At 61.4% G+C, this 53,462-nt stretch carries 54 protein-coding genes, 3 pseudogenes and 1 riboswitch (1 of these 58 cut by a window edge); of the genes and pseudogenes, 39 read left to right on the top strand and 18 right to left on the bottom strand.

The genetic code is table 11. The annotated features are described in order from the left end of the window. Positions 1–753: IS110 family transposase (locus RCCGE510_RS10385; protein WP_007629678.1), on the bottom strand; the 753-nt coding region annotated here is incomplete at its 3' end. Between the two features lie 189 nt (positions 754–942). Here RCCGE510_RS10385 and RCCGE510_RS10380 point away from each other — a divergent pair. From RCCGE510_RS10380 to RCCGE510_RS10370, 3 genes are all read left to right on the top strand, one after another. Next, positions 943–1,146 carry a hypothetical protein gene (locus RCCGE510_RS10380; RefSeq protein WP_007629677.1) on the top strand — a complete coding sequence of 68 codons (204 nt, stop codon included), beginning with the start codon at positions 943–945 and terminating at the stop codon, positions 1,144–1,146. A 145-nt stretch (positions 1,147–1,291) separates the two neighbouring features. Next, positions 1,292–2,122, top strand: coding sequence for a response regulator (locus RCCGE510_RS10375; protein ID WP_037078243.1), 831 nt, complete (start codon positions 1,292–1,294; stop codon positions 2,120–2,122). A gap of 183 nt (positions 2,123–2,305) precedes the next feature. After that, on the top strand, positions 2,306–3,637 hold the full coding sequence (locus tag RCCGE510_RS10370; RefSeq protein WP_007629675.1) for a diguanylate cyclase: 1,332 nt from the start codon (positions 2,306–2,308) through the stop codon (positions 3,635–3,637). A gap of 48 nt (positions 3,638–3,685) precedes the next feature. Here RCCGE510_RS10370 and RCCGE510_RS10365 read toward each other — a convergent pair whose 3' ends face one another. From RCCGE510_RS10365 to RCCGE510_RS10345, 5 genes are all read right to left on the bottom strand, one after another. After that, positions 3,686–4,708: a GlxA family transcriptional regulator gene (locus RCCGE510_RS10365; protein ID WP_003564299.1), complete on the bottom strand. Its 1,023-nt coding sequence runs from the start codon at positions 4,706–4,708 to the stop codon at positions 3,686–3,688. A gap of 295 nt (positions 4,709–5,003) precedes the next feature. Then, complete coding sequence (locus tag RCCGE510_RS10360) at positions 5,004–5,204, bottom strand: hypothetical protein (protein ID WP_007629672.1); 201 nt, start codon at positions 5,202–5,204, stop codon at positions 5,004–5,006. Between the two features lie 351 nt (positions 5,205–5,555). Next, positions 5,556–6,401: a polyphosphate kinase 2 gene (ppk2, locus tag RCCGE510_RS10355; protein ID WP_007629670.1), complete on the bottom strand. Its 846-nt coding sequence runs from the start codon at positions 6,399–6,401 to the stop codon at positions 5,556–5,558. A 180-nt stretch (positions 6,402–6,581) separates the two neighbouring features. Further along, complete coding sequence (locus RCCGE510_RS10350; RefSeq protein WP_007629668.1) at positions 6,582–8,264, bottom strand: SulP family inorganic anion transporter; 1,683 nt, start codon at positions 8,262–8,264, stop codon at positions 6,582–6,584. 133 nt (positions 8,265–8,397) lie between these two features. Further along, positions 8,398–8,868, bottom strand: coding sequence for a hypothetical protein (locus RCCGE510_RS10345; RefSeq protein ID WP_007629666.1), 471 nt, complete (start codon positions 8,866–8,868; stop codon positions 8,398–8,400). A gap of 522 nt (positions 8,869–9,390) precedes the next feature. On the opposite strand from RCCGE510_RS10345, the gene RCCGE510_RS10340 reads away from it, so the two are divergent. The 5 genes from RCCGE510_RS10340 to RCCGE510_RS10320 all read left to right on the top strand — a co-directional run bounded on the left by RCCGE510_RS10340 (position 9,391) and on the right by RCCGE510_RS10320 (position 12,532). Beyond that, positions 9,391–10,752, top strand: coding sequence for a DUF3300 domain-containing protein (locus RCCGE510_RS10340; protein ID WP_037078242.1), 1,362 nt, complete (start codon positions 9,391–9,393; stop codon positions 10,750–10,752). 20 nt (positions 10,753–10,772) lie between these two features. Next, entirely contained in the window at positions 10,773–11,729 is a 957-nt protein-coding gene (locus tag RCCGE510_RS10335) for a DUF2950 domain-containing protein (RefSeq protein WP_007629662.1), read from the top strand. A gap of 78 nt (positions 11,730–11,807) precedes the next feature. After that, on the top strand, positions 11,808–12,041 hold the full coding sequence (locus RCCGE510_RS10330) for a DUF2171 domain-containing protein (protein WP_007629660.1): 234 nt from the start codon (positions 11,808–11,810) through the stop codon (positions 12,039–12,041). 52 nt (positions 12,042–12,093) lie between these two features. Beyond that, entirely contained in the window at positions 12,094–12,303 is a 210-nt protein-coding gene (locus tag RCCGE510_RS10325; RefSeq protein WP_007629659.1) for a DUF2945 domain-containing protein, read from the top strand. 43 nt (positions 12,304–12,346) lie between these two features. Next, complete coding sequence (locus tag RCCGE510_RS10320) at positions 12,347–12,532, top strand: DUF3008 family protein (protein ID WP_004680605.1); 186 nt, start codon at positions 12,347–12,349, stop codon at positions 12,530–12,532. A 24-nt stretch (positions 12,533–12,556) separates the two neighbouring features. On the opposite strand, the gene RCCGE510_RS10315 is transcribed toward RCCGE510_RS10320, so the two are convergent. Then, positions 12,557–13,276, bottom strand: coding sequence for an MgtC/SapB family protein (locus RCCGE510_RS10315; RefSeq protein WP_007629658.1), 720 nt, complete (start codon positions 13,274–13,276; stop codon positions 12,557–12,559). Between the two features lie 204 nt (positions 13,277–13,480). On the opposite strand from RCCGE510_RS10315, the gene greA reads away from it, so the two are divergent. Both greA and RCCGE510_RS10305 read left to right on the top strand, forming a co-directional pair. Beyond that, positions 13,481–13,963: a transcription elongation factor GreA gene (greA, locus tag RCCGE510_RS10310; RefSeq protein ID WP_007629656.1), complete on the top strand. Its 483-nt coding sequence runs from the start codon at positions 13,481–13,483 to the stop codon at positions 13,961–13,963. Positions 13,964–14,092: 129 nt separating this feature from the next. Continuing rightward, on the top strand, positions 14,093–14,452 hold the full coding sequence (locus tag RCCGE510_RS10305; protein WP_052029476.1) for a hypothetical protein: 360 nt from the start codon (positions 14,093–14,095) through the stop codon (positions 14,450–14,452). 39 nt (positions 14,453–14,491) lie between these two features. Here RCCGE510_RS10305 and RCCGE510_RS10300 read toward each other — a convergent pair whose 3' ends face one another. After that, positions 14,492–15,385, bottom strand: coding sequence for a LysR family transcriptional regulator ArgP (locus RCCGE510_RS10300; RefSeq protein WP_007629651.1), 894 nt, complete (start codon positions 15,383–15,385; stop codon positions 14,492–14,494). Positions 15,386–15,485: 100 nt separating this feature from the next. Here RCCGE510_RS10300 and RCCGE510_RS10295 point away from each other — a divergent pair, with 100 nt between their 5' ends. Further along, positions 15,486–16,094: a LysE/ArgO family amino acid transporter gene (locus RCCGE510_RS10295; protein ID WP_007629649.1), complete on the top strand. Its 609-nt coding sequence runs from the start codon at positions 15,486–15,488 to the stop codon at positions 16,092–16,094. Between the two features lie 124 nt (positions 16,095–16,218). On the opposite strand, the pseudogene RCCGE510_RS35520 reads toward RCCGE510_RS10295, so the two are convergent. Continuing rightward, positions 16,219–16,398: pseudogene (locus RCCGE510_RS35520) on the bottom strand (hypothetical protein); the annotation flags it as partial. A 72-nt stretch (positions 16,399–16,470) separates the two neighbouring features. Between RCCGE510_RS35520 and RCCGE510_RS10285 the strand changes: the two are divergent. Together RCCGE510_RS10285 and RCCGE510_RS10280 are read left to right on the top strand one after the other, a co-directional pair. Next, positions 16,471–17,412, top strand: coding sequence for a LysR family transcriptional regulator (locus RCCGE510_RS10285; RefSeq protein WP_192815297.1), 942 nt, complete (start codon positions 16,471–16,473; stop codon positions 17,410–17,412). A gap of 100 nt (positions 17,413–17,512) precedes the next feature. After that, entirely contained in the window at positions 17,513–17,668 is a 156-nt protein-coding gene (locus RCCGE510_RS10280) for an entericidin A/B family lipoprotein (RefSeq protein WP_007629644.1), read from the top strand. Between the two features lie 72 nt (positions 17,669–17,740). Here the strand turns inward: RCCGE510_RS10280 and RCCGE510_RS10275 are convergent, their stop codons facing one another. Both RCCGE510_RS10275 and RCCGE510_RS10270 read right to left on the bottom strand, forming a co-directional pair. After that, complete coding sequence (locus tag RCCGE510_RS10275) at positions 17,741–18,103, bottom strand: hypothetical protein (protein ID WP_007629642.1); 363 nt, start codon at positions 18,101–18,103, stop codon at positions 17,741–17,743. 21 nt (positions 18,104–18,124) lie between these two features. Then, positions 18,125–19,126, bottom strand: a complete 1,002-nt coding sequence (locus RCCGE510_RS10270; protein ID WP_192815296.1) for a glycine betaine ABC transporter substrate-binding protein — start codon at positions 19,124–19,126, stop codon at positions 18,125–18,127. Positions 19,127–19,171: 45 nt separating this feature from the next. Here RCCGE510_RS10270 and RCCGE510_RS34710 point away from each other — a divergent pair, with 45 nt between their 5' ends. The 4 genes and pseudogenes from RCCGE510_RS34710 (at position 19,172) to RCCGE510_RS10255 (ending at position 23,768) form a co-directional block, all read left to right on the top strand. Next, the gene (locus RCCGE510_RS34710; protein ID WP_157179888.1) at positions 19,172–19,360 is read left to right on the top strand and encodes a hypothetical protein; all 189 of its coding nucleotides are present in this window, start codon (positions 19,172–19,174) and stop codon (positions 19,358–19,360) included. A gap of 480 nt (positions 19,361–19,840) precedes the next feature. Beyond that, entirely contained in the window at positions 19,841–21,295 is a 1,455-nt protein-coding gene (locus tag RCCGE510_RS10265; protein WP_007629638.1) for a cobyric acid synthase, read from the top strand. Between the two features lie 350 nt (positions 21,296–21,645). Further along, complete coding sequence (locus RCCGE510_RS10260) at positions 21,646–22,416, top strand: SDR family oxidoreductase (protein WP_007629636.1); 771 nt, start codon at positions 21,646–21,648, stop codon at positions 22,414–22,416. A gap of 123 nt (positions 22,417–22,539) precedes the next feature. Beyond that, positions 22,540–23,768 (top strand): annotated as a pseudogene (locus tag RCCGE510_RS10255) (adenylate/guanylate cyclase domain-containing protein). 4 nt (positions 23,769–23,772) lie between these two features. Here RCCGE510_RS10255 and RCCGE510_RS10250 read toward each other — a convergent pair. Beyond that, positions 23,773–25,563, bottom strand: a complete 1,791-nt coding sequence (locus tag RCCGE510_RS10250) for a chloride channel protein (protein ID WP_007629634.1) — start codon at positions 25,561–25,563, stop codon at positions 23,773–23,775. Between the two features lie 258 nt (positions 25,564–25,821). Continuing rightward, positions 25,822–26,218: riboswitch (cobalamin riboswitch) on the top strand. Between the two features lie 254 nt (positions 26,219–26,472). Between RCCGE510_RS10250 and cobU the strand changes: the two genes are divergently transcribed. The 4 genes and pseudogenes from cobU (at position 26,473) to cobO (ending at position 32,860) form a co-directional block, all read left to right on the top strand. Next, positions 26,473–26,982 (top strand): bifunctional adenosylcobinamide kinase/adenosylcobinamide-phosphate guanylyltransferase, encoded by a 510-nt coding sequence (gene cobU, locus RCCGE510_RS10245; RefSeq protein WP_007629632.1) that lies wholly within the window; start codon positions 26,473–26,475, stop codon positions 26,980–26,982. Between the two features lie 4 nt (positions 26,983–26,986). Further along, a complete protein-coding gene (gene cobW, locus RCCGE510_RS10240) occupies positions 26,987–28,036 on the top strand; it encodes a cobalamin biosynthesis protein CobW (protein WP_007629631.1) in 1,050 nt (349 codons plus the stop codon). A gap of 4 nt (positions 28,037–28,040) precedes the next feature. Further along, a pseudogene (gene cobN / locus RCCGE510_RS10235) lies at positions 28,041–32,205 on the top strand (cobaltochelatase subunit CobN). 4 nt (positions 32,206–32,209) lie between these two features. Next, on the top strand, positions 32,210–32,860 hold the full coding sequence (gene cobO, locus RCCGE510_RS10230) for a cob(I)yrinic acid a,c-diamide adenosyltransferase (protein ID WP_007629630.1): 651 nt from the start codon (positions 32,210–32,212) through the stop codon (positions 32,858–32,860). A gap of 37 nt (positions 32,861–32,897) precedes the next feature. Here cobO and RCCGE510_RS10225 read toward each other — a convergent pair whose 3' ends face one another. Continuing rightward, the gene (locus tag RCCGE510_RS10225; RefSeq protein WP_007629628.1) at positions 32,898–33,683 is read right to left on the bottom strand and encodes a TSUP family transporter; all 786 of its coding nucleotides are present in this window, start codon (positions 33,681–33,683) and stop codon (positions 32,898–32,900) included. Positions 33,684–33,781: 98 nt separating this feature from the next. Here RCCGE510_RS10225 and RCCGE510_RS10220 point away from each other — a divergent pair, with 98 nt between their 5' ends. The 8 genes from RCCGE510_RS10220 (at position 33,782) to RCCGE510_RS10185 (ending at position 40,667) form a co-directional block, all read left to right on the top strand. Further along, complete coding sequence (locus RCCGE510_RS10220) at positions 33,782–34,201, top strand: cobalamin biosynthesis protein (protein ID WP_007629627.1); 420 nt, start codon at positions 33,782–33,784, stop codon at positions 34,199–34,201. A 70-nt stretch (positions 34,202–34,271) separates the two neighbouring features. Beyond that, the gene (locus RCCGE510_RS10215; RefSeq protein WP_007629626.1) at positions 34,272–35,222 is read left to right on the top strand and encodes a nucleoside hydrolase; all 951 of its coding nucleotides are present in this window, start codon (positions 34,272–34,274) and stop codon (positions 35,220–35,222) included. A gap of 233 nt (positions 35,223–35,455) precedes the next feature. Beyond that, on the top strand, positions 35,456–36,295 hold the full coding sequence (cobA, locus tag RCCGE510_RS10210; protein WP_007629625.1) for a uroporphyrinogen-III C-methyltransferase: 840 nt from the start codon (positions 35,456–35,458) through the stop codon (positions 36,293–36,295). Beyond that, positions 36,292–37,599, top strand: a complete 1,308-nt coding sequence (locus tag RCCGE510_RS10205) for a cobyrinate a,c-diamide synthase (protein WP_007629624.1) — start codon at positions 36,292–36,294, stop codon at positions 37,597–37,599. Before cobA ends, RCCGE510_RS10205 begins: the two co-directional genes overlap by 4 nt. Then, positions 37,596–38,639, top strand: coding sequence for a threonine-phosphate decarboxylase CobD (gene cobD, locus RCCGE510_RS10200; RefSeq protein WP_007629619.1), 1,044 nt, complete (start codon positions 37,596–37,598; stop codon positions 38,637–38,639). The genes RCCGE510_RS10205 and cobD overlap by 4 nt, the downstream gene beginning before the upstream one ends. Next, positions 38,636–39,616, top strand: coding sequence for an adenosylcobinamide-phosphate synthase CbiB (cbiB, locus tag RCCGE510_RS10195; RefSeq protein WP_007629617.1), 981 nt, complete (start codon positions 38,636–38,638; stop codon positions 39,614–39,616). The genes cobD and cbiB overlap by 4 nt, the downstream gene beginning before the upstream one ends. 273 nt (positions 39,617–39,889) lie before the next feature. Further along, positions 39,890–40,090 carry a hypothetical protein gene (locus RCCGE510_RS10190; protein WP_037078238.1) on the top strand — a complete coding sequence of 67 codons (201 nt, stop codon included), beginning with the start codon at positions 39,890–39,892 and terminating at the stop codon, positions 40,088–40,090. Between the two features lie 148 nt (positions 40,091–40,238). Next, a complete protein-coding gene (locus RCCGE510_RS10185; protein WP_007629613.1) occupies positions 40,239–40,667 on the top strand; it encodes a L,D-transpeptidase in 429 nt (142 codons plus the stop codon). Here RCCGE510_RS10185 and RCCGE510_RS10180 read toward each other — a convergent pair. Further along, positions 40,657–41,379, bottom strand: a complete 723-nt coding sequence (locus RCCGE510_RS10180; RefSeq protein ID WP_007629611.1) for a Crp/Fnr family transcriptional regulator — start codon at positions 41,377–41,379, stop codon at positions 40,657–40,659. The genes RCCGE510_RS10185 and RCCGE510_RS10180 overlap by 11 nt on opposite strands. A 414-nt stretch (positions 41,380–41,793) precedes the next feature. Here RCCGE510_RS10180 and RCCGE510_RS10175 point away from each other — a divergent pair, with 414 nt between their 5' ends. From RCCGE510_RS10175 to RCCGE510_RS10145, 7 genes are all read left to right on the top strand, one after another. Further along, complete coding sequence (locus tag RCCGE510_RS10175) at positions 41,794–42,072, top strand: acyl carrier protein (RefSeq protein ID WP_003540486.1); 279 nt, start codon at positions 41,794–41,796, stop codon at positions 42,070–42,072. A gap of 198 nt (positions 42,073–42,270) precedes the next feature. After that, positions 42,271–42,753 (top strand): 3-hydroxyacyl-ACP dehydratase FabZ family protein, encoded by a 483-nt coding sequence (locus RCCGE510_RS10170; RefSeq protein ID WP_007629600.1) that lies wholly within the window; start codon positions 42,271–42,273, stop codon positions 42,751–42,753. Next, positions 42,750–43,955 (top strand): beta-ketoacyl-ACP synthase, encoded by a 1,206-nt coding sequence (locus RCCGE510_RS10165; protein WP_007629598.1) that lies wholly within the window; start codon positions 42,750–42,752, stop codon positions 43,953–43,955. Before RCCGE510_RS10170 ends, RCCGE510_RS10165 begins: the two co-directional genes overlap by 4 nt. A 12-nt stretch (positions 43,956–43,967) precedes the next feature. Beyond that, complete coding sequence (locus tag RCCGE510_RS10160; RefSeq protein WP_007629596.1) at positions 43,968–45,254, top strand: beta-ketoacyl-ACP synthase; 1,287 nt, start codon at positions 43,968–43,970, stop codon at positions 45,252–45,254. A 157-nt stretch (positions 45,255–45,411) separates the two neighbouring features. Beyond that, positions 45,412–46,440: a zinc-binding dehydrogenase gene (locus RCCGE510_RS10155; protein ID WP_007629594.1), complete on the top strand. Its 1,029-nt coding sequence runs from the start codon at positions 45,412–45,414 to the stop codon at positions 46,438–46,440. A gap of 4 nt (positions 46,441–46,444) precedes the next feature. Next, on the top strand, positions 46,445–47,380 hold the full coding sequence (locus RCCGE510_RS10150; protein WP_007629592.1) for a lipid A biosynthesis lauroyl acyltransferase: 936 nt from the start codon (positions 46,445–46,447) through the stop codon (positions 47,378–47,380). A gap of 347 nt (positions 47,381–47,727) precedes the next feature. Next, the gene (locus tag RCCGE510_RS10145; protein WP_037078258.1) at positions 47,728–48,450 is read left to right on the top strand and encodes a PAS domain-containing protein; all 723 of its coding nucleotides are present in this window, start codon (positions 47,728–47,730) and stop codon (positions 48,448–48,450) included. Positions 48,451–48,584: 134 nt separating this feature from the next. Here RCCGE510_RS10145 and RCCGE510_RS10140 read toward each other — a convergent pair whose 3' ends face one another. The 3 genes from RCCGE510_RS10140 to RCCGE510_RS10130 all read right to left on the bottom strand — a co-directional run bounded on the left by RCCGE510_RS10140 (position 48,585) and on the right by RCCGE510_RS10130 (position 50,202). Continuing rightward, positions 48,585–48,944, bottom strand: a complete 360-nt coding sequence (locus RCCGE510_RS10140) for a VOC family protein (RefSeq protein ID WP_007629590.1) — start codon at positions 48,942–48,944, stop codon at positions 48,585–48,587. Then, positions 48,945–49,343 carry a polyketide cyclase gene (locus tag RCCGE510_RS10135; protein WP_007629589.1) on the bottom strand — a complete coding sequence of 133 codons (399 nt, stop codon included), beginning with the start codon at positions 49,341–49,343 and terminating at the stop codon, positions 48,945–48,947. A gap of 67 nt (positions 49,344–49,410) precedes the next feature. Next, positions 49,411–50,202, bottom strand: a complete 792-nt coding sequence (locus tag RCCGE510_RS10130) for a helix-turn-helix domain-containing protein (RefSeq protein WP_037078257.1) — start codon at positions 50,200–50,202, stop codon at positions 49,411–49,413. A gap of 205 nt (positions 50,203–50,407) precedes the next feature. Between RCCGE510_RS10130 and gndA the strand changes: the two genes are divergently transcribed. From gndA to RCCGE510_RS10115, 3 genes are all read left to right on the top strand, one after another. Next, a complete protein-coding gene (gene gndA, locus RCCGE510_RS10125; RefSeq protein WP_192815295.1) occupies positions 50,408–51,859 on the top strand; it encodes an NADP-dependent phosphogluconate dehydrogenase in 1,452 nt (483 codons plus the stop codon). A 247-nt stretch (positions 51,860–52,106) separates the two neighbouring features. Further along, entirely contained in the window at positions 52,107–52,601 is a 495-nt protein-coding gene (locus tag RCCGE510_RS10120; protein ID WP_007629585.1) for an N-acetyltransferase, read from the top strand. Positions 52,602–52,789: 188 nt separating this feature from the next. After that, a complete protein-coding gene (locus RCCGE510_RS10115; RefSeq protein ID WP_007629584.1) occupies positions 52,790–53,299 on the top strand; it encodes a GNAT family N-acetyltransferase in 510 nt (169 codons plus the stop codon). On the opposite strand, the gene RCCGE510_RS10110 is transcribed toward RCCGE510_RS10115, so the two are convergent. Then, positions 53,284–53,462, bottom strand: partial view of an AAA family ATPase gene (locus tag RCCGE510_RS10110; protein ID WP_007629583.1) — the 3' end only. Its footprint extends 361 nt past the window's final position; only the last 179 of its 540 coding nucleotides appear in the window; the start codon falls outside the window, past its right edge; the stop codon is at positions 53,284–53,286. The two genes, RCCGE510_RS10115 and RCCGE510_RS10110, sit on opposite strands and share 16 nt — an antisense overlap.

Raw genomic sequence — 53,462 nt, 5'->3', positions numbered from 1 at the left:
TCTGACGGTGGCGCGACCGCCGGCAATGTGGCGTTGTCCGCGCCAAGTGCCGCTGTCGTGGGCCATCGGTGCGACACCGACGAGGGCGGCAAGCTTCTTGTCGTCGATGGCGCCGAGTTCGGGCAGTTCGGCGATGAGCACGGCGGCGCCGACCTCGCCGATGCCCGGGATGGTCAGCAGCAGGTCGCGGCGTGCGGTCATATCGGGCTCGGCGTCGATGGCGAGCGCGATGGCGGCATCGACGCGGGCGAGCTGGGCCTTGAGGGCGGCGAGGGTCTCGGCAATCAACACGGCGACGGCTTGAGGGGCATGTTCGAGGCGGTTCTTCTCGGCGACCGCCATATCGACGAGCTGGCGGCGGCGGGTGACGAGGGCAGCAAGCGCGATGCGGCCGTCGTCGATATGGGGGATCTGTGCCGGCCGCATCGCTCTGGCGAAGTGGCGAATGACGCGGGCATCGACCTGATCGGTCTTGGCCAGACGTCCGCTGGCCCTGGCGAAATCGCGGATCTGGCGGGGATTGACGACGGCAACGGCAATGCCGGCGGCCATCAGTGTCCTGACGATCGCCATCTCGTAACCGCCGGTGGCTTCGACGACGACAAGCTCTGCGCCGATCACCGCGGCTGCGAGTGCGGCACAGCCTGCCGCATCGTTGTCGAAGCGGACAACGGCGGCTTTACCCTCGATGGCCACATCGAGATGGGCCTTCGAGACATCGATACCGACCATGAAAGTTTTGGGGGCATGCATGGGGTGCTCCTCCTTGCAACGCGGGCTCAAAGCCCAACCAACCGTTCGAGCGAAGATATGGCGACGGAGATGCTTGCTGAGGTACGAGTTCAAAACCCAAGGATGACACGCATCCCCGTCGCACAGCCGCATTATACAGCAACGGCAACGTACAAGGATGAGGGCTGATCGGTGTGCCGTGTGGATGGAATGTTGGTCTGCGTTTCGCCCAGGCGGCGCCACCGACGGCACCTCGGCTTCCGTTTCAACCGCTCTTTGGCATTTGCCATCCTGCCGCCGGATTACGCCGCGGAAGGCACGAAGCTGAAGATCAAGATCCTCAGCGCGACCTATAATGCGACGGTCGTTGGCGGGAGCCCGTTCAATACCGAGAATGCGGCGCTTCGCGGCTGATTTCTTAATCATATCTGCAAGAAATCGTAGGCGGCCGCATCGGGCCGGTTCTTCGTTTCGTATCCAGCAGCGCCGATTAATAATTATTCAAATCAATTGATGTACCAATTTGATCCGGGGACAGAATTTACATCAAAGGTTTGCTATGGCGTTTCTAGGTATTTCGGGGATGCAATATTCCGGGGAAATGTTTGCCGGCGCGCGTATTATTGTCGCGGAAGATTCCAACGTATTCACGTCGATGATCAGCAAACGCCTCAAGGAGCTGTTCGACATTGACGTCGAGATCTGCCGCAGCTTCGAGGAGCTGCAGGTTTCCTATGACAAGTCTTCCGATCCGATCACGCTGGCAATCTCGAACATCAACCTGCCCGGAGCCGAAAACGGCGAAGCGCTCGAATATCTGGTCGATCTTTCCATTCCGACGATCGTCTTTACCGGCACCTTCCATGAGAGCATGCGCGACAAGCTGATGGCCAAGGATATTGTCGACTATATCCTCAAGGACAATATCTTCGCCGTCGACCTTCTGGCGGAATCGATCTGCCGGTTCCTGACCAATCATCGTCACCACGTGCTGATCGTCGACGATAGCGCGACGGCCCGCGCGCTGCTGTCGAGCCGGCTGAAGCGGTATAATTTCCGTGTCAGCGTCGCCGAGAACGGCGGCAAGGCGCTGGAGATCCTGAAAGCCAACCGCGATATCGGCCTGATGATTACCGACTACAACATGCCCGACATCGATGGCTTCGAGCTGACGCGGCGTATCCGCTCCAGTATCGGCTCGCACGAACTGCGCATCATCGGCGTCTCCTCCTCGTCGAACCGGCTGCTTTCGGCGCGTTTCCTGAAGGCCGGCGGCAATGATTTCATGCTGCGTCCCTTCATCGACGAGGAGTTCTACTGCCGCGTCAACCAGAACCTCGATACGCTGCTGCAAATCCAGTCGATGCGCAGGGAGCGGGCGGTTGCCTGAGGGCCCTTCCAGTATCATCGCCGGAGAGGCGGAGATGACGGTCGCAGGCCGTCATCGAATTTCTGCAATTACAAGTAACGCCGTCATTTGTCCCCTTCACGCGCGCAGGCCTCTCGGTTATCGTCCGCCGCGCCGGGGAGAGGGTCGAGTCGAGGCCACTGGGCGCATGGGGGAGTAGCGGCTGTGGCTTTTCAAGCGGATTTTCAGCGAGATGGCATCGGGCTGCGCTCCGGCGGGCTTAAAATACTTCTGGTTGAAGATTCCCGGATGTTTTCCGCCGTGCTTTGCCATCGGTTCCAGACCGAGCTTGGCCTTGCGGTCAAATCCTGCCCGTCGCTAAAGGCTCTTCGCAAAGAACTCGCCGAGGACGGTCACGGCTACACCATGGCCGTCGTCGATCTCAACCTGCCGGATTCGCCGTATGGCGAAGCGCTCGACTGCACGATCGAGCACGATATCCCGGCGATCGTCTTCACCGCGACATTCGATCTCAACACGCGCAACAGGATCATGGAGCGCAATGTCATCGATTACGTGCTGAAGGACAATGAATTCGCGCTCGACAACCTGGTCGCAACCGTCCGGCGGGCGATCTCCAACCGCAAGACGCGGGTGCTCGTCGTCGATGATGTCGTCTCGGTGCGCCAAGTGTTGGTCGACCTCCTGAAGGCGCAGCAATATCTCGTCGTCGAGGCAAATTCGGGGCTCGAGGCGCTGGCCGCACTCGAGGCCTACAGCGATATCGAACTCGTCGTCACCGACCACCACATGCCCGATATGAGCGGCTACGAGCTGACGCGGCGTATCCGCCATCGCTTCGGTTCCGACAGGCTGCGTGTCATCGGCGTTTCCTCCTCCAACGACCGCATGCTTTCAGCGAGTTTCCTCAAGGCCGGCGCCAGCGATTTCGTCTACCGGCCCTTCGTCGCCGAGGAACTGCAATGCCGCATCGCCAACAATGCCGAGACGCTGGCGCAGATGCGGCAGCTGAGGGCGGCGGCGGCCTGCGACTACCTGACCGGCCTCTACAACCGCCGCTATTTCTACGACAATGGCCCGAAGCTGGTGAACGAATGCCTGCGGCTGAAGGTGCCGAGTTCGGTGGCCATTCTCGATATCGACCATTTCAAACGGCTGAACGATACCTATGGCCATGAGATCGGCGACAAGGTGCTGAAGGCGGTTGCAAACAGGCTATTTACGATCTTCGAAGGCAGCGACAATCTTCTCTCGCGGCTCGGGGGCGAGGAATTCGCTATCCTCTTCCCGCAGATGGATTCCCTTGCGGCAACCAAGCTCTGCGACGAGATCCGCTCGGATATTTCCCGGTTGAAAGTCACGGCAGACGACGAGGAACTCGGCGTCACGATTTCGATCGGCATCGCCGAGATTGGCGGCTACGAGACCTTCGAAAATTACCTGAACGCCGCCGACCAGTTCCTCTACATGGCCAAACACCGGGGCCGCAACCAGGTCTATTCCGACGCCAGGATGACGGAAGAGGCGGCGCAGTAGAGCCACCGCCCTTTTCATTTCAGGCGGCGGTCTGTTGTTTTCAAACTCTCAGGCGGCAACCGCCTGCTGGCGGGCGGTCGCCATGGTCATCTTGCGCTCGGCACGCTCCTGTTGCGGTGAGCGATGGTAGAGTTCGCGATAACACTTGGAGAAATGCGAGGCCGAGACGAAACCACAGGCGACGGCGACCTCGACGACAGGCATCGAGGACTGCACCAGCAGGTGGCGGGCGCGGTCGAGGCGGATTTCCAGATAGTAGCGGGCCGGAGACCGGCCCATCTCCTGGCGGAACAGCCGCTCGATCTGGCGGCGTGAAAGGCCGGCGCCATCGGCGATCTCGATCAGCGACAGCGGCTCGGCAAGATTGCCTTCCATCAGCTCGATGATCGATAGCACCTTGGCGTTCTGCACGCCGAGGCGGGCGCGCAGCGGCAGGCGCTGGCGGTCGTGCGGATTGCGCACGCGATCGGTCAGGTGCTGCTCGCAGATACGATTGACGAGGCTCTCGCCGAAATCCTCGCCGACGAGGTTGAGCATCATGTCGAGTGAGGCGGTGCCGCCGGCGCAGGTGTAGAGATTGCCGTCGATCTCGTAGAGATCGGCATAGACCTCGGCCTGCGGGAAGGCTTCGGAAAAGCCCGGCAGATTTTCCCAGTGGATGGCGCAGCGCTTGCCGTTCAGCAGGCCAGCCTGGGCCAGCACATGCGCGCCCGTACAGAGGCTGCCGACGGCAACGCCGCGGTTGTAGCATTCGCGCAGCCAGGCATTGACCGACTTGTTGTTGAACTGCTCGACATCGATGCCGGAACAGACAAGCACCATGCCCGGCCGGTTTTCGCCGCCGAGATGGCGGCGCTCCTCAGCCAGCGAGGAATTCGCCTCGACGCCGATGCCGCAGGAGGAATAGACCTTCTCCCCGTCGAGGGAGGCGAGCCGCCAGGTATAGGCCTGATAGCCGAGCATGCGATTGGCGATGCGCAAGGTGTCCACGGCTGCCGAAAAGGGCAGCATGGTGAATTGCGGTACCATAAAGAAGACCAGCGAACGCTTCTTGATCTGCATCCTGTTCATAGCGAAATCCATGCTCGAGGGGCGATGACACATTCGTTGCGCGGATTGCGTCGCGCCGATGTCCTGAAAGCGACACTGGCATGGATAAATGCGGCCGGGAAGAGCAAATATGCGACATTGCCTGAGATCTGGCCGCTCAACCCGCCGGAGGCGCTGCAGGTAGGGCGAAGAGCAGGCTTATAGGCGACTGAAATTCAAGATTGAAAACGGCGTGGGAATGAACACTCGGCCCACGAAAAAGGCGGCGTTGCACTAGGCAGACGCCGCCCTGATCTTGGGAGAAATGTCGCATTCATTATACGGCCCGGTGTTTGTTGTCGTCCGTGCTCGGCCAACCGATGTCCTTGCGGATGTCGAAGGGCATGGCTTCGATTTCGCGAGCCGTCTGCCAGCGCGTCCAGGCGAGCACAAGCCTGCGGGCGTAATGCGCCAGATCGAAGCGGCCTTCGCCGGAGGTTAGGGTCTTGCCAGCACCCCGATAAGTGAGCGTGGTCATGTCCGAGTCCTTTCTTGAGTCAGCGGCATGGTCTCGATGGGAGGTTTCGTCCATGTCCGTGATCACAATATGGGCTCCCGGAACTCATCATTCAAACGAATAGAGTTTATGGATAACATCAGAGAAATTGAACGATCGTCGTGCGCCCGGCGGCCATCGTGATACATTTTGCAGGCTGTCCGCCGAGCTCAATCTCCGGGTTTCCACGCCCTGTCGATTGAACATTCAGGTCGGGCGCGCCGAAATACAAGCAGTTTGGCAGCGATTCCCTTCGCCATCGGGCAAACCGCAGCGTTGAAGAGCCGCCACAGTCCGGGCCGGGCAAACGGCGTCGTCGCAATTGCATCCCGATTACGGCATGGTCTCGGCGATGACGTTCGGCACCACGCGACGGATGCTTCTGTCTTCGACGTAATCGCTTGGTCGTTTCTGCCGTTTCCCGAGGTCCGGTTCGTCAAATTTGACCTTTTCATACGGGATCGACTTCAGAATGTGTGAGATACAGTTGATGCGTGCCCGCTTCTTATCGTCCGATGGAACGATCCACCACGGCGCGTGTCGGCTATCTGTCGCCCGGATCATTTCGTCGTAAGCACGCGAGTAGTCCCACCACCGCTGGTAGGATTCGATATCCATGGGGCTGAGCTTCCATTGCCGCAGCGGATCGTCGATCCGCCGTCTGAAGCGGCGATCCTGTTCATCCTCGCTGACGGTGAGGAAGTACTTCAGAAGGGTGATGCCGCTTTCGACGATCGAGGCTTCAAAAGCGGGAGCCAGCTCACGAAAGCGCCTGGCCTGTTTTTCCGTGCAGAATCCCATCACCCGGTCCACGCCGAGGCGATTGTACCAACTGCGATCGAATATGACGATTTCGCCCGCGGCCGGCAGGTGTGCAATGTAGCGCTGCATATACATTTGCGATTTTTCGCGATCGGTCGGGGCCGGCAACGCGATCACGCGAAAGACCCGTGGACTGACGCGCTCGGTAATTCGCTTGATCATCCCGCCTTTGCCGGCTGCATCCCGGCCCTCGAAGACGATCACGACGCGTGCGCCCGATTTCTTTACCCACGCCTGCAGATGAGAGAGTTCGACCTGAAGTTTCGCGATTTCTTTCTCGTAGTTCCACGACCTCTTGCGTTTCTTTTCGCCCACCTCGGCGTCGTCATCCTGCCGCTTGCTCATTGCTTTGCTCATCACTTCCTCCTCGGCTTGCTACGCATAATTCCTCAACCGGAATCGATTTAAGGATAAAATTATGCAATGATTCAAACTGTTGCAGCTTTATTTGTACGTCCGAAAATACGCACGGCGTTGTCAGGTTCCCTTCCGTTATGACCCCTCTCTTGTGCGCCCGGCCAAAGGTCGATCGCTCCCTTACTTGAGGCAAGCAGCACGAAGCGCGTCTTCCTTGTCGTCGAAGAATTTTCCTGCTCCAATGCCGTTGACGACGCCTGCGCGTTCCAGCAGCGCCATGGTCTCGGAGTTCAGGTGGGCCACGCCGAAGGTAATGCCACGGCCGGCGAGGTTCGCTTGCACGGCATCGAGCGCTGCGGCTCCGGTGCTGTCGATATGCGCAATTGCGCTGGCGTCCAGAATAAACCACCGCGTTTCGGCCGGTAGGCCGGCGGCGATCGCTCGAAGACGGGTGCGGACATAGTCGGCGTTATAAAACAGCAAATTGCCTTGGATGAGACATATGGCGATTTCCGGAACCCCCCGAGCGTCCGGAAAGCGCTGCATATCGTAGAATCCATCGCGTCCCGCAATGCGCCCCAGGAGTGCGTCTCGTGGGAACATCGTCTTGCGCAGGAGATAGACCAGGGTTGCGGCGATTGCGACGATGACGCCGTTTAGGACGCCGAAGCTGATGGCCCCGAACATGGCGATCAGGGCGAATGCGAACTCCATGCGGCTGATCTGCCATATCTTTCTCAGTTCGTGGAGGTCGATCAGGCTGATTGCCGCCGCCGCCAAGATTGCCGCCAGGGCCGGGATCGGGAGGATGCGTAGGGCGTCGTTTAAGAAAAGCAGTGCAACGATAAGGGTGGCGGCGGATACAAGACCGGCGGCCTGCGATCTGCCGCCGGCTGCAAGATTGATCGCGGTTCTCGAATCCGACACGCTAACGGGAAAAGAACTAAATAGACCGGGGGCGATGTTAGCCGCGCCCAGTCCGATCAGTTCGTGGTTGGCATCGACCTCCTCCCCGGTGCGCCCCCCGAAGCTCCTGGCGGCGACGATGCCCGCGCCGAAACTGACCAGAAAGACGGCGGCTGACCCAAGTAGGAGCCTGTCCATGGGTATTTGAGAGATTGCGTGGAGGGAAAATGACGGCAACCCGGTGGGCAGATTACCAACGACGCCGATGCCTGCGGCTTCGAAGTTGAAAATGGCAGAGAGGACGACGGAAACGACAACGACAACGACAGGTCCCGGTATAGGCAACCGTGTGGCTTTTACGACCCATAGTAAGGCAAACATGGCGAGGCCGAACAGTAACGATGGCCAATGGATGAGGGCACTTTTGCGAATAATCTCGGCAATCGGTGCCAGTAGACCGTCGGCGTCGATCCGCACTCCGGTAAATCGCCCGATCTGCCCGACAAGGATGGAGATCGACACGCCGGCAAAGAAGCCGACAAGGATAGGACGAGAGAGAAAGCTTGCGAGGACGCCCAGCCGCAACAGCCGTGCTGCGAAATAGAAGGCTCCGACGCCCAGCGCGAGAGCGGACGCGATGACAACAGGATCGACGGCAGTCCCGGCAGGCTGCGCGGCGATCACCGCTCCCATCGCCGCTGCAAGAACCGCCATGGTCGCAGCGTCCGGCCCGACCACCAATAGCCGCGACGGCCCGAACATAGCGTAGGCTATGGGCGCGACGATACTGGCATACAGCCCTGTTTCCGGGGGGAGGCCCGCGATGGCGGGATAAGCGATCGCACTCGGCAGACCGACAGCCGCAATGGACAATCCCGCGGGAATATCGCTCCGCAGCCAGCTAGCGCGAAATCCTTCCAGGCCCCTGAATATCGGCACATTAAGACTTCGAACCATGTCATTCCCCCGGTGGGATTCCAATTGCTCCAACTTGGCCTTTGACGAATTTGGTCTCGCAAACTGGGATCCGAGGAAAGGTTGGCCGCAGCGCTGACGCGCTGGCAGAAGATCGGCATAGTTGCGCAGCGGCCTAGCCGACCGGTGCCTCCCAATTCAGGAAAAAGCCGATGTCGCCCGGCATGCCTCCTGGAAAACTGATGACCATTGCTTTCAGTTTGTAGCCGTGGGGACGGGCGACCTCGACAAAAAGATCATACAATTCCTTGGCTTTTCCTTGAAGTGTTGCCGGCCAGTCTGGTCGGGCGCTGTTGATCGCGCGACCGCTATCGGTGCAGAAGCTCGAAGGAAAGCTGTAGACCATGGCCTCGGATTTGCCGTCCGCGGCTGCCTTCATGACGACGCGCCTGATAATGTCACGCTCCTTGTCGCCGACATGTTTGCGGAAGAAATCGTCGACGAACTCTGCGTGTTTTTTTGCTTCACGCTCTTTGACCTTGTCATCGCGCTGCATTTCCACCAGCTGCAGTTCCAGGGCTTTCTGTCTCAATTCTTCGGCGCCGAGCATTGTATGCTGGGGCTTTGACGTTTCGCTTTCAGCCATGACGTTCCCTCCCGGTGGTCGAAGGCCAAGACAAAAAACTACAGCATCGAAACGTCAAACTGGACAGTATGATACTGTAGGTTCTGGTAACCTACGCTGGGAGGTCTTGAGCCCGGAGGGCGCAGAATTTCAGCATTTTATGGCACCCTGGCGTTGGCCGCTGATTAATTTCGCCTGGCCGTCCGGGCCCCTTGTTCGCTTTCATAAGACTGATGGTCTTGACTGCGACTTCAGTGATCAGGCAACCGTGAACCGGAGGTGCTCACGAGGCCCGGCCAGAGGCACCGACCTCCACCGTGCACACGGTCAATCTTCTATGCGTTACCACGCTGTTGAAAGAGTGTTACTGTAACATACGTCCTAGATCAGTCCCGCGACTACGCCTGGAGCTGTCTTTGCTATAAATTTGTAGCGGCCGATGTTAGCGATCAATACTCCTCCACTTGAAGGAGTATGCGACACGAGCGAAGATAAAATAGTCGACAGCCTACACACGATGTCTGACCGCAAGGAGGATTTGAGATGGCTAGACCTCACGCATTGTTATTCGCCACGGGCTTGTTCCTGCCTTTTGCCGGGTTTCCGTTTTCACCACATCTGACTCTGACCGCCGCCGCGCAGGAGCCGGCCGCCTCCAGTCCCATCGCGGCGGAAGACGACGTGCCGGCGCCGCTGACCGAGGACGAACTCGAAATCCTAGTGGCGCGGATCGCGCTTTATCCGGACGAACTGGTCGCGCTCGTCACGTCGGCGTCTCTCTATCCGCTACAGGTCGTGGAAGCAGCCCGGTTCCTTGAAACCTTGAAGAAGCAGCCCGGGCTCAAGCCGAAGTCGACGTGGGACGGCAGCATCGTATCGTTGCTGAATTATCCTCAGATCGTCACGATGATGAGCGAGGATCTGGACTGGACGCAGTCTCTCGGAGAGGCTCTTTCCTACCAGCAAAAGGATGTTCTGATCGCCATACAGCAACTGCGCGACAAGGCGGTTGCCGACGGCATCATCAAGACCGACGACAAGATCAAGGTCAGCCAGGAGAACGACAACGTCGTGATCGTCTCCGCCAGTTCCGAGAAGATCTACGTTCCGCAATACGCGCCGGAGATGCTGTATGAACCGAACTATGTGGCCGAGCCTATCGGCTACTATTCCGAGCCATATCCGAACTACTACTATCCGACAGCCACCTTCTTTGCGGGCGTGGTGACGGGAGCGGTGTGGGCCGCCGCCGTCGACTGGAACCGCTGGGGCGTATGGGGCGGGCGCTGGAACGGCAATGTCGATATCGATTGCAACCACTGTTTGAACAATGTCAACGGCAAGGTGAATATCAACGATGTCGACTGGAAGAACGTCGACCGCAGCAAGATCGGGTTCGACAGCGCGCAATTCAACAAGATCGACCGCAGCTCCTTCCGGACCAGTATCGAGGCGAACGCCAGCAACAAGGTCGGAGCAAGAGGCAACGACCGTGCGAACACGATCCGCGACAAGTCAGGCAAAGTCAGTGTCAACGATGTCCGCAAGAGCAAGATCGATGCAGACAGGGTAAATGCCGCTCGCAACAAGGCAGGCAATCCAAGAGCGGCTTCCGGGGGCGGAAAGGTGGCGCAGGCAGCCCAGAACCGCAAGCCCGACGCAAGGACACCGAACAGGGCTGCCGAAAACGCAAGGCCCGGGGTCAACGCCAAACGCCCGGTCGCAAAGCCGAAGCCTGCGGCCCGGGTCGACAGCCGGCCCAGAAAGCCGTCGGCGCTGGGCCAGGTCGACAGTGGCAGGCGTACCCAGATGCAGTCCAGCCGCGGCAGACAGGCCATGGCCGGCGGCAATCGCGGCGATGGTGGAGAAATGCGCCGCGGTGGTGGCGGCGGCCGTCGCCGATGACCGGGAGAAGGAGGAAAGTCATGACAAAGTCAGTCAAAAACATGCTTCTGGATTCGGTATTTGCTCTTGCGGTGCTCGCTACCAATCCGGTTCCGACATCTGCAGCAGAGCCATCCGATGCGACCGTCATCTCGGACTTCGCCTCGCAGAGTGATCCGCCCGTATTCGAGACGCCGGAACGAGCTGTCGACGCCTTCAAAGCGGAACTGGCGGCTGGTGATTTCGACAAGTTCGCGGCGCTGCTCGGCATCGATGCAGCAAAAGCAAAGGCAGGCGAAGGGGTGATGGACACTTATGCGCAAATCCGGGAGGTCACGCAGAAGAAGGTCGTCGTGAAGGACGTCGATGGCCGCAAGATCATCGAGATCGGCGACAAACTATGGCCTTTGCCATTTCCGATCGTGAAAGGCGACGATGGCAAATGGGGTTTCGACACCTATGCCGGGTTCGAGGAGATCATCAATCGTCGCGTCGGCGAGAACGAATTGCAGACCATCGACACGATGCAGGCCTATGTCGACGCCCAAAAGGAATATTCTTCTGCTGACCACGACGACGACGGCGTTCTCGAATATGCCCAGAAACTGATCAGCAGCGACGGCAAAACCGATGGCCTCTATTGGTCGCCTGATCTGGGCGAGGGGGACAGCCCGGCGGGCAACGCCCTTGAGGACAATGCGGCGCTTGATAAGGCGAAAGCCGGTGAGGGCTACTACGGCTACCACTACAGGATCATCGACAGCCAAGGGCCGAACATCGCGGGCGGAGAGTTCAATTATGTAATCAACGGCAATATGATTGCAGGATTTGCCCTTATCGCCTGGCCGATCCGATACGGCGAAACCGGCGTGCAGACTTTTGCAGTGAACGCGAACGGTACGGTTTACCAGGCCAATCTCGGTCGAGAGACCGAGAAAATAGCTGCCGGTATCAGGACATTCAACCCGGACGACAACTGGGAAGTGACTGCCGATTAAACACGTTGAGCTGTTTGGAACCAACTCCACTCCACGCCGTTGCCGCTTCGTAGCTGACATGACGAAAAGGAGGAAACGATGATTTCCGCAGACCAGATCCGTGAACATATGGAAGTGCGGGCTGCCGATGGCACTCCTATGGGAACAGTCGATCATCTCGACGGACCCACGCGCATCAAGCTGACGAAGACCGACTCGGAGGACGGCAAGCACCACCTGATTCCGATCGACTGGGTCGATCACGTCGATGCGCATGTCCACCTGTCAAAGAACGCCAGAGATGTCCGCAGCCAGTGGGCCACCATTAATTGACGAGCGGTCGGCTGCGGCTTTTGCCGCAGCCTCCTCGCGCAAGGAGCCTCGCATGTCCAAGCAATTGAAGAAGGGCGACGACGTGAGCTGGGATACCAGCCAGGGGAAGACCGAGGGCAGGGTGGTCAAAAAGCAGACCAGCCAGACGAAGATCAAGGGCCACACGGTGAAGGCGTCGGCGGCGGAACCGCAGTATATCGTGGAAAGCGACAAATCGGGAAAGCGGGCCGCACACAAGCCCGAAGAACTCAGGAAGCTTTGAGGAGGCCAACTCGTCGCCTCATCACCAGTATAAGGAGATCGATATGCCAGCCAAGTCCAAGGCGCAGCAGAAGGCGGCAGGCGCCGCACTGTCGGCCAAGCGCGGCGAGACGCCCAAGAAGGAACTCAAAGGCGCCTCCAAGCAGATGGTCGAGTCCATGAGCGAAAAACAGCTCGAGGAATTCGCATCTACCAAAAGAAAGGGCAAACCCGAGCACGCCGCCAAATAGGCAGGGCGGCGATGGCGCCGCCGCTCAGGTCGTGGTGGAATGCATCGAGAAATTCGCGATCTCGTGCGCCTCGGAGATGGCGAGGAGGATTGTGCGTGCGGAAGCGTCGGGATCTTTCGCCAGCCAGCGCAATTCGAACGTCACCCCGTTGCGGCCATCTTCGGCCTGTCCCAACGAGACAAACGATGCGCTGCACTCAAGAGGTTCCAGCACATCCGAAAGATCAGGAATATCAGAACTTGAGCCATAGACGACGAGGGTTGCTTTGCGTTCGCAGCGCAGCCAGGTGTCCAGGCGTTTCAGCGGCGAGAGCACAATGAAGGCAATGACGGTCGCTACCGTCCCGGTGACGATCTGGCCGCCGCCGAAGCAGAGGCCGACCACGGTCATGAACCACAGGGTCGCCGCCGTGGTGACGCCGGTCATCATATCGCCACGCCTGAGGATCGCTCCGCCGCCGATGAAGCCGACGCCTGTCAAGACGCCGAGGGGAAAACGGAGCACGTCCATCTGGGTGAAAAAACTCAGCGTCTTCCCGTAGGTTAAGAGAAGCAGGTTCGCCTGGACCATCGCAATGCAGGCGGCAAGCGCCACCAGGATCGTCGTCCGGAAGCCCGCGGCATGGCCGCCACGCTCGCGATCGAGGCCGATGAGACCGCCGGCGATCACCGTCAGCGCAATGCGCGCGGCGATCTCCCACCAGCTCGGCGTCAGTGGCATGGCGTCGGTCAGGAACGAAGGCATGCTTCGCTCCGGACTATATCGCGGGCTTTGCGCTGTTCGCCGGGCATTGATCCTCCTCGGCCATGATGCGTCACGGGTCTAAACGCCGTGCCGCGCGGGACGTTCCGCGTTGCCGATGAGCCAAGATTGGCGGTTCGTCTGCGGCGGGTGTATGGATGTTTCGGATGGGAAGAACTCCCCGTCAGCTAAAAACGGAGTATAGAATTGGCCGTCGCATTCACCAAGGAAGAGAGTTTCGAAACCGCTTCGGAAACCCTGCTGCCCGATCGTCCGGTTTCGCCGCATCTGAACCTGGTCACGGAGGCAGGGTTGAAGGCTCTGGAACTACAGTTCCAGCAGGCTCGCGAGGCCTATGATGCGGCGAGTACCATTGAAGACGTCAACGAACGACGGCGGCAGGCCGCGGGACCGTTGCGCGACCTGCGCTATCTCGCGGCGAGGCTCCGCACCGCCCAGCTCATGCCGGAGCCCACGTCAACCGACACTGTCGCCTTCGGCAGCACGGTGACTTTCAACCGCGACGACGGGCGCGTGCAGACCTATCGGATCGTCGGCGAGGATCAAGCCGATCCCAAGGCCGGATCGATTTCCTATGTCTCGCCGGTGGCGCAGTTGCTCATGGGCAAGGCTGTCGGCGATGTGGTGGAGACAGGTGGCCAGGAGTTGGAGATCATCGCTATCGCGTAGGTGGATACCTAAAAACGGCGCCGAGTTGGCGATGCGCAATAATTGTCAAAAAACAGTACCGAATAGTACTTTATGTATCGGGCATTTACCGTTCGCGGCCTAAACAGATGACATTCAACATCGAAGGTCATCTGCATGGTCAGCGCAATTTCCAGTTCTGCATCCATCCTTTTGGGTTCAGCCGCTTCAACTTCGTCATCCAGTTCGTCGGACCAGCTTGCCTCTCTCGAGGCGCAGCTTGCCGGAAAGCAGGCAGCCCTGGCGCAAACGCAGGACGAGAAAGAGAAAGCCACAATCGAAAAATCCATCGAGACGCTGGAAGCCAAGATTGCCAAGCTCGAAGCCTCCGAGAGCAGCAAGACCGAGGCGTCGGCTGCATCGAAACCCGCTACCGCGGCTCCGCAGGAGCTCTCCGGCGAGAGCGATCGTATCGGCACGAAGAATTTCGACGAAACCAGCGACTTCGGCAGCCGCACTGCTTACGTGTGACAGCGCCTTTTTGAGCTGCGGCATGTTCTGAGCGAAGCATCAGAGATTGCGCTTAGCCACCGCGATGACCTCGCGCGTCAGTTCCGTCAGGCGATCGGCGGCAAGGCGGCTTATCTGCCAGAATAGTGGGACATCGAGCGGTGTGTCGGGAACCAGTTCGACGAGTCTTCCCGATGCGAGAGATTCGCGGGTGAGCTGGATCGGGTTCATGCCCCATCCCATGCCGGAAAGGCTCGCCTCGACGAAACTTTGCGTCGACGGCAGCCAGTGGGTGGGATAATCGAGATCGCGTTGGAATGTCTGCCTTACCCAGCTGCTTTGCAGCCTGTCCTTCTGGTTGAAGGTCAGCGCCGGGGCATTGCGGATTGCCTCGGCGGTTACGCCGCCCGGAAAGTGGCGTGCCACGAAGTCGGGGGTTGCCGTCGCGTGGTAGCGCAGCACGCCGAGGGCAAAGCGCCGGCATCCCCGGACCGGCTTTTCCAGGCTGGTGACGGCTGCGATCACCCGTCCGCGCTGCAGCCATTCGGCGGTGTGATCCTGGTCGTCAACGGCGATGTTCAAGAGATAGGAGGAGTTCCTCGTAAAATTGGACACGGCTTCCACGAACCACGTTCCAAGACTGTCGGCATTGGTCGCGATTTGAAGCGTCACCCTTTGGCGGGGTTCTTCGGGAACGACGAGAGCCGGCAGTTGCCCGAAGAGTTCGGCTTCGAGCATGCCGACATTCTCCATATGGCGGCAGAGCCATTCTCCCTTTTCCGTCGCCGTGCACGGCGTGCCTCTGACGATGAGGACGGTACCGAGACGCTCCTCGATCTGCTTGATGCGCTGCGAAACTGCCGAGGGGGTGACGTTCAGCACGGTCGCAGCCCTTTCGAAGCTGCCCGTCTGTACAACAGTTGCAACGGCGCGCAGGGCTGGGTAATCGAGCATGATTAGTTTCACTTAATTGAGGTAAGTCAGATTAACTAGCCTAATTCTATCGCTGGCGATACGACACCACTTACCAAAGTCAGGGGCGCTCGCCGAAACGATGGATATTTCAATCTATGTCACCGGCCTGATGATGGGCCTCAGCCTGATCGTCGCGATCGGCGCGCAGAACGCTTTCATCCTTCGCCAAGGCCTGCGCAATGAACACGTCTTCGCCGTCTGCCTCGCATGCGCGCTCTCCGATGCCGCGCTGATCGTGCTTGGCGCGACCAGCCTGCAGCAAATCGCCAGGGTCATGCCCTGGCTCGATCCGGTCATGCGCTATGGAGGAGCCGCGTTTCTGGCCTTTTACGGAGCGAAAAGCCTCTATTGCGCCTTTCGCTCGTCCGCCGCTCTCACGGAAGCAGAAGCGCGACCATCGAGCTTTCGGCAGACGCTCATGACGTGCCTCGCGCTCACGTGGCTCAACCCGCATGTCTATCTCGACACGGTCGTGTTGCTCGGCACGATATCGACACGCTACCCAGGACAGCAGGCTTCGTTTGCCGCTGGGGCGGTGACGGGTTCTTTCCTGTTTTTCTTTTCGCTCGGATACGGCGCAAAACGGCTACGGCCGATCTTCTCCAAACCCTCATCTTGGCGAATGCTGGAAACGCTCGTCGCGTTCACGATGTGGATCATCGCCTTCAAACTGCTGGGCGGGATGTGATCAGGTCGGCGACCTTCTTGCGGATCCGCGGGTCGGCCGAGCCTTTCTGGGTGGGCACATCGACGAGGTTGCGAGTTGATACCAATCTGGGCGGATTCAAAGGGATGAAGCGGTCGCTACCACGCCCATCGCACGCGCGGCGCTCCGGGGCGGTCAATTCTATTTTGGGCTGACAATCGGCCAGGAGATGCGACGGGAAGCGCCTTAGCTGCCCAAGTGCTTGTTCATGGTTCGCATCCCTGCGTCTCTGCGATTTGAACGCGGAGAGGGCCTGTACGATATTCCAAATGCTGGTTTGTGACATGTCGGGCCTCCTTTGCTAGTTTAGTTCCGACCCGTCCAGATATGCGGCTCGATTGACATTCAATCAAACAAAATGATATGGGGTTATAAATCAGAAAAATTGAAAGATGCGACGATGAGCATTCCCTTTCGCCGTCCCATTCCTTTGCTTGACAATGATGTGCTGCGTACCTTCGTCGCCATAGCCGAGACAGGCAATTTTTCCACAGCCGCCGAGGCGGTCTTCCGCACGCCGTCGGCGGTCTCGATGCAGATCAAAAAGCTTGAGGAACAGCTTGGCGCGACGCTGTTTTTACGCGATGCCCGCTCGGTCTCGCTGACGCGCCACGGCGAGATGCTCTTGTCCTACGCCCGCAACATCCTGGCGCTGTCCAACGAAGCGGTGTCGCGCTTCATCATGCCGGAGCTCAGCGGCGTCGTCAGGCTCGGCGCGCCGGAGGATATCGGCGAGCGGCTGCTGCCGAGCATTCTCAAAAGCTTCGCCGAGAGCTATCCCGGCATCATGGTCGACGTGACGATCGACATGAGCATGGGGCTGAAGAAGCGCATGGAGGAGCAGCGGCTCGACCTGGCCTTGATCAACTGTGCGACGCGGCCGTTCCCGACCGGCGGCGAGGTGGTGTTCCGTGAGCGGTTGGTTTGGGCCGGCGCCAGGTGCGGTTCGGCGCATCGCCGCGATCCCCTGCCGATCTCGATCTGGGAGGATGGCTGCATCTGGCGCCAGGAGGCTCTCTCCCAGCTCGAACGCAACAAGCGGCATTATCGCGTCGCTTATCTCAGCGGCCACACCATGGCGCAGCGCGCCGCCGTGCTCTCCGATCTTGCCATTGCGCCACTGCCTCTGTCCTATGTCAATGAGGACATGGCGATCCTCGGCCCGCAGGAAGGTCTGCCGGAACTCGGCGCTTTCGATATCCGCCTGCTGACCGCCTCGCAGGTGTCGGGACCGATCGAGACGGTGGCCGACAGCATTCGCGGCGCCTTTGCCGAGAGAGCGAAGGCGGTCGCCGCCTGAGGATCTCTTTCAGCCGTTGAACCTTTTGTTTCCTTGTGCGTTATCGGCGCGAACGGCATCAGTCCCGTTCGGGGTCAATTTCAAAACAAGGATATTCGAAATGACGACAACGGCCAAAATCGCCGCAGCATTGATGGTTCTTCTTGCCCTTTCCTCCTGCGGCAACACGATCCGCGGCATGGGAAAAGATACGGCAAACACCGTAAACGCCACGCAGGATGCCGGCCGCTCGGTTGACCGCGCTGCAAAGAAGTAAAGACCGTTCAGATTCTTGCGGGGATGCCGGATCAAGCGTTCCTGGGCCGGATCATGTATTGACCGGGCCGGATCAAGTGTTGACCGGGGGGTAAGCCTTTTCCAGCCCGCCGGATCGGTCTAGACCGGTCCGGAAGGCTTGGTACGCAGGATGCTGGCTGGAGCGGGCCGTTTCCATCAGCCTGATCTGAAGCCGATCCGGCGCATGTGCTCCGAGCCATATTCCGAGGTTTTCCAGTTTCAGCGAGTTCAGGAAACGCGATCCGGCTGCGAGATCGAGATGGCGGCGCAGGCCGTCAAGCAGGTTGTCGTCCTGAGCGACATTTTCCAGAAGCAGCGTCAGATACGATTTGTCCGTCTCCGACAGCGCGGCGAGCTTTTCCGCAACGGTATCGCGGTCGGGAAAGGGAACGTTGCCTGTCATCGAATCGTCCATACGTGATCGTGTTTTTTGCCGTTATAAACTCGCCTTGACCTTCTCGGCTACATCGGCGGGCACCCATTTCATCCAGAGGCCCTCGTAGTTGCGAAGGAAATGGATCGCGGCATCCTCGTTGCTTTCGTGGTTTTCGTCTTGCCAGGCAAGCACCTGGTTGATCGTCTGATTGTCCCATTTGCGGGTTTTGAGATAGGTAGTGACGGGTCCGGCGCGGCTGGCAAAAGACCTGGTCATCAACGTGAAGGCGCGCGAGACCGGATAGGAATTGAGCTGGGGCCTGAGGCAGCCGGCAACCGCCGTACAGCGGTCCCATTCGGTCTTGTCATGACCGACGCCGAAGCTCAGGCGCGTCATCTCGTATTTGCCGAGGATTGCGGTCGGCGCCCAATAATAGCCGAGCCAGCCGATCTTATTGTCGAAGGCGCGGGCAATGGTGGCGTCGAGCCGTTCGGGGCTCCCTGTTTCGACGAGTTCGAAGCCCTTTTTGTCGGCGGCAAGCGCCTTGAACAGGTTGGTGGTTGATATCTGACAACTCCAGTCGGCCGGGCAATTGTAAACAGCGCCCTTCGTGGCATCGTCTTCGGCGGGGAAGAGTTCGGGATGTCTCAGCGCATCTTCGACCGAACGGATGTCGGGATTGGCGTCGGCGATGAATTTCGGGATCCACCAGCCCTCGACGGCTCCGTCGGCCAGGATCTCGGCTCCCTGCACCAGCCGGCCGGAGTTGACGGCCTGATCGAGCAACGCCCTGACGGAATTGATCCAGTACTCGGAGGCGATGTCGGGAGTGCCTTTCTCGTTCATCGAGGCGAAGGTCGGCAGGGTGTCGCCGTCGACGATGGTGACGACGCAGCCGTAGCCCTTTTCCAGGATGATCTTGTCGAAGCTCGCCGCAATACCGGCCGAGGCCCATTTCATCTCAGCAATCGAAACATTGCCGCATTCGGCGGCTTCGGCCGGCGCGACGATAGAAAGAGCCGCGGCAAAGACGGCCGGAATCAGAAACGTCTTCATCGTCATTTCCCCGAATTCTTCTTTACAGCGCCGGTCTTTTCAGACGCGCTGATGACGCTGGAATACCTTCAATCTACGGACGCGCAGCCAGGGTCGGAAATCAGCGACAAATCCTTCTGGCGCCCAAAGGAAATGATTGACGGGCGATGCCGCGACATACATTTCCGGTTCATGGGTGCCTTCCGTCCTTGCGGCTCCGGCAGCTCATTGCAGGTCATGCTCGAAAATGGCGGTTTTTGAGAAGCCTACGCGTTCGCTCGCAGAAATCAACCTTCTTCTGCTGATGGTTGCGGGACTAAATTATTGAATTCGAAGAATTTATCTCAACATCCCGAAAATGGCGCCTTTGAGCGAACTGCACGCTCTTGGCGATCACCGTCGGGTCTTCTGCAGAAATTTCGGCCAGAATGTCAAAAAAGATCAAAATTAACATTTGCGTAAGGCTTCAATAACTCTCCGGTAAGAATGTGCCGTTATCAGTTGGGTCGTGGCGGGAATGACCGCCGCTTCTCCGGTTCAGGTAGTGCGTACCGGAGAAAGCGAGCTTCGCCGTGTAGGGGTGATGACGCCTGAGTTTTCGGCAAACCGCGCAGAGCCAAGGCCATGCGCGGTTTTCGCGTTTCCGCGGGAAGCTTGCCCAAGCCAAGTCTTACCCTGTGCCAAGTCTTGACCCGGTATCGTCGGCCATTGTAGGCCTCGCCTCAGCGAAAGGCGGCCACTATGGCAAGAGCGATCATGCTGCAGGGAACCGGCTCGGATGTCGGAAAGACGGTACTGGTCGCGGGCCTCTGCCGGCTGGCGGCCAATCGCGGGCTTACTGTGCGGCCGTTCAAGCCGCAAAACATGTCTAACAATGCAGCGGTCGCCGATGACGGCGGCGAGATCGGCCGGGCGCAGTGGCTTCAGGCCCTGGCTGCACGCACGCCGTCCTCGGTGCACATGAACCCGGTGCTGCTCAAGCCGCAATCGGAAAACGGCAGCCAGATCATCGTACAGGGCAGGGTGTTCGGGCAGGCGAAGGCGCGCGACTATCAGCGGCTGAAGCCGCAGTTGCTCGGCGCCGTGCTCGAGAGTTTCGAAAAAGTGGCAGCAGATGCCGACCTCGTTATCGTCGAGGGTGCCGGATCGCCGGCCGAGATCAATCTCAGGGCCGCCGATATCGCCAATATGGGTTTTGCGACGCGGGCCGGCGTGCCTGTCGTGCTTGTCGGTGATATCGACCGTGGCGGCGTCATCGCCTCGCTCGTCGGCACACACGCTATCCTTGATGATGGCGACCGAGCAATGGTTGCGGGTTATATCATCAACAAATTCCGCGGCGACGTTTCGCTGTTTGACGACGGCATCTGCGCCATCGAAGGCTTTACCGGCTGGCCGTGTTTCGGTGTCGTGCCGTGGCTGCCGGGTGCGGCCCGGCTGCCGGCCGAAGATTCGGTCGTGCTCGAACGGCTGGCGAAGGGCGGAACGGGCGCGCTGAAGATCGCCGTGCCGGTGCTGCCGCGCATTGCCAATTTCGACGATCTCGATCCGCTGAGGAGCGAGCCGGATGTCGAACTGGTCTTCGTACGATCAGGCGCGCGGCTGCCAGCGGATGCAAGCCTCGTCATCCTTCCCGGCTCGAAATCGACGATATCGGATCTCGCCGACTTGAGGGCTGAGGGCTGGGACCGCGATCTCCAGGCGCATGTCAGGCACGGCGGCCGGGTGATCGGCATTTGCGGCGGCTACCAGATGCTCGGCCGCACGGTGCGCGATCCGCTCGGCATCGAGGGCAAACCGCTCGAGACGCCGGGGCTTGCGCTTCTCGATGTCGAGACCGAGATGGCGCCCGAAAAAACTGTGCGCAACAGCCATGCCCGCTCGACCGAGTATGACGCATCGCTTGCCGGCTACCAGATCCACCTTGGCATCACGCGCGGCCCGGATTGCATTCGGCCTTCGGCGATCGTCGACGGGGCGCCCGACGGGGCGCTTTCGGCTGACGGCCGGATTATGGGCACCTACCTGCATGGGCTCTTCGGCAGCGACGCCTACCGCGCCCTGCTGCTACAAAGCTTCGGGTTATCAGGCGAGCGAAGGAATTACCGCGAGAGCGTCGAACAAGCGCTCGACGAGATTGCGAGCGAGCTGGAGAAGCATCTCGATGCGCGCTGGCTTGCGGGGTTGCTGGGGTAGGGATGTGTGTTGGGCGGGGATTGCCGCGCTGCCTTGCTCCCGCTGGAAGGACGTCCCCTACGGTATGTGCGGTTGATCAGAGATGCTTAACCTCTCCTCCGTCATTCCTGTGCTCGTCACAGGAATCCAGCGTGCCCAGGTCCCTGGGCGCGAGAGACTCCCTGCCTGGGAAAGAGTCATTCACGGCGCAGACGCGCCGTGACTGGATTCCTGTGACAAGTGGGGCGCTATCGAAAGAAGAGATGCTGGGAGCAGCGATTTGCGTCCAACGTCTGCCTTTCTGCTCTTGCCAAATTAGTTGACTGAGTCCATTAACCGTCCCGGAGGAGCTAATCGGGAACGGTAAGACCATGAGCGTGTTGGATAGATTTTCACTGGCAGGTCAGGTGGCGCTGGTGACCGGCGGCGGTCGTGGTCTGGGCTTCGAGATGGCACGCGCCCTTGCAGAGGCCGGCGCCCATGTCATCGTTACCGGACGCACGGCGGCGACGTTGGAAGACGCCGTAAGAATCATCCGTGCCGCCGGCGGCACAGCGGAGGCTGCCGCCTTCGACGTCGCCGACCGCGAGGCACAGCGTGCTGCGATGGCCGATATCGAAAGGCTTCACGGCCGTCTCGACATTCTGGTCAATAATGTCGGCGCCCGTGACCGGCGGCCGCTGGCCGAATTCGATGATGATGCGATCATGGAACTGCTGCGCACCGATCTGGCCGCTGCAGTGACGCTTTCACGGGACGCCGCTGTGCTGATGAAGCGGCGCAATTACGGCCGCTTGATCGCGGTGACCTCGATCAGTGGCCATGTCGTCATGCCCGGTGACTGCGTCTATCCGGCAGCCAAGCAGGGCCTGACCGGCCTGATGCGCGGCATGGCGGTCGAATTCGGTCCGCACGGCATCACCAGCAACGCGATTGCGCCGGGCTGGTTTGCAACCGAGACCAATGCGGCCATGGCCGTGAACGAGGAATTGATGCCCTTCGTGCGCCAGCGCATTCCGGTCCAGCGCTGGGGGCGCCCCGACGAGATCGCCGGTGCGGCGCTGTTTCTTGCAAGCGGCGCCGCCTCCTTCGTCAACGGCCACGTGCTGACCGTCGACGGCGGCATGACGGTCAGAATGTGAGCGACGATGTCTGTCGTCCAACCGTTTTCATATGAAAAGACTTCCCGTCCTTGATGGCTGGAAATATCGGCTTGGCGCGACTATCAATTGATATGGCGGCAGCCCGGTTCGGCATCGCCGCCCATTTGCCCGATTTGCCGTCATAAGATTGCCTCGGCTCATGTGGAGATTCAAAAATTAGCGATCATATTCAATGGATTATAGAACAGGGAATCACCAGCGAGCATATCGGTGACCTCATTGGGGGGCTGTGTGATCGGCTGATCGCCGATGGCTTTCCGATATGGCGGGGCAGCATCGCGATGCCGTCCATTCATCCGATGTATGGCGGCGTCTCGGCCAATTTCGTGCGCGGCGGTGTCACCACCATCGAGAACGCCGAATATGGAACTGCGGCAGTGCTGAACTTTGAGAAGACGCCGATCTATTATCTGCTCGGCCGTAACGAGACGTCAGGGCGCTGGAACATCGCCAAGGGTGAGGGTGTCGACGACTATCCGCGGCTTGCGGAATTCGCGCTTGACGGCGGCACGGATCACCTTGTCAGCCTGTTGGAGTTCCCGAAGGAGGCTGCGCTGCGCGGTGTCAGTCTGTCGCTTACAAGCGACAAACCGGGTGGATTCTCCGATGATCAATTGGCGATCATTGCCAGGTTTTTCCCGGCACTGGGGCTTGCTTGCTACCGCATCGCGGCTTCGAAAACCGCCGCGGATATCCTTGCTGTCTACACCGGCGCCAAGACAAGTGCACGCATCCTTGCGGGCGATATTCAGAGAGGCACGGGAGGCTCCATCAATGCTGCGATCCTGCTTGCCGACCTCAGAAACTTCACTGCGCTGACCGAGGTCTACCGGCCTGGAGAGATCGCCGGATTTCTGAACGAACATTTCGACCTGATCGGCCGGCACGTCGAGGACAATTCCGGCGAGATCCTCAAATTCATGGGCGACAGCGTGCTGGCGATCTTTCCGACCGACGCCGAGGACCCGCAAAAGTCATGCATGGCCGCCTTGATCTCCGCACGGAATATTTTGGAAGCGAACAAGGCGTTGAATCATCAGCGGACGGATAATGGAGGCCCCGATATCGGGGTCGATGTCGTGCTGCATCTCGGCGAGGTGTTCTATGGAAATATCGGCGCGCGTGGCAGGCTTGACTTTACGGTGATCGGCAGCGCCGTCAACGAGGCCTCGCGGCTCGAGAAGCTCTGCGGCACGCTCGGGCACCATCTCCTGATGTCGGAGAGTTTCGCCGTCACCTGCGCGGTTGCGAGCCAATGTCTGGGATCCTTCGAGTTGCGCGGTGTTTCGAAGGCGGTCAACGTTTTCAAGCCCGCCGACGTTTGTTCCTAGCGGTTCAGATCTCGCCTGAGACCTCACGACGGCGACGGTCGAGTTCTTCGCTGTAGCGGCGGAGCGTATAGCTTTCGCTGAGCTGGCCGATCACCTTGCGTTCGATCAGGTTGTTGACGACGGCGAGGGCTTCGCTTTCGCTCTTGTCGAAGATCGCTGCCGCCTGCCTGGCATTCATCTGCGGCTGCAGGAAATCGTTGCGGTAGTGGATGAAATCGGCAAGCGTCTTGCCCTCGTCCTGCGCGTCGGTCGGGTTGGCGTAGATCTCCGGCACCAGTACGAGGCCTGCATATTTGTCGCTCTCCTCGACGAGGATGACACGCTGGGTCGAGCCGATCGGGAAAGCCTGTTTGAATTCCTCCAGGGAGATGCTTGCCTTTGCCGTCTTGATGTCGGCGCGCATCAGCTTGTCCACCGTCAAGTTACGGATCCAGCCGACGTCATGGGCGCTGCGGATGCTTTCGCCGCGCAGATGGAAGCGCCAGGTGGCGAAGGAATAGCCGAAGGTCGAGCGGACGACGAGCGAGGAGGTGATGACGGCGGCGAGCACGAGCGCCGTGATCGGAAAATCGCCGGTAATTTCGAGCGCCAGGAACGTCATCGTCAGCGGCCCGCCGATGACGGCGACGGCGAGCGAGCTCATGCCGACGACGGCATAGATGACGGGCGTCAGCGTCGCATCGGCGAAATAAGGGCCGCAATAGGCAAAGAGCTTGCCGAGCAGCGCGCCCATGAACAGCGAGGCGAAGAACAGGCCACCCCTGAAGCCGGAGCCGATCGAGATCGCCGAGGCCAGAGATTTCAACAGGAAGAGGCCGATCAGCGCCGGGATCGCCACCTCGCGGGAGAGATTGAGATGCAGCGCACCGTGGCCGGCCGAGAGCACCTGTGGCGAAATCATCGCCAGAAGTCCGACGACAATGCCGCCGAGCGCCGGGCGGAAGGGAGGTGCGATCGAGCTCTTGCGCGCCAGCTCCTCGACGAAGGAGACGCCCTGCATGATCAGGATGCCGACGCCGGCGCAGAAGATGCCGAGCAGCATGGCTGGGACATAATCGGCCGGCACGACCGAGCCGAAGCTGCCGATATCGATGGTGAAATCGCCATGGGTGAGCAGCCTTGCGATCAGGGTGGAAACCAGTGCCGAGACGACCACAGGGGTCAACGACACGATCGTATAGGTGCCGATAATCAGCTCGAAGGCATAGAAGGCGCCGGTCAGCGGCGCGTTGAAGGCGGCGGCGATGGCGCCCGCCGCACCGCAGCCGACAAGGACGCGCAGGTCTGAGCGGCGAAGCTGCAGCTTCAATCCGAATTTCGAGGCGAGGCCGGCGGCAAGCTGGGTATAGCCGGCCTCCAGGCCGACGGAGGCGCCGAACCCGTTGGAGATCAGGTTCTGCACGGCAACGATGATGCTGTCGGTTAAGGACAGGCGGCCGCCATGCAGGGCATTGGCCTCGATCGGGTCGACCATCGGTTTCTTGCGTCGCTTCGCCAGTACGAACAACAACAAGCCGAGCAGGGCGCCACCGATGACCGGGGCGGCAAGAAGCAGCAGCTTGTCGTCGATCACCGACGAGCTCAGCCGCTCGCTGTCGGCGATGCCGAAGACCAGCTGATGCAATTGATTGGAGACATAGCTCATGCCGGTGACGGCAAGGCCGGAGGCGATGCCGACGACGGCACCTGCCAGCGACAGGCCGACCTCACTACGACGCGTCAGCGCCCGCAGCCGCCCCGGATCGAAGAAAACACGCAGCGCTCGGAACCGGCGCCGATCCAATTTCATCAGCATGGCAAAACAACTAGGCAGGAAGAGGCCCGGTCAAGGGCACAGGGGGCGGCGCAGTCCGCTTGCGACGCAATTGCGGCGAAAAGCCGGCGCCCGGGATAAATAATTGTGACGTAAGTACCTGATAAATGACGATGTTTTAGGTAGGGTAAGTCGTGTTGCCGGCGCTGCTTCGGCTGGCCGGCCATTCCCGACCGTCGAGACCGGTTGACTTCACCCCTGAGCTTGCCTAACCATCCCTCAACGGATGGTCACCTGACCATCCTTGATATAACGGATGGTTCCGGATCGGTGTTACGCCTTCCGGATGAAAAGGGAATGTGACGAGGCGGACCCAAGCCGGGCGTCTTCATCACAGCCGACCCCGCGACTGTAGAGCGGTCAGGGTCTTCCATCCGGCATCGAGCCCTTCCGGCCAGTTGCCTGCAATGGTGCAGGCGGGCGGGATGGGTCCCAATGCCGGAAAAGCCACTGGACATGCATGATGATCAACCGGGGTCGGACGCCTCTCAATCTACGAATCGTCCACCTTTTCATCGATGCAGCCGGGAAGGCGAGGCAGATCCGCTGGCACGATCAGGGCGACCGGTTTCCGGTCTGCCCCGATCGCGGCCGATAACCGCGAGCCAGGAGACCTGCCATCCCGTGCCGGGCGAGAAGCCCAACCCTGGGCAAGAGGCCCGCTGCCAGCACGGAGGTTGTTTTGGCTGAACGATTGAATTCGGCGCGGCTTGGCGCGGCGCGCGCGACGCCTCCACGCAGCGCTGCAAGAGGAGTGCTTTCGGCCGCTTATGTCGAATGTGCGGGACCCCCCTCTGCCCTGCCGGGCATCTCCCCCACAAGGGGGGAGATCGGCAAGCAGCACGGCGGTCGTCCTCAAGGCTACGCACTCTCCCTGAGGGGCGTTTGAGTATGACCGCCACCTTCATCCTCGGCGGTGCACGCTCTGGCAAATCCCACTTCGCCGAGTCCCTTGTTGTTTCGACCGGCCTCGATCGCCACTATCTCGCGACCGGTCGCGCCTGGGACGAAGAGATGCAGGCACGCATTGCCCAGCACAGAGCCGATCGCGGCCCGTCATGGACGACGCATGAGGAGCCGCTCGATCTTGTCGGCACGCTCGCTGCCATCGACGGCGAGGGCCGCGTCGTGCTCATCGATTGCCTGACACTCTGGGTCACCAATCTGATGATGGACGAGCGCGATATGGCGGCGGAATTTTCCGCGCTCACCAATTTCCTATCGCAGGCGAAGGCGCAGCTCGTCTTCGTTTCCAACGAGGTCGGCCTCGGCATCGTGCCGGATAATCGCATGGCGCGGGAATTCCGCGATCATGCCGGTCGGCTGCACCAATCGATTGCGGCCAAGGCCGCCGAAGTCTATTTCATCGCGGCAGGCCTGCCGTTGAAAATGAAGGGTTAAGTTCATGAACCAGCAGAAAATTCCCGCAACCGTCATCACCGGCTTTCTCGGTGCAGGCAAGACAACGATGATCCGCAACCTGCTCACCAATGCCGGCGGCAAAAAGATCGCGCTCATCATCAACGAGTTCGGCGATCTCGGCGTCGACGGCGACGTGCTGAAGGGCTGCGGTGCTGACAATTGCAGCGAGGACGACATCATCGAGCTGACCAATGGCTGCATCTGCTGCACCGTCGCCGACGATTTCATTCCGACGATGACGAAGCTGTTGGAACGCGAGCAGCGCCCCGACCACATTGTCATCGAAACCTCAGGCCTCGCCTTGCCGCAGCCGCTGGTCGCCGCTTTCAACTGGCCCGACATTCGCACCCAGGTGACGGTCGATGGCGTCATCACGGTGGTCGACAGCGCGGCTGTTGCGGCCGGCCGTTTCGCCGACGACCATGATGCCGTCGATGCGGCGCGCGCCGAGGATGAATCGCTCGATCACGAGAGCCCGATCGAGGAACTGTTCGAGGACCAGCTCACCTGCGCCGACTTGATCGTGCTCAACAAGACCGACCTGATCGACGCGGCCGGCCTTATCAGGGTGCGCGACGAGGTCGCCTGCCGCACGGTGCGCAAGCCGGTGATGATCGAGGCGAAGAACGGTGAGGTGTCAGCTGGCATCCTGCTCGGCCTCGGCATCGGCACCGAGGATGATGTCGCCAATCGCAAGTCGCATCACGAGCTGGAGCATGAGGACGGCACGCCGCACGACCATGACGAATTCGACAGCTTCGTCGTCGATCTCGGATCCATTGCCGATCCCGCCGGCTTCGTCGAGGCACTGAAGGGCATCATATCAGCCCATGACGTGCTGCGCCTCAAGGGGTTCGTCGATGTGTCAGGCAAGCCGATGCGCTTGCAGTTGCAGGCCGTCGGCAACCGCATCGACCATTATTTCGACCGCGCCTGGGCGCCGGGGGAAAAGCGCGGCACCCGCCTCGTCGTCATCGGTCTGCACGAGATGGACCAGGACGCCGTGAGGGCGGCGATCGAGGCGCTGGCGTAATTCGATGCATCTGCTTCTGGCCCAACAGGGAACGATCAGCGACGGCGAAGAGGCAATCGACCTCGGACAGACGCCGGGCGATATCTTGTTCCTGTCGGCCGCCGACAGTGAGCTTGCCGCGATCGCAGCCGCCCATCGTGAACACGGGGCGGCGAATTCGCTGAGGCTTGCCAGTCTGATGAGCCTCAAGCACCCGATGTCGGTCGATACCTATGTCGAGCGCACCGCACGGCATGCCAGGCTGATCATCGTGCGCGCGCTCGGCGGCGCCAGCTATTTCCACTATGCGCTGGAGGCGCTGCATGCAGCAGCGTCCCGCGTCGGTGCGCTGATTGCGGTCTTGCCGGGCGATGCCAGGCCGGATGCGGGGCTCGTTGCTTTTTCCAATGTTTCCCTCGACGATTTGAACGCGCTCTGGGCCTATCTGATCGAGGGTGGCGATGCCAATGCGCGGGCCTTTCTCGATTATGCCGGGGCGATGCTGTCGGGGACGGAAAAACCGGCGCCGGCTGTGCCTTTGATGAAGGCGGGGATCTGGTGGCCCGGGCGGGGGCTGATCGGGGTGGAGGAGTGGCGGCGGGTTGTTTCCGACATGTCTTCTTCGTTCGTGGAGGTTGTGACACCCCCCTCTGTCCTGCCGGACATCTCCCCCACCAAGGGGGGAGATCGGCAAGTCGCTAGGGCTTCCCAAAGAAGAACCGCTTGCGGATGCTGCAGCCTCGGCTGAAGAGATCGAACGCGACCTATCATCCCTGATCTCCCCCCGTGTGGGGAAGATGTCCGGCAGGACAGAGGGGGGTATTCCCAACTCGGTGGCAGACGCAGGATCGCAACCCATCGTCGCCATCAGCTTCTACCGCGCCCTCGTCCAGAGCGGCGAGACCGCCCCGATCGAGGCGTTGGTCGAAGCGCTGACGGCGCTCGGCCTCCAGCCATTGCCGGTTTTTGCCTATAGCCTCAAGGATCCCGTCTCGACCGGCATTCTCCAAAGCGTGTTTGCGGCACTGAGACCCGATGTCGTGATCAACACGACCGGCTTTGCCGTCTCGGCGCCGGGTGCGAACCGGCAGCCGACGGTGTTGGAGGCGAATGGGGCGGTGGTGCTGCAGGCGATCCTGTCTGCCTCATCGCGGGAGGCTTGGGCCGCTTCCGCGCAAGGCTTGTCGGCACGCGATCTCGGCATGAACGTCGCGCTTCCTGAAGTCGACGGGCGGGTGCTGGCGCGGGCGATCTCTTTCAAGACGGCAGCGCGCTACGACGCGGCTGTCGAGACCAACATCGTCTCCAGCGAACCCGATACCGGCCGAGTGCGCTATACGGCGGAGCTTGCCGCCAACTGGGCGCGGCTGCGGAAGACATCGGCCGGCGACCGCCGCATCGCCCTTGTCATGGCGAACTATCCGAACCGCGACGGTCGGCTCGGCAACGGCGTCGGCCTCGATACGCCTGCAGGTACCATCGCGGTGCTTCGCGCCATGGAAGCAGCCGGATATCCAGTCGCCGACATTCCTGCCGACGGAGATGCCCTGATCCGGCATCTGATGGAAGGCCCTACCAATTCCGGCCGCGACGGCAGGGTCATCCGCGAGACGCTTTCCCTGAGTCAGTACAACAGCTTCCTGCAATCTCTTCCCAATAAGATTCAGGATGAGGTGAGGGCTCGCTGGGGCAATCCTAAGGACGATCCGTACTTTTTGATGGACGCCTTTGCTCTGCCTTTTGCACGCTTCGGCGGCATGCTCGTCGGCATCCAGCCGGCGCGCGGCTACAATATCGATCCGAAGGAGAGCTATCATTCGCCGGATCTCGTGCCGCCGCACGGCTATCTCGCCTTCTATGCCCTCCTGCGCCAGGAATTCGGCGCACATGCCGTCATCCACATGGGTAAACACGGCAATCTCGAATGGCTGCCGGGCAAGGCGCTGGCGCTGTCGGAAAGCTGCTATCCCGAGGCGATCCTCGGGCCGCTGCCGCATCTCTATCCCTTCATCGTCAACGATCCGGGCGAGGGCACGCAGGCCAAGCGCCGGACCGCCGCCGTCATCATCGATCACCTGACGCCGCCTTTGACGCGGGCGGAGAGCTATGGGCCGCTCAAGGATCTGGAAGCGCTGGTCGACGAATATTACGAGGCCTCCGGCGGCGATCCTCGCCGCATCCGCCTGCTCAGCCGGCAGATCCTCGATCTGGTCACCGATATCGGCCTCGACCGGGATGCCGGCATAGTCAGCGGTGAAAGTGAAGGCGAGGCGCTGAAGAAGCTCGATGCCTATCTCTGCGACCTCAAGGAAATGCAGATCCGCGACGGGCTGCATATCTTCGGCGTTTCGCCAGAGGGTCGGCTGCTGACGGATCTGACGGTGGCGCTGGCGCGGGTGCCGCGCGGGCTGGGTGAAGGCGGGGATGCGAGTCTGCAGCGGGCGATTGCGGCGGATGCGAGGTTGAACGCCGTGCCTGTGGCACCCCCCTCTGTCCTGCGGGACATCTCCCCCACAAGGGGGGAGATCGGCAAGCGGCTTGGGCTTCCCATAAAAGAGACGTTTGAAGATGCCGCACCTTCGACCGCGGATATAGATCGGGACCTCTCATCCCCGATCTCCCCCCTTGTGGGGGAGATGTCCGGCAGGACAGAGGGGGGTAACTCCACGTTCGATCCTCTCGACTGCGACATGGCCGCCCCTTGGACAGCTCTACGTCCTGCTATCCTCGCAGACCTCCTCGACGCCCCCTGGCGCACCAACGGCGACACCGTCGAGCGCATCGAGCTGCTGGCGGCGAAGTTCGTTTCCGGCCAGATCGCCTGCCCTGAGGGCTGGCTGGCGACACGGGCGGTGCTTTCCGAAATCGAGACCCGGCTCAAGCCCTCGATCCTCGCCTGCGGGCCAGCCGAAATCGCAGGCCTGCTCAACGGCCTCGACGGCCGCTTCGTGGCGCCCGGCCCCTCCGGCGCACCGACGCGCGGGCGGCCCGATGTGCTGCCGACGGGCCGCAATTTCTATTCGGTCGACAGCCGTGCGGTGCCGACGCCGGCCGCCTACGAGCTCGGCAAGAAGTCGGCGGAGCTGCTGGTTCGCCGCTACGCCCAGGATCACGGCGAATGGCCGGTCTCCATGGGGCTGACAGCCTGGGGCACCTCGAACATGCGCACCGGCGGTGACGATATCGCCCAGGCGCTGGCGCTGATCGGCGTCAAGCCGCTCTGGGACATGAGTTCGCGTCGCGTCACCGGCTATGAGATCATCGCGCCGGCGATGCTCGGGCGGCCGCGTGTCGACGTGACGCTCAGAATCTCCGGTTTCTTCCGCGACGCTTTTCCCGAGCAGATCGCGCTGTTCGACAAGGCGGTCCGCGCCGTCGGCGCACTTGAGGAAGACGAGGCCGACAATCCGATCGCGGCCCGTATGCGCGGCGAGGCGGCAAGGCTTGCCGCTGCCGGCCTCGACGAGGTCTCTGCCAGAAGGCGAGCGGGCTACCGGGTGTTCGGCTCGAAGCCCGGCGCCTATGGAGCGGGGCTGCAGGCGCTAATCGACGAAAAAGGCTGGGAGCGGCGCGCCGATCTCGCCGAGGCCTATCTCGTCTGGGGCAGCTATGCCTATGGCGCCGGCGAGGAGGGCAAGGCCGAGCGCGGCCTGTTCGAGGAGCGGCTGCGCTCGGTGCAGGCTGTCGTTCAGAACCAGGACAATCGCGAGCACGACCTGCTCGACAGCGACGATTACTACCAATTCGAGGGCGGCATGGCGGCGGCGGCCGAACAGCTCGCCGGCGCCCGTCCGTCGATCTATCACAACGATCATTCCCGGCCGGAACGGCCAGTAATCCGCTCGCTGGAGGAAGAGATCGGCCGCGTCGTGCGCGGGCGCGTCGTCAATCCGAAATGGATATCGGGCGTCATGCGCCACGGCTACAAGGGTGCGGCCGAGATTGCCGCCACCGTCGACTATCTCTTCGCCTTTTCGGCGACGACGGGCGCGGTCGGCGCCCATCATTTCGAGGCAGTCTATCAGGCCTTCGTCGCCGATCCCACTGTGCGCGATTTCATGGTGGAGAAGAACCCTGCGGCATTCGACGAGATGACGGAGCGGCTGCGCGAAGCGATCGACCGCTGCCTCTGGACGCCACGCAGCAATTCGGCCCGGTTCGACCTGGCCGCCAACAATAGAACAAGGTGAACCGATGAGCGACGAGACCCCGGATAGCGCGATCCCAGAAGGCGAAGCTGGCAAGGACGATGTGCGCCATGCCGAAAAGATGGCGAAGAAGAAGGCCGCGCGCGACAAGATCATGGCGACCAAGACGGATGGCAAGGGGCTGATCATCGTTCATACCGGCAAGGGCAAGGGCAAGTCCTCGTCTGCTTTTGGGATGATCTTCCGCCATATCGCCCACGGCAAGCCGTCAGCCGTCGTGCAGTTCATCAAGGGTGCGATGTGGACCGGCGAGCGCGACCTGATCGAGAAACATTTCTCCGATCTCTGCCAGTTCCACACCATGGGCGAGGGCTTCACCTGGGAAACGCAGGACCGCGCCCGTGACGTCGCAGCCGCCTCGGCCGCCTGGGAAAAGGCCAAGGAACTGATCCGCGACGAGCGTAATTCCATGGTGCTGCTCGACGAGATCAACATCGCGCTGCGCTACGATTATCTCGACATCAACGAGGTCGTTGACTTCCTGAAGAACGAGAAGCCGGCCATGACGCATGTCGTGCTGACGGGGCGCAACGCTAAGGAAGAACTGATCGAGATCGCCGATCTGGTGACAGAGATGGAGCTCGTCAAACACCCCTTCCGCTCGGGTATCAAGGGCCAGCCGGGCGTTGAGTTCTGAGGCGTTCGATGACGATGGACGAGATTAGGTTCGGCGGCTAAACGCCGAGCCAGACGCGTAGCGGATTTGCCGGATCGGCGAGCAGCTTGACTGCGAGGGCGACGCAGACGATCACGAGAAGCGGCTTGATAAGCTTTGCGCCGATGCGCATCGCAAGGCGCGAACCGAGTTGCGCGCCGAGGAACTGGCACACACCCATCAACAGGCCGATCTTCCAGAGGATCGCGCCGAAACTTGCGAAGACGATCAGCGCGCCGAAATTCGAGCCGAGATTGAGAAGCTTGGTGTGGGCGGTTGCCTTCAGCACGCCGAAGCCGGCGAGCGTGACGAAGGCGAGCATGAAGAAGGAACCGGTGCCGGGGCCGAAGACCCCGTCATAGAAGCCGATAGCCGGCACCATCGTCAGACCGAAGGCGAAGGGCGTGATGCGGCGATGGGTGTCGACGTCGTTGAGGTTCGGCTTGACGGCAAAGAAGATCGCGATCGACAGCAGCAGCACCGGCATGATCGCCTGCAGCACCTGTCCGGGCACGATCGTGGCAAGGGCAGCGCCGAGCGCTCCGCCCATGACCGCCATCAGCGCCATCGGCAGCTGTTCGTCAAGCTGCACATGGCCCTTGCGGGCATAGGCGAGCGTTGCCGAGGTGGCGCCGAAGATTGATTGCACCTTGTTGGTGCCGAGTGTCTGCAGCGGCGGAATGCCGGCGATCAGCATGGCAGGAACGGTGATGAGGCCGCCGCCGCCGGCAATCGAATCGACGAAACCGGCAAAGAAGGCCGCCGCGCAGAGCAGCAGAAGCAGATGAAGAGCGATGTCAGGCAAGATGATATTCCGGAAGAGCTTTCGGGTGGCTTTGTTGCATTTCCCATCCCAAGCTGCAATGGCTGCAAGAACACAGCAGGGTACGTTCAGCAGCTTCGATGAGTGACATTCCCTTCGATACGGTCAGGCGCCACGTGCTCGGGCTCGGCTGCGAGCGCGGGACGGCGCCGGCCGAAGTGCTGGCACTGGCCATCGCCGCGCTTGAGGCGGCCGGTATCGGCAAGGCGGATCTCGCGGCTATCGCTTCCATCGACAGCCGCAGTCAGGAGCCGGCGATCCTTACCGTCGCCAGGCATTTTGCCGTGCCGGCCGTCTTCTTCGATGCGCTGCGGCTGGAAGAGGAAACGCCGCGGCTCAAAAATCCCTCTGCCGTCGTCTTTGCTCGCGTCGGCTGCCATGGCGTGGCGGAATCCGCGGCGCTTGCGGCCGTTGGCCCGGATGCGGAACTGCTGCTCGGCAAGATCAAATCCGCCCATGCGACAGCGGCGATTGCCGGCATCGGGTTGCAGAAAGCCTGACGGGCGTTATGGTGGGCCACACGTCGCGACGCCGTCCGGCAGCTCCGCGATCCACATCTAGAGGATATCAATGCACAAGGTCATTTATGACACGGATCCGGGCGTCGATGACGCCATGGCGCTTCTTTTCCTGCACCGCCATCCCGAAATCGATCTGATCGGCATCACCACGGTTTTTGGCAACGCCTCGGTCGAGACGACGACACGCAATGCGCTCTTCCTCAAGCGCGATTGGAATATTCCCGCACCCGTTGCCAAGGGCGCCAGCGTCACCATCGACCCCTCGCGCGCCGAGCGGCCGTGGCCGGCCATGGTGCATGGCGACAATGGCCTCGGCGATATCGACGTGCCGGAGACGATCGACCTGCCGCTCGATCCGCGCCCGGCGCATCGCTTCATCATCGACACCGTGCGCGCCCATCCGGGCGAGGTGCGCCTCGTCGCCGTCGGGCGGATGACCAACCTGGCCCTGGCGCTGAAGGAAGACCCCGAGATCGCAACGCTGGTCAAGGATGTCGTCATCATGGGCGGCAATTTCTATGTACCGGGCAATGTCTCGCCGGTCGCCGAGGCCAATATCCATGGTGATCCCGAAGCTGCTGATATCGTCATGACCGCGCCCTGGAAGGTGGCAGTCATCGGCCTTGACGTCACCGCGGTCACCACGATGAGCCGCAGCTATCTCGGCGAGATGGCGGCCAAGGGCGACAAGGCGGTCAAACAGCTCAATGAACTCTCGCAGTCCTACATCGATTTCTACAAGCATGCGGTCGAGGACGGCATGATGGTGCATGACAGCTGCGCCTCAGTCTATGTCGTGGCGCCCGAACTGTTCTCGTCGATATCGGGTGCGGTGCGTGTCGTCTGTGGCGGCATTGCCGACGGCCAGACCATCGTCAAGTCGGACGGTCGCCGTTTCCCGCCGGGCGACTGGGATGGCCTGCCGAGCCAGATCGTCTGCACCGGCATCGAATCGAAAAAGGTTATCGATCTCATCCGCGATACGCTGCTCACGGCCTGACCGATTGGACGGCTGGCCGCTTCGCGGCCGGCCTTTGCGACTATATGATAACGTATTCATATTGTTATTCAGTTTTTCCGAGAGTTTGATTCAGCTTCCTCACAAAGTGAGTCATGGTCATCTCGGCAACTTCAGGTGAGGCGGGGCGCCCGGCGGATCTAAATCAAACAGGTGAGCATAATGTCGTCCGAAAACCGCTTACACTTTTCGGCATCATGCTCTAGATCAGCAAGATGATCGATGCCGCATTCTCCCATCTTCCGGCGCTGGAGCCGGGCAGCGTCTGGCTGGTCGGCGCCGGTCCCGGCGATCCCGGGCTGTTGACGCTGCTTGCCGCAAAAGGGCTTTCCGAGGCCGACGTCATCGTGCACGACGCGCTGGTCAACCAAGAATGTCTGGCGTTGGCACGGCCGGATGCGGTGGTGGAATATGCCGGGAAACGCGGCGGCAAGCCTTCGGCCAAACAGCGCGACATCTCGCTGCGGCTGGTGGAACTGGCGCGCGCCGGCAAGCGGGTGCTGCGGCTGAAGGGCGGCGATCCCTTCGTCTTCGGCCGTGGCGGCGAAGAGGCGCTGACGCTGGTCGAGCACAACATCCCCTTTCGCATCGTGCCCGGCATCACCGCCGGCATCGGCGGGCTTGCCTATGCCGGCATCCCGGTGACGCATCGCGACATCAACCACGCCGTGACCTTCCTCACCGGCCATGATTCCTCCGGCATCGTGCCCGACAGGATCAACTGGGAGGCGATCGGCCGGGGCTCTCCCGTGATCGTCATGTATATGGCGATGAAACACATCGCCGAGATCAGCGCCCGATTGATCGCCGCCGGCCGGAAGCCTACCGAACCTGTCGCCTTCGTCTGCAACGCCACCACCGGCCAGCAGCAGGTGTTGGAAACCACGCTGGCCGATGCGCCCGCGGCCATCGCCACTGCCAAGCTCGAACCGCCGGCGGTGGTCGTCGTCGGCGAGGTGGTGCGGCTCAGGGCCTCGCTCGACTGGCTCGGCGCGCTCGCCGGACGGCGGCTGCAACCCGATCCGTTCCGCCGGTCCGGCGAGGTGTTCATATGAGCGGCCTCCTGATCGCAGCGCCGTCCTCCGGCGCCGGCAAGACGACGGTGACGCTCGGATTGCTCAGGGCGCTGCGCCGGCGCGGCATCGCAGTGGCGCCCGGCAAGGCCGGCCCTGATTACATCGATCCCGCCTTCCATGCCGCCGCAAGTGGCACGCCCTGCCTGAATTTCGATCCCTGGGCGATGCGCCCGGAGCTGATCTCGGCCAATTCAGCCCTTCACCGCTCCGGCGACCGCATCCTCGTCGTCGAGGCGATGATGGGGCTTTTCGACGGGGCTGCCGACGGAAGGGGAACGGCGGCCGATCTTGCCGCCCAGCTCGGCCTTTCCGTGGTGCTGGTTGTCGACGCCTCGCGCATGTCGCAATCGGTGGCGCCGCTGGTATCAGGCTTTGCTGGCTTCCGCGCCGATGTCCGCGTTGCCGGCGTCATCCTCAACAAGGTCGGCAGCGAGCGGCATGAGGCGATGCTGCGCCAGGCGCTCGAAGCGATCCGCATGCCTGTTATCGCCGTGATTGGCAGCGACAAGGCGCTTGCCTTACCGGAGCGCCATCTCGGTCTCGTCCAGGCCGGCGAACACGCAAGGCTCGACAATTTCATCGACCAAGCGGCGGATGCCGTGTCCGAGGAATGCAATTTCGAATTCCTGCTGCGCATTGCAAAGCAGGGGCTCAACCGGCCGTCTGCCGCCAATATCGATCGGCTGATGCCGATCGGCGCCCGTATCGCCGTGGCGCGCGACGTCGCCTTTGCCTTTTCCTACGAGCATATGCTGCTCGGCTGGCGCCGCCGCGGGGCTGATATTTCGTTCTTCTCGCCGCTCGCCGACGAGGCGCCGGCCGGTGACGCCGATGCAATTTATTTGCCCGGAGGCTATCCCGAGCTGCATGCCGGGCGGCTTTCGGAGGCGCAGAATTTTCGCGCCGGCATGCTCGATGCAGCGGCGCGCGGCATCAGGATCTATGGCGAGTGCGGCGGCTACATGGTGCTCGGCGATGGGTTGATCGATGCGGGCGGAAAGCGCCACGAAATGCTTGGCCTGCTGCCCGTTGTCACCAGCTATGCCGAACGCCGGCGCCATCTCGGCTATCGCCGTGTAACGCCGCTCGACGGCGCTTTCTTCGCGCGGACGATGACGGCGCATGAATTCCACTATTCCACCGTTGTTTCCGAGGGCGAGGGAAAGCGGCTGTTTGCAGCGCAGGATGCGCTGGGAGCCGATCTCGGTGCTGTCGGACTGAGACGCGGCCAGGTGGCGGGATCCTACATGCACCTGATCGATCTCGGGAGAGCGGCCGCATGAGCGCGCCGATTGCCCATGGCGGCGGCATCACCGCCGCTGCCGCCGCCTTCGGCGGCAGGCCGGAAGATTGGCTCGACCTTTCCACCGGCATCAATCCATGCCCCGTCGCCCTGCCTGACATTCCGCCAAGGGCATGGCACCGACTGCCGGACAGGCATCTCGTCGACGAGGCGAGGTTCGCAGCCCGCGCTCATTACGGCAGTGGAGAGATACTGCCGCTGCCCGTGCCCGGAACGCAATCGGTGATTCAGCTTCTGCCGCGCCTGCTTTGGCAGGAAAGGCAGATCGCCCCGACGGACAACAGGGTTGCCGTGACGGACAACAGGGTTGCCGTGGTGTCGCCGACCTATGGCGAATATGCGCGTGCTTTTACATCGGCCGGTTTTGCCGTCGACGCGGTCGGCGATGTCGCCGCAATCGGGGCGGAGCATCGGCTGGCGGTTGTCGTCAATCCGAACAATCCGGACGGCAGGGTCTGGCCGGTGGAAATGCTGGTTACCCTGCATGACAGAATGATGGCGGCAGGCGGACTTCTCGTCGTCGACGAGGCTTTCGGGGATACCGACCCGGCGCTGAGCCTCGCTACCCGCGCGCAAGAGCTTCCCAATCTGATCATCTTCCGTTCCTTCGGCAAGTTCTTCGGGCTTGCCGGCCTGCGGCTCGGTTTTGCGATTGCGCGCCCTGATATTCTCGAGCGTTTCGAGAACTGGCTCGGCCCCTGGGCAGTCTCAGGCCCGGCGCTGTCGATTGCCGCCTCGCTGCTGCGCTCCGACCTCTCCGCGATCCGCCACTGTCTCGATGAACGCAGTGCCGCCCTGCAGGCGACGTTGGCCTCGGCCGGGTTGCGGATCAGGGGAGGAACGCAGTTGTTCACCCTTGTCGCCGATACCAGGGCGAGCGACATTTACACGTATCTTTGCCGGCATCATATTCTCGTCCGCAAGTTCGATTATGCGCCGGATTGGCTGCGTTTCGGCCTGACGCCGGATCCGGCGGCGGACAGGCGGCTTGGCGAAGCCCTTCAGGGATTTGAGCGATGACGATCGACGAAAACCTCCTCGTGCTGCTTCTGGCGCTGCTGCTCGACCGGATCGCCGGCGATCCGCAATGGCTGTGGTCGCGGGTGCCGCATCCCGTCGTCATCTTCGGCGCGGCGATCTCTTACGCCGACCGGCAGCTCAATCCCTCAAGCCTGACGGGCTCCCAGCGCCGGATGAACGGCGTTGCGGCGATCCTGGCGCTGCTTCTGCTGTCGATCGCCGCAGGCTTCGTGTTCGACCGGTTCTTCGCGCTCTTCGGCCTTCCCGGTCTCGTGCTGGAGGCCGGTCTGGTGGCGATCTTCCTGGCGCAGAAAAGCCTTGCCGATCATGTCGCGGCCGTCGCAACGGCCTTGCGCGGTGAGGGGCTGGCCGGCGGCCGAAACGCTGTCTCCCGCATCGTCGGGCGTGATCCTGAGACTCTCGACGAGCCGGCCGTCTGCCGCGCGGCGATCGAAAGCCTTGCGGAGAATTTCTCCGACGGCGTCGTGGCGCCGGCCCTCTGCTATGCTGTCTTCGGCCTGCCGGGCCTGCTTGCTTACAAGATGCTGAACACGGCGGATTCGATGATCGGCCACAGATCGGAAAAATACATCGATTTCGGCTGGGCCGCGGCCAGGCTCGACGATATCGCCAACTGGCCGGCCGCACGCCTCTCTATCCTGCTGATTGCCGCCGGCGCCTGGATCCGGCGCGGCATGAGCCCCTGCCGCGAGGCGATCCGGGTGGCGATGCGCGACGGCGGCCTGCACCGCTCGCCGAATTCCGGCCGGCCGGAGGCGGCAATGGCCGGTGCCCTCAACGTACAGCTCGCCGGCCCGCGCATCTATGGCGGTGTCATCGTGACCGAACCGATGATCAACAACGCCGGCCGCGACATTGCCACCGCCGGCGACATCGAGGACGGCGTGTCGGTGTTTTATGCCAGCTGTATGGTGCTCACCGGTCTGACATTCGGGTTGTTTTTGTGTTTATTGTAGGCTGTGCCGTGAGGCACCCCCCTCTGTCCTGCCGGACATCTCCCCCACAAGGGGGAGATTGGATGAGCGCAATGGTCTCCCCAAACAACTACCGCGTCGTTATTTCGATACGGCAGAAAGGGACGGATGATCCGGCGTCTTGCCGATCTCCCCACCTGTGGGGGAGATGCCCGGCAGGGCAGAGGGGGGTAACCACCGGCACCCTAGTGGACAGCTCCTCCGCAAACGTTTATGCGAAACGCCTCATACCTCCATCAGACCGGAAGCAGCGCAATGACAGTTCAGGTTGAATTACCGTGCCCGAAGTGCAAGAGCACCAAGATGAAGTTCGAGCGTCCGGAGATCCGCGAGACCGACATCATCACCTGTGCCGCTTGCGGTCATAACCTCGGCACCATGGCCTCTATCCGCGAGAAGATGAACAAGGCCTATCAGCGGCTCGATCCGCCTTCGGCTCCGCGCAAGCTCCAGTGAGGCGAGCCGCTGTCCTGCAGCGGCGCTTCCGGCTTAAACGTGTTAAAATTGTGATTACCATTCGGGTTAAAGCTATCTAATAAGTATTGCCGTAGTCTCTCTGTCGTGAGGGCGCAATTAAACTGCGCGGGTTCGAAGAGGGGTTATCATGAAGACGATTTTGGCGGCCGCCGCCGCAAGTTTATTGCTGCAGTTTTCTCCCATTGCCGCCGAGGCAGCAACGCTGGTCGCCAATGTCAGCATCGGCAAGCAGACGATGACCGTCACCGAGAACGGCTTCATCAAGTATCGTTGGAAGGTTTCGACCGCGCGCAACGGCTATGTCACGCCGACCGGTTCGTGGAGTGCCAAGTGGCTGTCGCGCGATCACCGTTCCCGAAAATACGACAATGCACCGATGCCCTACGCGGTGTTCTTCAACGGCGGTTACGCCGTTCACGCCACCTTCGACCTGAAGCGCCTGGGCCGGCCGGCCTCACATGGCTGCGTCCGCCTGCATCCCGACAACGCGGCCGAGTTCTTCTCGCTGGCGCGCCAAGCCGGCCTTGCCAATACCCGCGTGGTGATTACCCGCTGATTTTCTTTTCCAGCTCATCCATATCGGGGACGACGATATGTCGGAAGTTCTCGATGCGGATAACGCCGCTCTTGCGCAGCCTGGTCATCTGGCGACTGACGGTCTCGATCGTCAGCCCGAGAAAATCGGCGATTTCGGCGCGTGATAGCGGCAGGTCGAAGGCGGTGCTCGTGGCCGATTGCGGTTCGGCGTGCGTGGCGATGAGGTGGAGCAGGCTTGCGACCTTTTCCTCGGCGGTGCGCCGGCCGAGCGTCAGCATCCATTCGCGCGCCGCATCCAGCTCTTTCAGCGCCTGATCGTGCAGGCTGCGCTGCAACTCCGGCGTCTCCGATATCATACGGTCGAGAAGGTTGCGGGGGAAGACGCAGATCTCCGCGTCGGTCGCGGCCTCGGCCGACAGCGTGCTTTCGCGCACGAAGGGTCTGCCGACGAAATCCGGGGCGAATTGCAGGCCGACGATTTGCTGGCGTCCGTCCGGCATTACCTTGCAGAGCTTTACCACTCCGCGCATGATGTTCGAATAGATCGAGTTTTTTGACCCTTGAGCGATGATCTCTGAGCCGGCATCGACCATGCGGCGCAGCGAGTGGCGGCCGAGCTCCCGGAGCTGGCCGCTGGACAGGGCGCCGCAGACGACGCCGTGCCGCGCCTGGCAGGAGCGGCAGGCGACGGGCGTGCCGGCCTCGGGAACCTCACTGCGTGCGACGTCCATGTCCTGATCCCTTCGAAATCCGCGTTTGCCCGCGCGGTATAACCGAGACGGTTACGCCGCAATTGCCGGTTCGGCTATCCCGATTTCTTCCAGCGCGACTTGATGATTATCAATTTTGCCGGGATCGCGATTTGATCCAGATCAAAGTTTCGCTATCCTCGCTCTCATCGGAAGTGCCAGCGCCACGCGCCGATCCGTGGGCCTGATTCGGACAGCTTCTTCACCCCGCTCCGGCCGACAGGGCTTTCTGCAGCGGCATCACCTCCCGCCTCGGGTGACAGCAAAGGCCTGCTTCCATTGCTGTTTAGGCAACACCCAGTCGGCAAATTGCCGCCACGCCGGGATGAAAGCATTGGCTTTTGAAATGGATTTGCCTATGAGGGGTTTAAATCGTCATTTCATGAGGTACAGCGCGTGACCGCTACATTCGATAAAGTTGCCGACATTATTGCAGAAACCAGCGAGATCGATCGTGCGACGATCACGCCGGAGAGCCATACGATCGACGACCTCGGTATCGACAGCCTCGATTTCCTCGACATCGTCTTTGCGATCGACAAGGAATTCGGCATCAAGATCCCGCTCGAAAAGTGGACGCAGGAAGTCAATGAGGGCAAGGTTTCCACCGAAGAATATTTCGTGCTGAAGAACCTCTGCGCCAAGATCGATGAGCTCAAAGCCGCCAAGGCCTGAGCGACATATCAATTCTTTTTGACCGCCCTGCCGCCTTGAATATGGCGGCCGGGCGGTTTCGTTCCTAACTAGTGCATGCCGCCCAAAAGTGTGCAGCGGTTTTGGGACAACGGCATGCATAAAAACAAAGATCTGAAGTGCGATGCGCTTCAGGCGTCACCGGCGGGCGGATCTGGCCTGTCGGGCCGGAGGATCCGAATGCTGCTGGAATATTTCCAGATGATTGACCGCGTCGAAGCGGTGGACCTGACGAAGGGCACGCTGAAGGCGCGATCCGTCGTGCCGGCCAAGAGCCCTGTCTTCGAGGGCCATTTTCCCGGTATGCCGCTGGTTCCCGGCGTGCTTCTGATCGAGACCATGGCGCAAGCCTCGGGCATGCTGGTGCTTGCCGTGACCAATTTCACCGCCATGCCCTTTCTGATGACGGTTGACGGGGCCAAGATGCGCACATTCGTCGAACCGGAAGCCGTGCTCGACATCGAGGCGGTGCTCGAGCATGACGGTTCTGGTTTCGCGGTTACCAAGGCTAAAATCACCAGCGCCGGCAAGAAGGTCTGCGATGCGCAGCTGAAGCTTCGCACCATGCCGTTTTCCGAGGTGCCGCTCGGCGATATCGTGAAGAAACGTGCCGGCGAGATCGGGCTTCTCGAAGCGATCGCGGCGCAGGGAGTGATTGGATGAGCAAGGCTGCAAACGACGTCGTCATCTCTGGTATCGGCATCGTCACCTGTCAGGGTGTCGGCAAGGATGCGCATATCGCGCTGCTTTCGGCCGCAAGCGCGCCGAAGGCGACCGTCGAGACTGAGAAGTTCAAGCCTTATCCGGTGCATCCGCTGCCCGAGATCGACTGGTCGCAGCAGATCGCCAAGCGCGGCGATCAGCGCCAGATGGAGAACTGGCAGCGCATCGGCGTCTTCACCGCGGGCTTGGCACTCGATGATGCCGGTTTCAAGGACGATCTCGAGGCCTGCGGCGCGATGGATATGATCGTGGCAGCCGGCGGCGGCGAGCGCGACATCAATGTCGATACGCTGATCGTCGACGAGGCGCTGAAGCGCAACGACCGCGAGCTGCTGCTGAACGAGAAGCTGACGACGGAGCTGCGGCCGACGCTGTTCCTCGCCCAGCTTTCCAACCTGCTCGCCGGCAATATCTCGATCGTGCACAAGGTCACCGGCTCGTCGCGCACCTTCATGGGCGAAGAAGCGGCCGGGATTTCAGCCGTCGAGACCGCCTTCTATCGCATCAAATCGGGCGAATCCTCGCATGCGTTGGTCGGCGGCGCCTTCGCGGCGGAGCGACCGGACATGATCCTGCTCACCGAAGCGATCGGCGCCCATGCCCGCGGCGACTGGGTGCCGCTCTGGTCACGCAGACCGAGCGACGGCGGCGGCATGATCACCGGCTCGGCAGGCGCCTTCCTGGTGCTGGAATCGCGCCAGCATGCGGAAGCGCGCGGCGCTCATATTTATGCCGTCATCGACGCGGTCGAGGGCGATCGCGGCAACCGCAATGCCGGCAATCTCGAGGTCCGGCTGGAGCGGCTTCTGGCGCCGGCCACCGGGCTTGCGGCCGAAAGCACGGTAATTTTTTCCGGCTCGACCGGCATGCACGATCTGGCCGCCCGAGAGCGGGCGGTGCTCGAACATCAATTGCCCGACGTTGCGATCCGCGGCTTTGGTGGCGTCACCGGCCATACGATCGAGACGCAGTTCACGCTGGGTTTGGCGCTTGCGGCGCTTGCCGTCGACGGCAAGGCCAAGGTTCCGCCCTTCGATGCCGCCCACGAGGCGCCGATGCGGGCAGGCGCCACCGCCGCCGTCGTGACCGCGATCGGGCACCAGCGCGGCGAGGGCGTTGCCGTTCTTTCCGCAAATGCGTGAGGAGTGAAAGATATGACAGCTTCCGCTTATAGGGATCACCTCGGCCGTCCGATCGTGGCCGTGACCGGCATGGGCATCATCACCTCGCTCGGTCAGGGCCTCAGCGACAACTGGGCAGCGCTCTCGTCAGGCACGTCGGGCATTCACGAGATCAACCGTTTTCCGACCGAGGGATTGTCGACGCGGATCGCCGGCACCGTCGATTTTATCGGCATTCCGGTTCCGAACGCCGTCGAGCGTTCCTACGCCTTCGCGCGGGAAACGACGATTGAGGCGCTTGCCGATGCCGGCCTTTCCGGCGATTTCAACGGCCCGCTGTTCCTTGCCGCCCCGCCGATCGAACCGGAATGGAGCGCGCGTTTCGAGCTCGCCGACCGTTCGCCGGCCTCCGAGCATCCGGGTGATGCCTACGAACGATTCCTGACGGCGCTGCGCCAGCGCCCGGACCCGGCCTTTCATGAGGCGGCGCTGTTCGGCGCGATTTCCGAGCGCCTTGCCGACCGGTTCGGCACGCGCGGCCTTCCCGTCACGCTGTCGACGGCGTGCGCCTCCGGCGTCACGGCGATCCAGCTCGGCATCGAGGCAATCCGCCAAGGCCGGACGAGCCGAGCGCTGACGGTTGCGACCGACGGCTCTCTCAGCGCCGAGGCGCTGATCCGCTTCTCGCTGCTCTCGGCTCTCTCGACGCAGAACGACCCGCCGACCAAGGCCTCCAAGCCGTTCAGCAAGGATCGCGACGGTTTCGTCATCGCCGAAGGCGCGGCGACACTGGTGCTGGAATCGCTGGAAGCGGCGGTCGCCCGCGGCGCCAAGGTGCTCGGCATCATGAAGGGCGCCGGCGACAAGGCCGACAGCTTTCACCGCACCCGGTCGTCGCCGGATGGCGGCCCGGCGATTGCGACGATCCGCGCGGCCCTTGCCGATGCCGGCATCGATGAGAGCGGCATCGGCTATATCAACGCTCACGGCACTTCGACGCCCGAAAATGACAAGATGGAATATGGCGCGATGTCAGCCGTCTTCGGCGAGCGGATCGTCGGCATTCCTGTTTCGTCGAACAAGTCGATGATCGGCCATACGCTGACGGCGGCCGGCGCCGTCGAGGCGGTGTTCTCGCTGCAGACGATGCTGACCGGCACGTTGCCGCCGACGATCAACTATACCAATCCCGATCCGTCGATCGTTCTCGATGTCGTGCCGAACAAGAAGCGGCAAGCACAGGTTTCAGCCGTGCTTTCCAACTCCTTCGGCTTCGGCGGGCAGAATGCCAGCCTTGTCATGGCGCTCGAACCGGCTTAAGCGGTTCCCGACACATTTTTGAGACGAGATGACGCCTACAGCATCGGCCCGAAAATCGGCCGATTTTCGGAAAGCCTGATGCGTAGATTTAAAGAGTTAGAGCGTCCTTTGTGCGTCCGAACGGACGCACGGCGCTCTAAAGGCGAGGGATTTTGCCATGCGCGCTTTGCAACTGATCGACGACCGCAAGCTTGAGATCACCGACCTGCCGGAACCGGACGCGCCTGGCGCCGGCGAGGTGACGCTGCGCGTCAAAGCGGTAGCGCTCAACCATATCGATCTCTGGGGCTGGCGCGGCATGGCTTTCGCCAAGCGCAAGATGCCGCTAGTCATCGGTGCTGAGGCTTCCGGCGTCGTGGAATCGATCGGCCCGGGTGTTGCCAACGTGCTGCCAGGTCAACTCGTCTCGATCTATGGCGCGCGCACCTGCGGCCTCTGCCGCCCCTGCCGCGAAGGCCGCGACAATCTCTGCGAACATGTCTCCGGTGTGCACGGCTTCCATCTCGACGGCTTTGCGCAGGAGAAGGTCAACCTTCCCGCGCGCCTGCTGGTGCCGGCTCCTCCCGGCGTCGATGCGATCGGTGCAGCACTTGCTCCCGTCACCTTCGGCACGGTCGAACACATGCTGTTCGACAATGCCAAGCTCGAACCTGGCGAGACCATTCTCGTCCATGCCGGCGGCTCCGGCATCGGCACGGCGGCGATCCAGCTTGCCAAGAAGATCGGCTGCACCGTCATCACCACGGTCGGTTCCGACGACAAGATCGAAAAGGCCAAGGCGCTCGGCGCCGATCACGTCATCAACTACCGCACCGACCGTTTCGAGGGCGTGGTGCGTAAGCTCACCAAGAAGAAGGGCGTCGACGTTGTCTTCGAACATGTCGGCAAGGATACCTGGGCGGGCTCGATGCTCTGCATGAAGCGCGGCGGGCGCCTCGTAACCTGTGGCTCGACCTCGGGTGTTTCCACGGAGATGAACCTGATGATGCTGTTCCAGCAGCAGCTTAAGCTCTTTGGCTCGTTCGGCTGCCGGATGGAGAACATGGCGAACGCGATGCAGAAGATGGGCCGCGGGCTCGTCCGTCCCGTCATCGATACCGAGGTCAGCTTCAACGATATCGACCGGGCGCTCGAGCGGATGGAATCGCGCCAGATCTTCGGCAAGATCATCCTGAAGATGGATTGACCGCGTGAAGCTGTTCATCACCCGGATCGTCCTGGCGCTCAGGCATTTCCAGCAATGGCTGGTGGCGCAGATGATGTTCGGCTTCCTGAACCTCCTGAAGCTGTTTCCGGCCGATGGCGCGATCCGTTTCGCCGACAGGACGATGCGCCGCCTCGGCCGGCTGACCAGCCGCCACAGACTGATGCTGACCAATCTGCGCAACGCCTTTCCCGAGAAGAGCGAAGCCGAGATCGAAGACATCGCGCTGGCAAGCTGGGGCAATATGGGCCGGCTTGCGGCCGAATATGTTTTCCTCGACCAGCTGTTCGACTATGACCCCGAAAAACCGGAGCCGGGCAGAGTGGAGGTGTCGGGCATCCCGATCTTCCTCGATCTGCGCGACAATCCGCGCCCCTTCATCGTCTTTACCGGCCATACCGCCAATTTTGAGCTGCTGCCGGTGGCGGGTGCGGCCTTCGGCCTTCATGTGACCGTGCTCTTTCGGCCGCCGAACAATCCCTATATCGCCAAGAAAGTCTTCGATTTCAGAAGCGCGCGCATGGGCAAGCTGGTGCCCTCGCATGCCGGCTCCTCCTTCGCGCTCGCCCGGCAGCTGGAAGCAGGCCAGGGCGTGGGCGTGCTCGTCGACCAGAAATTCCGCAAAGGGCTGAAGGGGATATTCTTCGGGCGCGAGGTCAAGACCAATCCGCTGCTGCCGAAGCTGGTGCGCCAGTTCGACTGCGAGGTCTATCCGGCGCGTTGCATCCGTTTGCCCGGTAATCGCTATCGGCTGGAGATCGAGCCGCGGCTGGACATGCCGCGCGACGCCAGGGGCAATCTCGACCTGCCGGCGGCCGCCCAGCTGCTCAACGACAAGGTGGAAAGCTGGGTGCGGCAATACCCGGAGCAGTGGCTTTGGTATCACGACCGCTGGCAGATCAAGCAGACGCTCAGCTCCTAGAATGACAAGTAGAGTATGATGCCGCGCGAGAACCGCTCACAACTTTCGGCATCATGCTGCTGAAACGTCCACCCTCACTTATCAGCGGTGAAAAGCGGCAGGCGCTCTCGGATTGAAACAGAGGGCGCTCCATGTTACCCGTCACCACTAAAGCGCGAATAATATCTACCGTGGGGCGCAATCTACAGCGCAGGGCGTCTTTCGGACGCACAAAGACGCCGTAGTACTTTGAATTGCTTCATACTCTATTTTTAAATCTGTTCGGATTTATGAATAGAATTATGCAGAAGAGATGCGGCCCGCCAGGTTTCGGACTCGTCTCTTGGGATAGTGGGATGGGAGGCGTTTTGCTGGAGCTTTTTCGAGCTTTCTCCTTGCGTTGCACGCAAATCGAGGAAGCCATACGGTTGGGGGACGATCAGCGCGTCACGGCGCTCGACGGCCATGTCGAGCCGCTGGTCGAGGCAATCCTCGCTCATCGAGCGGTCAATCTGCTCGAAGTCTACATGCAACTGCAGTTTGTGAGCCACCTGATTAGCCAGGACGCCGACGACAGCGCCAGCGTCACCGAGCACACGACGGTGCTTTCCTATCTGCTGGACCGCTATTTTAGCGCACATGGGCCAGACTGGCGTGTGCCTGCGCCGCAGGACATGCGCATTGAACCGCCGGCGGCCTATGTGCCGGATACCGACAACGGCCAGTTTCTCAATGCGGCGATCCTCGACACCATGCCGGATCGCGTCGCGGTGCTGACACGGGATTACCGCTACCTTTATTCCAATCCAGCCAACTGCGCCGATCTCAACATGAAGCCGATGGAGCTCATCGGAAGGCACATTTCCGAATTCATCGGCGAGGAGCTGTTTGCCGCGTGCGCCAAAGACAAGCTCGACGCCTGCTTTGCCGGTGAGCAGATCGACGACGCCTATGAGCGCTCGGCCGGTGGTGCCGGATCGCGGCAGGTGCGCTGTCGCATGTCGCCGTTGCGCGATGCGGGCGGTACGGTGATCGGCGCGCTGCTCGTCATGGAGGATATCGATCGTCAGCGGCCAGTTAGAACAGGATGATTTTAGGCCGGGTCGGCCTGAAATCTGAATCCTGTTCTAAATTAAAGAGTTGGAGCATGATGTCGTCCGAAAACCGCGCACAGTTTTCGGCATCCTGCTCTAGCTGATCAACCGGCTGCCCAGAGCAACCGCCTTCAGGCAGCCGCCCAGACGGCGAGTTCGTAGCCGTCGCGGTCGAGGAAGTGAAAGCGGCGGCCGCCAGGAAAATCGGTGATCGGCCGGACGATCGTGCCGCCGGCCCTCTCGACCGACGTCAGCACCTCTTCAAGATCCCTGGCATAGACGACAACAAGCGGGCCGCCCGGCCGCACCGGTCCGTAATCGGTGAAGCCGCCCTTAAGCCGGCCATCGTCGAATTCGCAGTAGTTTGGGCCGTAGTCGGTGAAACGCCAGCCGAAGGCCGAGCCGTAGAAGGCTTTGGCGGCGGCGATGTCGGCGACGTTGAACTCGACATAATCGATGCGGCGATCGTGGTTTTCTGACTTCTCGGCCATCTATCTCTCCATCAGGGCTTTCAGCATGGCGAGATCCTTCTCGACATGGGCGGCATCGGCTGAAAACTGCGCATCGGTCATGCCGGGCAGGCGCAACAGCGTGAACATGACCTCGCAGCCATCGCCGTTCGGCACGATGCGCAGCGCATTATAGACCCTGAGGCCGGATTCGATGGTCACCGTGTGGTCGATCACGCCGAATTCATTGGTCGGCACGAAGCTCACCTTGACGGTGCCAAGCGCGCCGTGGGCAATCCAGTCGGCGCCGTTAGGCTCAAGGCCGCTCGCAAGGCCGGAGGCCCAGAGCGGCATGTTCTCCGGCCTGCCGGCGAAATCATAGACGTCGCGCCAGTCGCGCTCGATCGATTGGTGAATGATTTTCGCGGGCATCGTCGACATGGCTTGCAGGTCCTTAATTGATCTGGCTGTAGTAACAGGCCGATCCGCGGGGTCTTGAACAAAACGGTCAGTCTGGCCTTTTCGGCATGCCGAACTGGCCGAGAATGACGGCGGGTGTCAGGCTCGAGAACTCGCCGACCTCTCGCGTCATATGGGCCTGATCGGCAAAGCCCGCCTCGAGTGCGAAGTGCGCAAGCGCCATCGTGTCCGACCTGCGGCAGAGGTCGAGGAAACGCTGGAACCGGCGGATCCGTTCCAGCGTCTTGGCGCCGTAGCCGAAATGATGGTGGCATCGGCGGCGCAACTGCCTTTCGCTCATGCCGAGCCGGTCAAACAGCCCGGGCGTCTGGCGACCGCTGTCGGCGACGTCGAAGATAATGGCGGCGTCCAGGGCAGGTTCGTCCTCATCGCGGGCGGCCTCTTCGAGCAGGCGGCCAAACAGCGCCATGGCTTCAGAAGGATCGCGACAATCGCCAAGCCGCGCCTCGAATTTGGCCGCGTCCTTCCAGCCGATGTCAGCAAGCGGCACCGAGCAGCCGACCGGCGCCGAAAGCGGCGTCTTCAGCCACGGTGCGGCGGCGCCCGGCGCAAAACGTGCGCCGATAACCGTCGCGCCAGTCCGGAGTACGGGAAAGGCCGCTGTCCTGTCGGGGCCGGCGACAACCAGCCGGCCGTCGATCCAAAGGAGATCACAATAACCGTCCGGCACGATCGCCACCATCGCCGGTGGACCGTCGTGGAGCGAGTGCGACCAGAGCCGGCTGAAATGGCGCCGCAGCGGCGGCGGCGGAGCATATTCGCGGTAGCGGCCGGCGACGGCCGCGAGCAGAGCCGTATCTTTTCGTTTTTCCGAGGCCAATGCGATATCTCCCGAAATGTGGATGATACCATCAGATAGGGCATCAAGGGCAGGTCGCGAGAAAACTTGGTTGCCGATGAGCCGGCGCAAACGGTTGTCGGACAAGCCGGGATATTGCAAGCTTCATTTCATTGGCTTTCGCGAACCGATTAGACCCTTGCCAGACTTGCCGTTTGACCGAGACAGTGCCACAACACCGGTCCAAATGACACATCGGAGGTTTGTCGTGGAAAAGGCAGAAATCGGACTGATCGGCCTCGCGGTCATGGGCTCCAACCTGGCGCTCAACATCGCGGAGAAAGGCAATAAAATTGCGGTCTTCAACCGTACGCCGGAGAAAACCGACGAGTTCTACGAAAGCGCCGGCGATCTGAAGAAGCAGATCATTCCGTGCAAGACCATCGAAGAGTTCGTCGATGCGATCCGGCCGCCGCGCCCGATCATCATCATGATTAAGGCGGGTGATCCCGTCGACCAGCAGATGGAACTGCTGCGCCCCCATCTGTCCAAGGGCGACATCATGATCGATGCCGGCAACGCCAATTTCCGCGACACCGTCGCCCGCTTCGACCGCCTGAAGAATACCGATCTGACCTTCATTGGCATGGGTGTTTCCGGCGGCGAGGAAGGTGCGCGCCACGGCCCGTCGATCATGGTCGGCGGCACGGAGGAATCCTGGAAGCGCGTCGAGAAGGTGCTGACCTCGATCGCCGCCCGCTACAATGACGAGCCCTGCGTCGCCTGGCTCGGCAATGACGGTGCCGGCCATTTCGTCAAGACCATCCATAACGGCATCGAATATGCCGATATGCAGATGATCGCCGAAATCTACGGCATCCTGCGCGACGGTCTCGGCAAAAGCGCCTCCGACATCTCCGGTATCTTCGGCGAGTGGAACAAGGGCCGGCTGAACTCCTACCTGATCGAGATTTCCGAGAAGGTACTTGCCGCGACCGATCCCGTTTCCGGCGGGCCGATGGTCGACATGATCCTCGACAAGGCCGGCCAGAAGGGCACCGGCAAATGGTCGGCGATCGAGGCGCAGAACATGGGCATTCCGGCAACGGCGATCGAAGCCGCGGTCGCCGCCCGCAGCCTCTCTTCGATGAAGTCTGAGCGCGAAGCCGCCGAAAAGATCTTCGGCACGCAGGCCGTATCCTTCCCGATCGCTTACGGCCCCGAACTCAACAAGGATCTGGAGCTGGCGCTGTTTGCCGCCAAGATCGGCGCTTATGCGCAGGGCTTCGCGGTGATGGCGGAAGCCTCGCGCGAATTCAACTGGTCGCTGCCGATGCCGACGATTGCCAGGATCTGGCGTGCCGGCTGCATCATCCGCTCGCAGTTCCTCGACGAGATCACCTCGGCCTTCACCAAGGCGCCCGACGCTGCGAACCTGATCGTTACGCCGGCCTTCTCCGACATGGTCAAGGAATCGATCCCGGCGCTGCGTCGCGTCGTCACTGCGGCCATTTCCGCCGGCCTGCCGGTGCCGGCGCTGTCCTCGGCGCTGACCTATTTCGACGCCTATCGCCAGGGCAGGGGAACCGCCAACCTCATCCAGGCGCAGCGCGATTTCTTCGGCGCCCACGGCTTCGACCGTCTTGATGGTAAGGATTTCCATCACGGCCCCTGGGGCAGCGGTGCCTCGACTTTCTGAAGTTTGCCGAAACGACATCAACGAAGAGCCCGGCCGTCGCGCCGGGCTTTTTCGTGGGGTCTGTGGTGCTGCCGCATGTTTCGATCAGCAGGACGGTGCCCACGCACCTCAGTCTATAACCTCGGATAATCGTCTGCGGAAGAGGGGCAGCGAATTCCCGCGAGATTCGCGTGGGATCTACGACACTTCGTTTCAATAGGATAAGACACTGTTTATACGCGACAAGGTGGCTGAGGAATTGACAGGGATGCTGATCCGAGACGAAACGCTTGACGATATCGATGCGATCCATGATCTGACCTCGACCGCTTTCAAGCCGATGCCCTATAGCAACGGTACGGAAGCGGAGATTGTCCGGAGACTTCGGGCGGCGGGCGATTTGACGATCTCGCTGGTGGCGGAACAGGACGGGGAGATCCTGGGGCATATCGCGTTTTCGCCGGTGACCATTGACGGCGCACATGCTGGCTGGTTCGGGCTGGGGCCGATATCGGTCAAGCCGGAGAGACAGCGGCAGGGAATCGGCAAAGCGCTGATCGTTAGGGGAGCTGAACTGCTGAAGGACATGGGTGCGAGCGGATGCGCGCTGATTGGCAATCCCCACATCTATGGCCGTGTTGGTTTCAGCAGCGACGGGCAACTGAAATACCTCGACCTCGATACGCGGCTCGTGCAGCGGATTGTTTTCCGTGGATCCCCGCCAAGTGGGACGCTGCAATTCGCCCCGGCATTTGAAAGCTAAAGCATGTCGCGCAAAAGTGGGCAGCGGTTTTCCCAGGCAAAGTGCGAAGCGCTTTTGCGGCGACGACATGCGTAAAAACAAAGAGCTAAAGCGCAAGGAGCGAATCTGAAAGATCGCGGCGCGCTTTAGATTAGAAGATCCATCTAACATCCGAAACTCAAACCCAACCTGACAGGGAAGGCGGCGACATGTCTGAAACGGGCGCGATGACCATCCGAACCGAGCGTCTTCGGCTCCGCATGCCTGAGATCGACGATTTCGCCGCCTATGCGCAGCTGATGGCGTCGCCGCGATCGATCGGAATGGGCGGGCCGTTCGATCTGCGCGCAGCGTGGGGGATGTTCTGTCATGACGTCGCCCTGTGGGAGCTTTTCGGGCACGGAGCGCTGACGATCGAGCTTGGCGAAACCGGCGAGTGTGTTGGTCAGGTGGGAATCAATCATGGACCGCTCTTTCCGGAGAAGGAATTGGGCTGGTTCGTCTATGAGGAATATGAGGGCCAGGGTTATGCCACCGAAGCGGCCTTGGCGCTACGCGACTGGGCCTTTGCGACGCTCAAGCTGCCATCGCTCGTCAGCTATATCGCGCCCGGCAATGCGGCGTCCGTTGCCGTTGCGGAACGGCTCGGCGCGCGCCTTGATCTCACCGCGCCTCGAAGTGATCCCAAGGATCTCGTCTACCGTCACTTCACCCCTTGAGACAGGCGGGCTAGGATGAAATCCGCCCGGTCAGCGGCCGTGATTTTCGGCAGGATGACGACCTCGTAGCCGAGTGCCGGATAGATCGCGGCAAGCCGGTCATATTCGGTGGCCGCCTCGTCGAAGCCATGGCGCCGCTCGGGGTCGGTGGTGTAGATTTCCG

It is taken from the genome of Rhizobium sp. CCGE 510 (assembly GCF_000292525.1).
In the GTDB taxonomy this organism is placed as follows: Bacteria; Pseudomonadota; Alphaproteobacteria; order Rhizobiales; family Rhizobiaceae; genus Rhizobium.
Note: the sequence above shows the minus strand (reverse complement) of the source record. Positions and strands in the feature narration are given on the sequence as shown.

What these genes read in the sequence shown, in the direction of transcription:
- RCCGE510_RS10180 (WP_007629611.1), bottom strand. Translation starts at nt 41,379, where the DNA reads ATGGACGTCGCACGCAGTGAGGTTCCCGAGGCCGGCACGCCCGTCGCC.
- cobO (WP_007629630.1), top strand. Translation starts at nt 32,210, where the DNA reads ATGAGCGACGAGACCCCGGATAGCGCGATCCCAGAAGGCGAAGCTGGC.
- RCCGE510_RS10345 (WP_007629666.1), bottom strand. Translation starts at nt 8,868, where the DNA reads ATGGCTGAAAGCGAAACGTCAAAGCCCCAGCATACAATGCTCGGCGCC.
- cobA (WP_007629625.1), top strand. Translation starts at nt 35,456, where the DNA reads ATGATCGATGCCGCATTCTCCCATCTTCCGGCGCTGGAGCCGGGCAGC.
- RCCGE510_RS10140 (WP_007629590.1), bottom strand. Translation starts at nt 48,944, where the DNA reads ATGGCCGAGAAGTCAGAAAACCACGATCGCCGCATCGATTATGTCGAG.
- RCCGE510_RS10325 (WP_007629659.1), top strand. Translation starts at nt 12,094, where the DNA reads ATGTCCAAGCAATTGAAGAAGGGCGACGACGTGAGCTGGGATACCAGC.
- cobW (WP_007629631.1), top strand. Translation starts at nt 26,987, where the DNA reads ATGAACCAGCAGAAAATTCCCGCAACCGTCATCACCGGCTTTCTCGGT.
- RCCGE510_RS10340 (WP_037078242.1), top strand. Translation starts at nt 9,391, where the DNA reads ATGGCTAGACCTCACGCATTGTTATTCGCCACGGGCTTGTTCCTGCCT.
- RCCGE510_RS10165 (WP_007629598.1), top strand. Translation starts at nt 42,750, where the DNA reads ATGAGCAAGGCTGCAAACGACGTCGTCATCTCTGGTATCGGCATCGTC.
- RCCGE510_RS10205 (WP_007629624.1), top strand. Translation starts at nt 36,292, where the DNA reads ATGAGCGGCCTCCTGATCGCAGCGCCGTCCTCCGGCGCCGGCAAGACG.
- RCCGE510_RS10115 (WP_007629584.1), top strand. Translation starts at nt 52,790, where the DNA reads ATGTCTGAAACGGGCGCGATGACCATCCGAACCGAGCGTCTTCGGCTC.
- gndA (WP_192815295.1), top strand. Translation starts at nt 50,408, where the DNA reads ATGACACATCGGAGGTTTGTCGTGGAAAAGGCAGAAATCGGACTGATC.
- RCCGE510_RS10190 (WP_037078238.1), top strand. Translation starts at nt 39,890, where the DNA reads ATGACAGTTCAGGTTGAATTACCGTGCCCGAAGTGCAAGAGCACCAAG.
- RCCGE510_RS10295 (WP_007629649.1), top strand. Translation starts at nt 15,486, where the DNA reads ATGGATATTTCAATCTATGTCACCGGCCTGATGATGGGCCTCAGCCTG.
- RCCGE510_RS10170 (WP_007629600.1), top strand. Translation starts at nt 42,271, where the DNA reads ATGCTGCTGGAATATTTCCAGATGATTGACCGCGTCGAAGCGGTGGAC.
- RCCGE510_RS10270 (WP_192815296.1), bottom strand. Translation starts at nt 19,126, where the DNA reads ATGACGATGAAGACGTTTCTGATTCCGGCCGTCTTTGCCGCGGCTCTT.
- RCCGE510_RS10320 (WP_004680605.1), top strand. Translation starts at nt 12,347, where the DNA reads ATGCCAGCCAAGTCCAAGGCGCAGCAGAAGGCGGCAGGCGCCGCACTG.
- RCCGE510_RS10300 (WP_007629651.1), bottom strand. Translation starts at nt 15,385, where the DNA reads ATGCTCGATTACCCAGCCCTGCGCGCCGTTGCAACTGTTGTACAGACG.
- RCCGE510_RS10360 (WP_007629672.1), bottom strand. Translation starts at nt 5,204, where the DNA reads ATGACCACGCTCACTTATCGGGGTGCTGGCAAGACCCTAACCTCCGGC.
- cobD (WP_007629619.1), top strand. Translation starts at nt 37,596, where the DNA reads ATGAGCGCGCCGATTGCCCATGGCGGCGGCATCACCGCCGCTGCCGCC.
- RCCGE510_RS10120 (WP_007629585.1), top strand. Translation starts at nt 52,107, where the DNA reads ATGCTGATCCGAGACGAAACGCTTGACGATATCGATGCGATCCATGAT.
- RCCGE510_RS10265 (WP_007629638.1), top strand. Translation starts at nt 19,841, where the DNA reads ATGGCAAGAGCGATCATGCTGCAGGGAACCGGCTCGGATGTCGGAAAG.
- RCCGE510_RS10160 (WP_007629596.1), top strand. Translation starts at nt 43,968, where the DNA reads ATGACAGCTTCCGCTTATAGGGATCACCTCGGCCGTCCGATCGTGGCC.
- cobU (WP_007629632.1), top strand. Translation starts at nt 26,473, where the DNA reads ATGACCGCCACCTTCATCCTCGGCGGTGCACGCTCTGGCAAATCCCAC.
- RCCGE510_RS10365 (WP_003564299.1), bottom strand. Translation starts at nt 4,708, where the DNA reads ATGAACAGGATGCAGATCAAGAAGCGTTCGCTGGTCTTCTTTATGGTA.
- RCCGE510_RS10375 (WP_037078243.1), top strand. Translation starts at nt 1,292, where the DNA reads ATGGCGTTTCTAGGTATTTCGGGGATGCAATATTCCGGGGAAATGTTT.
- RCCGE510_RS10155 (WP_007629594.1), top strand. Translation starts at nt 45,412, where the DNA reads ATGCGCGCTTTGCAACTGATCGACGACCGCAAGCTTGAGATCACCGAC.
- RCCGE510_RS10220 (WP_007629627.1), top strand. Translation starts at nt 33,782, where the DNA reads ATGAGTGACATTCCCTTCGATACGGTCAGGCGCCACGTGCTCGGGCTC.
- RCCGE510_RS10315 (WP_007629658.1), bottom strand. Translation starts at nt 13,276, where the DNA reads ATGCCTTCGTTCCTGACCGACGCCATGCCACTGACGCCGAGCTGGTGG.
- RCCGE510_RS10185 (WP_007629613.1), top strand. Translation starts at nt 40,239, where the DNA reads ATGAAGACGATTTTGGCGGCCGCCGCCGCAAGTTTATTGCTGCAGTTT.
- RCCGE510_RS10285 (WP_192815297.1), top strand. Translation starts at nt 16,471, where the DNA reads ATGATATGGGGTTATAAATCAGAAAAATTGAAAGATGCGACGATGAGC.
- RCCGE510_RS10275 (WP_007629642.1), bottom strand. Translation starts at nt 18,103, where the DNA reads ATGGACGATTCGATGACAGGCAACGTTCCCTTTCCCGACCGCGATACC.
- RCCGE510_RS10280 (WP_007629644.1), top strand. Translation starts at nt 17,513, where the DNA reads ATGACGACAACGGCCAAAATCGCCGCAGCATTGATGGTTCTTCTTGCC.
- RCCGE510_RS10215 (WP_007629626.1), top strand. Translation starts at nt 34,272, where the DNA reads ATGCACAAGGTCATTTATGACACGGATCCGGGCGTCGATGACGCCATG.
- cbiB (WP_007629617.1), top strand. Translation starts at nt 38,636, where the DNA reads ATGACGATCGACGAAAACCTCCTCGTGCTGCTTCTGGCGCTGCTGCTC.
- RCCGE510_RS10330 (WP_007629660.1), top strand. Translation starts at nt 11,808, where the DNA reads ATGATTTCCGCAGACCAGATCCGTGAACATATGGAAGTGCGGGCTGCC.
- RCCGE510_RS10335 (WP_007629662.1), top strand. Translation starts at nt 10,773, where the DNA reads ATGACAAAGTCAGTCAAAAACATGCTTCTGGATTCGGTATTTGCTCTT.
- RCCGE510_RS10260 (WP_007629636.1), top strand. Translation starts at nt 21,646, where the DNA reads ATGAGCGTGTTGGATAGATTTTCACTGGCAGGTCAGGTGGCGCTGGTG.
- RCCGE510_RS10250 (WP_007629634.1), bottom strand. Translation starts at nt 25,563, where the DNA reads ATGCTGATGAAATTGGATCGGCGCCGGTTCCGAGCGCTGCGTGTTTTC.
- RCCGE510_RS10380 (WP_007629677.1), top strand. Translation starts at nt 943, where the DNA reads ATGTTGGTCTGCGTTTCGCCCAGGCGGCGCCACCGACGGCACCTCGGC.
- RCCGE510_RS34710 (WP_157179888.1), top strand. Translation starts at nt 19,172, where the DNA reads ATGACGCTGGAATACCTTCAATCTACGGACGCGCAGCCAGGGTCGGAA.
- ppk2 (WP_007629670.1), bottom strand. Translation starts at nt 6,401, where the DNA reads ATGAGCAAAGCAATGAGCAAGCGGCAGGATGACGACGCCGAGGTGGGC.
- RCCGE510_RS10135 (WP_007629589.1), bottom strand. Translation starts at nt 49,343, where the DNA reads ATGTCGACGATGCCCGCGAAAATCATTCACCAATCGATCGAGCGCGAC.
- RCCGE510_RS10350 (WP_007629668.1), bottom strand. Translation starts at nt 8,264, where the DNA reads ATGGTTCGAAGTCTTAATGTGCCGATATTCAGGGGCCTGGAAGGATTT.